This is a genomic window from Clostridium uliginosum (assembly GCF_900112485.1).
GTDB classification, from domain to species: domain Bacteria; phylum Bacillota; class Clostridia; order Clostridiales; family Clostridiaceae; genus Clostridium; species Clostridium uliginosum.
Genome location: NZ_FOMG01000004.1, coordinates 1 through 57,671 on the forward strand (window position 1 = coordinate 1; position 57,671 = coordinate 57,671).

Genomic DNA, 57,671 nt, shown 5'->3' on the forward strand with positions numbered 1-57,671 from the left:
TATACTTAATAAAACATCACAAGAAAAAGAACTTTAAATTAGGATATTCCTAAAATTAAAGTTCCTTAAAAGTTATTTTGCCTAGGTATATTATTACCACTAATTGGAGATAATATACGTAAAGGATAAATAATTCAATCACTATATATATACATTATTAGACAAAATTAAAGATTAGTTTAAATACTTAAGTTATACATTATTTCTAAGAAGAAAATCAGAATACACAAAAATATTTACACCCTCTCTTTAGCAAAAGTTCTTCTTCTAATTTATTATTATGTCTTTTTATATTATGATTATAATTACTAATCACTTTATATTAAAATATCAACATTGACTTAAAACATAACCATATATCTAAATAATTGTTAATATATTTTTTAATGAATATATATTTTAAATTTCAGGTTCAATTGATTTTTTAGGATATAATGTTGTACCCCATACTGAAAAAGTTCTCTCTTTTACTAGTGGTATATTTTTAGCATCTACAACAGTTCTCCACCATTCCCATGCAAGTCCTGTGCATTCTTTTATTTTCACACAAATATTTTTCGAATTTCCTTTTAAATATATCTCAGTATTAAAATGAGCCGTTCTATCACTATCGTTTCCTGACCAAGATTTATGTTCGACTATTTCATTTCCCTCTTTATCATAACTAACTTCATCCCATGTCACTTCAAATTGAGCAACATATGCTCCACTATGATCAAGTACTATTTTACCATTAGTATATTCTGTTGCAGTTGTTTCTATATATTCTGTTTTATTGTTTATACATGCTATACTATTATCTTTTAAAAATGTACTCGTATATGAAATGGGATATCCTGGATTTTGTGGACTATATACTGAATTATTTGTAATAACATTTCTTATTTGATCAAAATCTTTAGTAATTACTTTATTATGTTCTTGTGCTCCTCCGCCTAGAACAGTAGCGGTAAATGAACTTTGATCTAGTATATCTTGATATTCTGCATTACTACTTATGTCTTGGTTATCTATTAATGCCTTAAATGCTGCTTTAACATTTGCACTCTTAGAGTTTGTTTCAAGTTTCACATAAATTGTTCTACCATATGCAACATTAGAAACATACGCAGGAGGATTATCATTATTTACCCCTTTTAAAGCTAATTTATCAAAAGTTACGCTATCACCAAATAAATCTGATGGACGATCAGGTGCATCTACATTTACTGTATAAAAAATTTGTTTGTATGCAACAATCATAACCTTTTTTTCACCTTTAAATATAGAATCAAAATCTATATTTAATGACTTACTTAAAACTTTAAAATTGCATCCAAACATTGTAGATACTTGTGATTTACTATACACCATAGTGTCAGAATAATTCATTCTTGTAGGGATAGTATATCTAGATGAATATTTTGAATTCCATGTTTCCAGTAAAGAATTTATTGAAGAATTAACTGAAGAATATGTAGGTGAATTAACAACTTTTTTACCATCATCACTCATACCAGGTAAATCAACACTTATAGTAATTGGTTTTCTTTCGCATGCAATTATGTCAGGTTTATTTTCTATAAGATTTTTGTTTGCAAGTTGTACCGCACCAGGATAAGTTCTGTCATTTATTGAATCCATAATTGAAATATCTGCAGTCGAATCCGAAATTTTTTTCTTTTCTCGTTTTACTACAATATATTTATTGGGATTTTCAAAACCTTCAGCTGGTATAAAATTTTCAATTTCTTCTCCATTATATGATAATATTTTATTTGAATTATAAGATAGTCCATAAATATTTTCATCTATATCATCACTATTATTTTTAATTGGATTGCTTTTTATAAGTTCGTTATTATTTGTTGTTATTATTGAGTTATTATCTTTGCTTGTTACAATAGGTTGATTCTCTATACTTGGTTTTATAGATTGTCCACTATTGCTAGTTAATAAGTCTTCTTCTATATTATTGGCTTTTACTAATCCACTATCTTCTTTTTTAGATAAATCTTCTACTACACTTCCTTTAGTAGCTATACCTTCACTTGTGGATTCGTCTGTCAAGTTCTTATTTTCATTTTTTACACTTGCCAGCACAACTTTATTTTCAGAACTATTATTTTTTGCATTATAGTTATAATTGTATGTTAAACCATTTATAAGCATAACAGCTAATAATCCTCGTGCTAATGATATTAAAACCTTCTTAGTAGTTTTCATTTGTATTACCCCCCTTAAATTTTAAGACATTCAAGTAACTTTATTTTTACAAATCAAAAATTGTATATTTTAAAATAGGCTATATTTTAGTTAAATGTTGATATATCTTATGGACTGTAGAATGTGATTTAGAAACTTTAAAAATAAATCTTAATCCTTATTACAATATCAACATTATTTTAAAATATAGCCTTAAAACAATAAAATTCTTGAATAATCTACTAATTTAAGCAAATTATACACTATGAGATAACGATTTTCAATATTAAGCAATATTACAAGTAGAATAGACACATAGATAAATCAAAAAACAGTAGATAGTTTTGTGATTTACACAAAACTATCTACTGTCCTATATCTAAATCATTTAGATTCTTTAAAAACTTTTCTAATCTAATATTTTATTTTTTATGTACCTTATTATGTATCTTATATTAAGAATTTCAATAAGAATACTATTCCTACTATTACTGTAGGAATAGTAATATCTTTTGTTTTTCCTGAGAATAGCTTTAATATTATATATGAAATAACTCCAAATACAATACCATCTGATATACTATAAGCTAAAGGCATCATAATTATAGTTAAGAATGCTGGTATAGCCTCTGTAAAATCTGAAATATCTATTTCCTTTATTGGCTCAATCATAAACAGTCCAACTAATACTAGTGCTGAGCAAGTAACTGCTGGAGTAATTGATGCAAATATAGGTGCAAAGAATAATGATAATCCAAACATTATTGCAGTAAATACTGCTGTTAGCCCTGTTCTACCACCTTCTGCAACTCCTGATGCACTTTCAACAAATGTACTTACTGTACTAGTACCAACACATGCTCCAAATGTAGTTCCTATAGCATCTGCAAAAAGAGCTTTCTTTATGTTTGGAACCTTACCATCTTTATCTAACATTTTTGCCTTAGTAGTTACTCCAACTAAGGTTCCTATAGTATCAAACATGTCCATAAATAATAGTGTAAATAAAGCTACTGCCATGTCTACAGATAATATATTATGCCACTCAAATTTAAATAAAACTGAACTAATTGATGGCGGTGTACTCATAATACTAGTAGGCATTGGTGTGATTCCTAAAGGAATTCCTATTATAGCAGTAACAATCATCCCTAGAAATAATGCACCTTTAATGTTTTTAGCTAAAAGAATACCCGTGATAAAAATTCCAATTATTGCAAGTAGCGCTGTTCCATGTGTTATATTTCCAAGTGCAAGGATTGTTGAATTATCTTCAGGGTGAACTACAATACCAGCCCCTTCAAGTCCTATTAATGAAATAAGCAAACCAATACCTACTGAAATTGCTTTTTTAATATTTTTTGGTATTGAATCAACAATAGCTTCACGAACATCAAATAAAGTCAATAAAATAAATATAATACCTTCTAAAAATACTGCTGTTAAAGCAAATTGATATGAATATCCCATTCTAATAACTATTGTAAATGCAAAGAATGCATTTAATCCCATACCAGGTGCTTGAGCAAATGGCAATTTAGCATATAAACCCATAACTAAAGTTGCAACTAATGCTGATAAAGCTGTAGCTGTAAATACCGCTGCTGGATCCATACCTGCTGCTGCTAATATAGATGGATTTACTATTAATATGTACGCCATAGTCATAAACGTAGTAATCCCCGCAACACTTTCTGTTTTAATATTTGTGTTGTTTTTTGTAAGTCCGAAATAATTATCTAACTTTCCGTCCTTTTTAAATAAATTTTTCATTAAACCACTCTTTCGTAAATCGATTTTTCCACCTGAACTATAATACGGTATTTTCCGACATATTGCAATACTTTATGGATATTTTGGGCGTATATGGGCTTTATCTTTTAGTTTTTGTAGTATTAACACGAACTTTAATAAGATTTTTGTACAGTTAAAGTTCGTGCTAATTGTAACTAAATCTTAAACTTTTAAATTATTCAAATAAACAGAATTCTTGGTTTCAGATGGGGTTTTGACACACTACGAAGCTTAAAAATCTACCTATTTATCATATAATCTTATTAATTTTTTTATTATAGATTATTTTTTATAACACCTAGGTAATATTATTGATGAATTTTTCTTCCTTCCCATCTTTTAAACCATAGTACTCCAATAACAGATATTACTACAAAAGATATAAGTGCAATTGGCATTCCTTTATACATTTCTGTTATATATAAATTTTTTACAAAATTGTCATCCATGTTGTGAAACTTTGTAAATCCTGACAACATAGCAATTGGTAATGTTCCAAGCCTTCCTGACCAAGCCCAAGGTACAAACTGCCACATACGATCGCCCATACCTGTTTGAAATAATACTGCCCATAAAGTTCCCCCTGTTCCTATTACCATTGTTGGTCCTATTCCAAAATTTATACTTATAATTAAATATAAACCATATAAAAATAATGCTCCTATTGTTGTAAACAATGTTCCTTCTAAGAACATTCCATATTGAATATTTGCTCCGTGATAACTAAATTTCATACCTAATAACAATATTCCTATTGCTACAAACATATCAATTACAGTTATCAAAATTAACATAAGCAATTTACTTAAATATATAGTTGTTCTTGATATTGGACTAGTTCTTAATCCTCTAAATTCCCCTGCACTTTCTTCCCCCATAATATTAATTCCTGTTAAAATTGCTGCAATCATTGTTATTGCTATACCAACTGTCTCAAAATAAAGACTATATACTCTTATTTGAAATGTATAATCTAACTTATAATTTGATATATATGTTAGTACTAATAATGGAAATAATATTGGAACTAAGATTACTATATACCTAAATGCAGTTTTTTTAGTTTTTATCCAATCTGATCTCATAGCTCTTATTAAATACATACTCTAACTAGCCTCCCTTTTAGCAAACCATAAACTTGTTAATACTGATAGTATTATTAAGCCTACAATTGACACAATAATACCAATTGATATTACTGAAGAATCTAATAATGGATCTCCACTTTCCAATAACATTCCATTAGGATTTAAATTTAAAATAGGGCACATAAGTCTATTGCTAATATTCCATGGACATAAATACCATTTTTTCCCTGTTACAATAAATAATCCTACTACACTGCCTATACAATTTACTAATATTGCCAAAAAAGTTCCAAACTTTTCTGCTACAAATAAACATATTGGAATTAATATAAGTGTTGTAAGCCAAATAATAAAAACTGCAATAATAAGTTTGTTAATATAAATTGAATCAGTAACCTTATTATTAAAAATTAGTTTTACTATTAAAAAATTTATTAGAATCATTAACGATGCTATAAATGTATAATAGCCTATAACTATAATTTTACTAATCCACATTTTTTTCAAATTTACATCTTTAGATTTTAGAGTTCTATAGTTTCCCGATTTCTTTTCCCTAATTGCTGAAAGTGCACATATAAGACATATTATAAATGGCATAAATGATACTTCCCACCAATTAATTGTATTTGTGAAAAAATACACACTCATAAAAAGTGAACATACTAATACATACATTGGTGCAATGAAAGCAAGCATTTTAGCAAAAGTTCTTTTATACTTTAAATTTTCTGATCGCAACATATTAAGCATTGCAAATTTTCCCCCTCTTATTTAGATATAACTTCCATAAATAATTTTTCCAAGTCTTGATCTTTATTAATTTTATTTTGATACCTTAGCTGTCCCTTATATATAATTCCTATATCTTCAGCTATTTGCTCAACTTCATGTAAAATATGACTTGATAAAATAATTGTCATTCCTTGATTTTTCAATGATTTAATTAAATCTCTCAATTCCTGTATTCCAAGTGGATCAAGACCATTAGTTGGTTCATCTAATATAAGAAATTTAGGATTATTTAAAAGTGCTATTGCAATTCCAAGTCTTTGTTTCATTCCTAATGAAAACTCCGCTGATTTTTTCTTTCCTGTATCTTTCAAATCTACGACATTTAGAACTTCTTCTATTCTACTATCTGGTAAACTTAATAGTGATGTATGAACCTTTAAATTTTCTCTTGCTGCCAAGTTACCATAAAATGCTGGTGATTCTATAAGTACACCTATATCTTTAAGATCTCTTCTGCTCCACTTATGTCCATCAATAAGTATCTCTCCATCAGTTGGATATAAAAGTCCCGTAATCATCTTTAATGTAGTTGACTTACCGGCTCCATTGGGTCCTAAAAATCCATAAATACTTCCTCTTCTAACCCTTAAATTAATAGAATTTACTGCCACTTGTTTTCTAAATTTCTTTGTTAAATTTCTTGTTTCTAAAAAATATTCACTCATTATTTCTCTCCTCCATCTCTTTATGTAAACATAGTAACAAACCAATCTAATGTTTTTATAATTAAAAGAAAAATAATATATCGTTCAAAAAACATTGATAATATTGAATACAAATTCTTAATAAGCATCAAATAACCCCCATCTTTAAATAAAGGTGGGGGTTATTTGATGCTTACATAGTTTTTTGCGAAACACTACTAATTAGCGACTTATTATCAAACCGCAGAATAAAGGAGACCTAGAAAGCAATTCTAAGTCTTTAATACTTTTTATCTCCAAAAAAATTGCCAATTTCTATGTGCTTGTCTTTGTATTCTTTGAGCTTGTTCATAAAGTTTCTTATTATATTTGTCTAAATAACAGTCTGCATTATTAATATTATCAATTGGTACCATTACAGCTGCACTCGTAGTACTTGTAGGATTAATATTATCAATCGGAACCACTACCGCTGCACTTGTTGTACTTATAGTGTTTAAATCATTAATTGTCCACGTACCATCTGAACTTAGTTTATAACCATCAATGATTATATCATGTGCCATATCTCCGTTTTGATTTAAGAAATACCACTTGTCTCCATCTTTAATCCAACCAGTTTTCATGTATCCATCTTGATTTAAGAAATACCACTTGTCCCCATCTTTAACCCAACCAGTTTTCATATCTCCATCTTGATTTAGGAAATACCACTTGTCTCTATCTTTAATCCAACCAGTTTTCATATATCCATCTTGGTTAAAATAAAACCAATTATTTGCAATTCGTTCCCAACCAACTGAGTAACCATTTCCTTTTAAATTCCACCAACCATTATTATTTTGTCTCCAGTTTGCTGAAGCACCTATTGTTGGCATCCCTATAACCGTGATTGTTGTAATTGCTAAAGCCATTATTCTTTTGATTAATTTAGTTGTCATTTTTCCACGCTCCCATTATTATTATATTTTATTGTGTATTACATTTATCGTATGTTGTCGAAAAATCTTTAATTACAAACTATTTATTTAATCAAATTATAAAATAACCTATGTATTAAGGCATATTTAAAAAAATAAAGAGTCAGTATACTAGTATATTTAAGGCAAATTCAAAAAAATAACAAGTCAGCATTCAAGTATATTTCCATCAGACTTCGTCGGCATGTTCACCTCGTAGCCAACTATGAGTCAAACATACCTCCTTGTCTAACGAAAAACATACGTTACATCATTGACTTGTTATTTTCTTTCACGTGCCTAACTCGTTATTTTATTTCATATGCCTAAGATATAAAATATTCTTCTAACTCTTTTATATAAAATTCAATTGTAGCTCCACCAAATTGATTATCATATGCCTCTATTTTTCCATTATAATTATTAATAATTTTTTGTGATATATAAAGACCTAATCCAAAGTGATTTTTATAATCTTCATCTTGATAAAATGCTTTAAATAATTTAGATGTATCTTTTTGCTTAAATCCAGTTCCCGTATCACTGCATTTAAAATTGATTTTGTTCATGTCATAAACGTCATCATATGCTTCCAGAGTTATCTTTCCTTTTTGTGTGAATCTCAAACTATTATATAGTACATTATCTAATACTCTGAATAACATATTCTCATCCAAAACATATTTTTGTTTCTTTAAATTTATTTTAAATTCAATTTCTACATTCTTTTTTTCAGCCATGCTTCTTATTTCTATTTGTTTATCTTTAAGTAGCTTTTCTAAATCCACTTTTTCATTTTTCAATAAAAAATTTTCTCCCTCTACTTTATAAAATAAAGATAAATTATCAGTTAAAGTCGTCATTCTATCACAATTTTTATTTATTATCTTCATATTATCATCCATTTTATAATTAGGCTTATCTTTTAAATCATCTATTATCTCAATTTGTCCTTTAATAACTGTTATTGGAGTTCTTATATCATGTGCAATAGACGAAACCATCATTCTGCGTTCTTCATCCAATGTGGATAAATCTTCAATATTACCTCTAAGTACTTTTACCATAGTATTAAATGATTCTTGAATTTTATTAAACTCTCTTCCTTCAACCCCATCAATATAAAAATCATAATCTCCATCTGATATTTTTTGAACTCCACCTAATAATATATTTATATTTTTTGACATAGACTTATATAATTTAGAGGTAAATATAAATAAATATAATAGAAAATATATTATAGGTAAAATCATAAATAATATGTATATAAGTGTTGCTCCCATGTTTGTTTTATAATTATTAATTATATAGTCAAATGGGGCTTTGATTACATATATAGCTTTTATTGAATTATTTTGTGTTATCCCTATATATCTATAAATATAATTATTATCATATTTCTCTTGATTTATAGAAATTAATATATCAAACTTATCATTTTTTACTCCATTTTCACCATATAAATGATTTCCAGATAAATCTATAACTTCCCCCTGAAGCTCTTCATTATATTTTTTAATATTTATCAAATTCCCATTTAAAATACTATCTCCATTTTTTTTAACTTCTTCAGCTATTTGATTAATATATTTTACATAATAATCTGTTGGTTTACTATTCCTTAATGACATAGTCATTATTAAAATTCCATATGTGACTATAGTTGAAATAACTGTATATACAAATATTTTTATAACTAAATTATAAAAATCTCTTTTTATAGTTTTACTCTTCCTCATCTTTCACTTCCCACTTATATCCTAGTCCATAAACTGTACTTATATAAGATTTATATTTATCTATAGTTCTAATTTTTTTTCTAATATTTTTAATACTTTCTGTAACAGTTTCTAAATAACTCTCTGAATCTAGTCCCCATACACTATTAAGAATCTTTTCCTTTGAAAATACTATATTTTTATTAATCATTAAAAACTTTATAAGCTTGTACTCTTTTTTAGTTAATTTAAGTTTTTCTCCTTTACACAATACCTCATTTGCTAAAACATCAATTACTATATTTTCAGAACTTAATATATAAACTTTTTTGTTTTTTATCCTTTCTTCTCTTCTTAAATGAGATTCTATTCTTGCTTTTAATTCTTTTAAACTAAAAGGTTTAGTTATATAATCATCTCCGCCTACTGAAAGCGCTTCAACTTTATCTTCCTCTAAAGTTTTAGCACTAACAAAAATTATAGGACATGATATTTTATCTCTAATAATGCCACAAAATTTTATGCCGTCCATATCTGGCATCATTATATCTAATAAAATTAAATCAAATCCTTCATTTATAATATTTAATGCTTTTTGTTGATTTTCAGCTGTATCAACATCATAATTATAATTTTCCAAATAACTTTTGATTGTTATACAAATATCTTCATTATCGTCAATAATCAAAAGTCTCTTATTTTTTTGCACAATCATCGCCCCTATAAAATTTTTATATTTATTTTTATTATAATACAATTTACATATTATATATCTTTGCATTGCTTTTTCTGTTCACTAAGCACATGAAAAAATTTTATAAATAAAAAAAGTTGTCTTGATTATAATAACTATTAATCAATCTAAAACAACTCTTTTATTAATGTTACATTTATTATTTTACAAGTGAATTCTAATTTTTTTATAATGTTTTTATTATTTTTAGATTAAAGATTATCAACAATACTTATTTTATTATTATCTATATGTTCTATTAAATATACTACATATATTTCATTACCGTATTATAAATTAATTGTAGAATCTTAATTAGAACTTATATCAATAAAATCTTGTATATAATTATATCTTAATCTATATATTAAATTACACATAAAAAAAGATATATTATAACACTATAATATATCTTCTTAAGCTTAGTAGTGGAAGAAATAGTCTTCCACTATATATACTTTTATTCTTTGCGAAGCCACCCAGCTGGCTCTCTTTTTCCACCAATATAATATTTACCATTTTTACATTCTAAATCAAATATATCTCGTGATGATTCCCCCATATTTTGTTGAATTACTTCTATATAATTATCGCCTACTTCTGAAATTATCACTACATGTCCATATGTAGTATCTGTAAATACTAAAAGGTCATCTACTTTAGGCTTTTCATCTTCTCCATTTTTATATTGAACTAATCCTCTTTTTTCATTTAAATGACCATTCTCAATATCTTCATCAAAGAAATCTTTAGCATTACCGTAAACATTAGGCATTTTATGCCCCTTAACTTCATAATAAAATCTTTTTATATATTCAACGCACTGCCATTTATAACCATAATAATAACCATCTTTACTATAACTTTTTCCATGATTCTTACCATAGTTCTCACCATTATAATAAACATCTACACCTTTGTAACTATCTAGTACTTTACCTATACCATTTCTTTCATCAACAATTCTTTCATGGACATTGTATGAAACAAAAGCTACTCCAGCTATAAATAACATAATGATAAAAACACAAATTAATTTCTTATATAACTTTTTCAAATATTAGCACCTCAATATTTCAATATATAATCTTATTACCATAATAAGATTGACCATATATAATTATACAGTTTATTTTAAATATAACAATTCTTGTTTTAATTTTAATTTAGGCTGTGTTTTAAGTGAGTGCTGATATTGTAGTATAAAGCTCGTGGACAGGGATTTAAGTTAAGTGCCTATCTAGAAATTCAATTTGTGTGCTTCTAACATTTAATAACTTCTCTATTATCAAATTAAATAATATCATAGCTATGCTTGTTAATTTAAAGAAATTAATAAGCATATATAAACTTCCCATTTGTGTAAACAAGAGTACTATTCTGGATTTTGTTAATGAATACATAAATCTATTGATGATAGTATAACAATCTTGAATTACAAAGAATAACATTATATATTTTATTGAATTAAGTAGTATATCAATGTATAAATATGAAGTTAAAAAATCTTTCATTTCAATTATACTTATTATAATTATATAAGCTATTCCTATATTCATAGTTTTTTTAGAACAAGACATATATGCACCATAATTTTTAAATCTAGTTATAACAAGATATTTCTTCTTTGCTGAATCATTTAATAATTTAAATCTCTTTCCTAATAGTATACTAAGAAAATATGTTATAAACATTGTTCCAATAGGCAATGACCCAATTAGCAAATAATATAAACCTTGTTTTCCAGAGTCACTTAGAAATGAAACATATGATAAGTATCCTTGACACTCGCTAATAAAACTATATCCTATTAATGTTGAGAAATTTATATCTACAATAACCATTACAAAGCATGCAAAAATTGATCCGTAAAATAAATCATCGTAAATAGTTTGTTTTCTAGGAATAAGAATTCCACATGCAATACCTAATATCATACCTTGACTCATGCAAATGGCTGAAGCCATGTCTCCTACGGTAATAACTACTAATAAAAGAGATGTTAATCCCGAAAGAAGTGTATATTTAAATCCACATCTTAAGTATATCAATACAATAATTACAGGAACTCCAACATCTAAATATCCTGCATAGCCGAGTCCCGTCCCTATTGCAAGAATGCTTATTACCACAAAAGCGGCTGAAAGCATTGCTGCTTCTGTCATTTTCTTAATTTCCAAATATATCACCACATTCTTTCTTATCTTCTAAAAGAGTAATAGTGTCATTTTACCCTTAACCTATATTTAAATCAACTTTATATTATATCTTAAATAATATTATAATTAAAATAAACTCATAAATAAATATTCTACTTATACACCTTTATTATATAAAAAAGCCAATCAAGATATCCTCTAAATATCTTGATTGGCTTATTAACTTAACTTTCACATTCTATTTCTTATTACTTTTTCATTCTTATTTAGGCATCTTCAAATAAATAACTAGTCATTCTTCTTATCTTTTATTTATTACATTTTCTAATAAGATTAATATTTACTCTTTTAGGAGATTCTCCTGCATCTTTACCCCTCACTGTAACTTCTTCTATAGGAATATTCATCTCCCTTGATATTATCTCTTTTACTCTTGGTCTGCAGAAATTACCTTGGCAAAATCCCATACCTGCCCTTGTACGTCTTTTTATGGCATCTGTAGATTTTATAGGGATTCCCCTGTGCATTGCATCTATTATTTCTGATTCTGTTACACTTTCGCATCTACATATTATGTTTTTATTTGGATCTTCATCATCTATCTTTCCATTAAAAGACTTTTCCTTTTTAATAATTATAGGTTTTCTATAAGGATTAAATTTTTCATTTTTAATTAATTTTAATCCTACTTCTTTAATAATTTCAACTATTTTCTCTGCTATAGCTGGTGAAGATGTAACACCTGGTGAATCTATACCTGCTGCATTTATAAATCCCTTAACCTTACTTTCTTCTATTACAAAATCTCCTGTACTACTAACTGCTCTTATACCTGCAAAAGTAGTTAAAGCTTTTCTTACATCAAAATCTGGTATTGATTTTCTAGCTGTCTCTATTATATATTCAATACTTTCCTTATCTGTTCCTATATCTTCTTTATTATCTATCTCTTCAGCATCAGGTCCTATCATAAAATTTCCGTGATAAGTAGTAGTAACTAATATCCCCTTGCCTTTTTCTGTAGGAACTTGAAATATAACTCTATTTACAAGATAACCCTGATCTTTTGTAGATAGTACATATTGTCCTCTTTTGGGTAATATATTAAAATTATCTACTCCTACCATATTAGCTATTTTATCACTATATAGTCCAGCAGCATTTACAATATACTTGCTATCTATTTGTCCATTATTAGTATTTATTTTAAAAGTTTCATCTTTTTTCTCTATACCTAATACCTTTGTCTCTAATTTTAAATCTACTCCATTTTCTATTGCATTTTCAGTAAGTGCTATAGTCATCTCATAAGGAGAAACTACTCCAACACTTTTAGCATATAATGCAACTTTAACATCTTTATTTATATGAGGTTCTAATTCCTTTATTTTATCTCCATATATTATCTCTAAATCATTACACCCTACTTTAGAACCATTTTCATATAATCCTTTTATTCTTTTTTCATCTTCTTCATCAAACCCTATTACTAATGCACCTGGATTTCTATATCCAAAGTTAAGCTCTTTTTCAAGTTGACTGTACATGCTGTTTCCTTTTATACATAACTCGCCCTTTAAGCTTCCATATTTAGCTACATATCCACCATGAACAATACCACTATTTGCCTTTGAGGCTCCTGTTGCAACATCTTCCTCCTTTTCTATAAGACATATTTTCAAATTATATTTTGATAATTCTCTAGCAATGGCGGCTCCAACTACTCCAGCTCCTATAATACTAACATCATACATAATTTCACCCTCTTAATTTCAATATTTTAAATTTGGTTATGTTTTAAATTTAAACTAGATATAATTAATAATTAATATCTTTTAATATTATTTATTAGTTGTTTGATATCATTTTACAACTTTAAGCAAGAAAATAAAAGCATAATTTATAATATTTTGAAAATAAAAAAACTACCAATTATATAAATACATAACTAATAGGTTTCTTTCTTTTATGAAATGAAATTTTAAACTATGATTTCTAGAGTGTTAATTTCAAAATATATATATTTAGGCATATTCAAATAAATAGCAAGCCAGTATACTAGTCTATTTTGCGTCATACTGTGTCAGCAAAATAGACTAGCATATTTAACTTGCTATTTTCTTTAATATGCCTTATTAATTATTTTTCTTAGCTTTTAGAAAATATTTTGTATGAAGTAATTCATGAGCCTTATGGCTTAGTGGATGATCTAAATACTTTTCATAAATAGCAAGTACCTCTGGATTTTCATTTGATCTTCTAAGTACTTTAGATCTATCTATGTCATTTAAACCCTCGGCTCTTTTTTCTAGAACTTGTTGTTTATTTTTTCTTATTTTAGGTTGACCGCCACCGCCAACGCATCCACCTACACAAGCCATAATTTCAATTGCATGAAAGAATTCTTCACCTGACCTTATTTTATCTAACATCTTTGCAGCTTCTTTAAGACCATGTGCAACTCCTATTCTAAGCTTAACATCTCCAGCTTCAAGCTCACAAATCCTAAAGCCATCCCATCCTCTAAGCCCTTCAAATTCTATATTATCAATTCTCTTTCCAGTCATATTTTCAAGTGCTGTTCTTGTAGCAGCTTCTATAACTCCACCTGTTCTACCAAAAATAATTCCAGCACCAGTATATTCACCCATAACTGTATCTATTTCTTCATCTTCAATCTCTTTTAAATCTATTCCTGAATTTTCAAATATTTTTATAAGCTCTTTTGTTGTAATTACATAATCAACATCGTAGTTCATATCTACTGAAAATTCTACTCTTGATGCTTCATATATTTTAGCAACACATGGCATAATTGCAACTGAAGTCACTTCATCTCTTGAAAGACCTTTTTCCTTTGCCCATATTTCCTTTGCTACAGTGGCAAACATTTGCATTGGTGATTTTGCAGAAGAAGGAACATCTAACATGTCAGCATAATTTTGTTCTATAAACTTAATCCATGAGGGGCAACATGAAGTAAGAATTGGAAGCTTAACACTACTATCTCCATCTAAATATTTTTCAAGTCTTTCTTGAAGCTCTGCTGCTTCTTCCATTATAGTTAAATCAGCTCCCCAAGTAGTATCAAACACATAATCCACACCTAATTTTCTAAGACCAGCCGCTAGTTTCTTTTCTACATTTTCTCCTGGTTCAAATCCAAAAGCCTCACCTATTGCAACTCTTATAGCTGGTGCCATTTGAGTAATTACAACCTTATTAGGTGTAGCTAAATCTCTAAGAAATTTAATTGTATTATCTCCTGCTGTTATAGCATCAACCGGGCAAGCTGATATACATGCTCCACAATGAGTACATCTATTATAATCTATATTATGTTGTTTTTTTAATTCCCCATCTATGCAGTCTACAGGACATGCTCTTTTACAACTTCCACATCCAATACATTTTTTTGTAATTGTTAATTTTATAAGATGATTACATTGTGATGTGTAACATTTCTTTTCTTCTATATGTTCTTCTATTTCCTTATAAAATAGTCCAATTATTTCTTCCATTATATTATGCTTTTGATGCATTTTATCTTTTACAATCTCTGCAAGATTTCTCAAAAGATAAACATCACGCATATTAGATACACCTTTACTTATTGTATCTAAAACCTTAAGCATTTTAGTTATTTCATCTTTAACTATTTCATAATTTTTATAAGTACCATCTTTAATTTTTGCGAGTAAATACTCTATGTAAAACTTTCCATACTGAACTATGCAGTCTTCTTCTGATAAAATAATAATAGCTCTACTAATATTTTCATAAAATACTCCAAAATCTAATTCTTTATCTAAGCTATCTTCATTTAAAAAACCTCCAAAAGGAATTCCAATCTGAGCCGCCTTGAAATCACTCTTATTTATAAGTCCTCCACAAAGTCCTAATACATCTCTAAGTGTCGCACCTTCTGGGACATCTATTATTCCAGGATCATTAATTTTCCCACAAATGGCTATACTTCTTTTTTCGTTTCCTGTTATTTCTTTTAATTCTTCTTCACTAAAAGTTGAAAATACAGAACCTAATGAACTTTGTATAAACGTCGTCTTTTTATCTGGCATAATATCCACTCCTTAAATTGATAATCTTATGTAGTATCATTTAACATATTATCTTTAACTATGTATTATCAATAAAAATTATATCATAAAAATAATCAAGTTCAAATTTAACCTAATTATAGTTTGATTCAATTAAAAACTAGGAATATTATAGCTACTATTTAGGATGTTTTTGAAGTAGGTTGGTATATATGGTAATATTATTTTAGAGGTGATTATACATAAAAAGAATGGTAAAAGTTGTTGGTGCAGTAATATAAAATGAAAATAAAGAAATTTTATGTGCCTTACATTCAAAAGATATATCCCTAGCTAAGTTTTTGGAATTTACTTTTTCATTTTATATGTTGACCACAATTTGGGCAATATTTAAAGCTTTTATCTAAAGATAAACCACATGTAGGACATATATCTTTTGAAGAATAATCATCATTATAAAAATCATTCTCCATTTCTTGCAAATCCCAATATGTTATATTAACATCTTCTCCTTTTTCAATAGCTTTGCCTTTTTCCTTTGAAATATTATATAACATATTACAACTTTCACATGTTATGTAATATGTTTCATTCCATTTAAAAAGAGGTATAAAAAAGAAATGAAAAAAATCAAAATTCTTTATTAATTTTCCATCAATTGCTTTATTACACCTTTTACAACTTAAATTATTTAGAGTTACTATTTCTTCATTTTTATTCTCTATGCCAAATACTCCTATAAAAAACATACTCTCACCAACCTTATATTAATTTATTACTTTCTTCGCAATTGATTTAAACTATCATATACATTCAACTTGTTTGTATAAGTTTTTCTTGATAATATTTTAAAATGCATAACATAAATATAACATCATTTGTCATAGTACCTTCTACTATATCTTAATTATAAGGATATTCTTTAATTGAATGTTTATATTACAATATAAGGCATATTAAAGGAAATAACAAGTCAAAGATGCGACGTATATTTGGCGTCAGACAAGAAGATAAAATTAACGCATAGCAAGGCTATGGGTTGATTTTATCGACGCAGTATGACGCAAAATAGACTAACATACTGACTTGTTATTTATTTTAATATGCCTAAGCACTATTTCAAGACATAGCCAATTATAAAAATTATATCACAAAAATAACTAACATATATAAATTAAGCCTTAATAATACAGTTTAAAAAATCTATATTATTAAGGCTTAAAGATTTTTATAAGGCGAGTTAAAGTATTTTGCATTTCTTCTTTAAGGTTATATTCTCCATCATGCAAACACCAATCATATACAACTCCCCTCATTAATACAAAGATATATCTAGTAATATCTTGAGGACTCATTTCTTTTTTTATTTCATTTTTTTCTTGACCTTCATTTATTATTTCATCCAATATAGTTTGCATGTGTCTTCCTTCAGTAACAAACATTTTATTGTTTGAATTATATAATTGTTTCATCATATCAATGCCTGTTTTTTCATTATATTCTGCATAATGATCAAAATATTCTATAATCTTATCAATCGTATCTGTACTAGAAAGCTTACTTTTAACATTATCATAGAAAAAATCATCTGCCTTTTTATATAATTCTATTAAAATGTCATTTTTCGATTCAAAGTAATGATAAAAAGTGCCTACAGAAACTCCTGCTTTTTCACATATATTTTGTATAGTAATATTGTCGTACCCCTTTTTTTGCATAAGTTCTGTTGCTATATTATATATTTTACCTTTTGTGTTAATAGCTTGAATTTGCCTTTTTGTGAGTTGTGCCATTTTCATTCTCCTAGTTACAAATTTCCAAAAATTCTATCATAATATTAATTATACTTAACATTTATTCATTGTCAAATTTCACAAAATTTACTAATTTTATGTTGACGTTTTCATAACAATATATTATACTGAACGTGTTCGGTGAATTAGTTTTATGAATTGATTCATTGAACACATTCAGTATATATTTTAATAACAGGAGGTTTTTTTATGGAAACTAAATATTCAAATTTATTTGAACCAATAAAAATTGGTAATCTTGAAATTAAAAACAGATTTGTAATGGCTCCTATGGGCCCTGCTGGATTGTGCTCAGAAGATGGTAGTTTTAACGAACAAGGAATAGAATACTATGTTGAAAGAGCAAAAGGTGGTACTGGTTTAATAATCACTGGTGTTACTTATGTTGAAAATGAAATTGAAAAATGTACTATGCCTTCTATGCCTTGCCCAACTATTAATCCTGGAAACTTTATAAAAATGGCAAAAATACTTACAGAAAGAGTTCATGCATACAACTCAAAAATATTTTTACAATTAACTATGGGTTTTGGTCGTGTTAGCATTCCTAACATGGTTGGAGGTGTTCAACCAATAGCTCCATCTGCTATACCTCATAAGTGGGTACCTGAAATAAAATGTAGAGAGCTTACAATAAAAGAAATTGAAACTTATATAAAAAAATTTGGTGAATCAGCTGCTATAGCAAAAGAAGCTGGATTTGATGGAATAGAAGTACATGCCGTTCATGAAGGATATCTTCTTGACCAATTTACTATTGAATTATTTAATAAAAGAACAGATAAATATGGTGGTAGCTTACAAAACAGATTAAGATTACCTATAGAAATTCTTAAATCAATCAAAAGTACTTGTGGAGAAGATTTTCCAGTATCTCTTCGTTACAGTGTTAAAAGTTACGTAAAGGGACTAAATGATGGTGCTTTACCTGGAGAAGACTTTAAAGAAAAAGGTCGTGATCTTGAAGAAGGTCTTGAAGTTGCTAAAATATTAGAAGAAGCTGGCTATGATGCATTTAATTCTGATGCTGGTACTTATGATTCATGGTATTGGAACCACCCTCCTATGTATTTTAAAAAAGGAATGTATCTTTCATTAAACGAAAAGTTAAAACAAGTTCTTAAAGTTCCTGTAATTACTGCTGGAAGAATGGACAACCCTGATCTTGCAAGTGATGCTATCGCCACTGGCAAAACAGATATGGTCGCTTTAGGAAGACCACTTTTAGCAGATGCATATATTCCAAGAAAAATTAAAGAAGAAAAAATTAAAAATATTCGTCCATGCCTATCTTGTCATGATGGATGCATGGGAAGATTAGCTACTGGTGGTGGACTTTCTTGTGCTGTAAACCCATCTACAGGTAGAGAAAAAGACTTTGAATTAAAACCAGCTAAAGAAATTAAAAATGTAATGATTATAGGTGGCGGTGTTGCTGGATGTGAAGTTGGAAGAGTTTGTGCTGTCAGAGGTCATAAAGTTTCCTTATATGAAAAAACAGATAAATTAGGTGGAAATATTATACCTGGAGGAATTCCTGATTTTAAAGAAGATGATAGAGCTCTTGTGAAATGGTATGAAAATGAATTAAAAGAAAATAACATTGATGTTCATTTTAATACTGAAGTTACAAAAGATTTAGTTGATAAATTAAACCCTGATGTAATTATTGTAGCTACAGGTTCAACACCTAGAATATTAAACTTAGAAGGTAATATGAACAAAGTTTATACTGCTCAAGATGTACTTTTAGGGAATAAAAATTCAGGAGATTCAACAGTTATTGTTGGTGGTGGTTTAGTAGGCTGTGAAACAGCTCTTTGGCTTGTAAAACAAGGTAAGAAAGTTACTATTGTTGAAGCTCTTGATGATATATTAGCTTCTGGTCCTGCAATATGTCATGCAAATAGCCAAATGCTAAAAGATCTTCTAGCTTTTTATAAAGTTGATATTAAGACTAAATCCATAATCTCTAAAGTAACTGATGAAGGTGCTATAATAAAGGGAAATGGTAAAGAAACAACAATTCCTGCTGCTTCTGTAATTTTATCTGTTGGATATAATTCTGAAAAATCACTATATAATGAATTAAAATTTAATGATAAAGAATTGTACCTATTAGGAGACGCAAGAGAAGTTAGAAATATCATGACTGCTATTTGGGATGCTTTTGAAGTAGGTAGACATATATAAAATCTCCCACTTAAAATTCTAATAATACTTTAAATAATGGCTTTGTTTTAAAACCGTGTTGATATTAAAACAGAGCGTAAATAATAATTTATCTGTATCTACTTTCAGATAAAATACAATAAATAACTTATAAGGACAGTAACTGATTTTGTATAAAAACAAAATTATCTACTGTCCTTTCCACGTTTTCTAGAAAATTCATTTTTTGTGTTTATCATATTTACATGGCTCCATTAGTACTATTAGCTCATTTTTTTCACTTAAGCACATGAAAGAAAATAATAGACCAAAGATGCGTAGTATATTGGATAAGAAAGCATTGATAATCCTACCCATTTAGGATTTAAATATAGAAATAAAACCAAAGATAGCTACTAAACAAAAAAATGAATATATACAAAAGTGTACAAGAGTTTATATTCCATTCCGGTACTAATCTCCTCCTCCAACTCTTTCAAATAAGCCATATTTCTCATCTTCTAAAGATACATAACCTATAAAAAGAGTAGCTCCCTTATTTAATAAACAATTATTACCTATTATATTACCTTCATTAGATACAATAGATAAATCAGGTACTCTACCTTCACCCTTAAAAACTACTGCGTTATATCCCTTTTGCTCTGCATTAGCTGTATCATACACAAAAGTTTGTCCATCCTTTACATAAATAAATTTACCATTTTCAACATTTAAAGTATTATTAGGATTTTCTTTATCTGCCCATATTCCTGTTATACTAGCTGTCACATAACTATATCTAATAGGATTTTCAAAATTAAAAGTATATACATGCTGTTTAATATCTCCATCTTTATCACATAAATAATTAACTGTAGCTATATTGTCCTTAATCCAATTTACTTTATAAGTACCTGATGAAAAAGATCTATATAAATTTTCGGTAGGATATTCATCCATTTGCTTTCCAAATAAATAAAACTTTCTCTTAAGATCTAAAGCTTTAACTACATTATCTGCCCCGTCTTGCTTCTTAATAACTTCCTTTATTATTATTTCATTTTTTAAATTAGATGACTTGAAAATAAGTACCTTATCTTTACTAACATCTAATAAACCTTTAGTATTAAGTATAAAAATTATAAGTATAGCTGAATACACTGTCCACTTTAAATACTTATTTTTACTACATAGCAAAATAGATAAAAATAAAATCGCATAAATTATAATAAAATACATCCAATCATAAATTAAATAATATCCCTTTACCTTTACTAGTTCTATAGCTAATACCATTAGTATCAACATTATAAAAATAGTAATTACTAATGCCCTTATCTTCTTGTAATTCTTTAACATCTATCCCTCACCCTTTTGTATTATTCTTTTAACTCACCAAACACAATCATTTTGTTATTTATATTGTGTTTGCTAATCAATCCTTACCTACAGTACTAGTCATAGTTATTCTCCTATAACAACACCATCAAACTTCCATGTTAGTCCATAATCCTCTGTTATAAATTTTCCCATTTTTCCTTTTCCTAAGTCCCCATTTTTTCCTTGATCAACAAGTATTACACCATTTTTTCCTTCAAACTTTGGAAGTTGTGCTTCTGTAAATTTATCTTCATATTCAGTAGGTAATGGAAGTTTTAATTGAGTCCAATTATTTCCCTCATTAGTTGTATATTTTATATTAGGATATTCGTTATATGATCTATAGCATATGAATCCTATTTTATCTGTTGAAAAGGCTACTCCATTTACCAAGGTATGAGTTATTTCATTTGTATCCCCTATTTTATTCCACGTAGTATTACCATCATTTGTTTCATAAGCATAAGTCATTTCTGATGACATTGCTCTATCCCCTGTAGCAATAACATGTCCATTTTTATCTGATGTAAAATCTAAAAATAATTGTCTACTTCCCTGTGTTTCATTACTAACTACTGATTTACTCCAAGTTACTCCCTTATCCTTTGATACTAAAACACTAATTGGATACTTATTGGTTCCACCATATACAAAACTTATATTTTCAGGTGTAATAATAAAACTTCCGTTTTGAAGTTCATTAGTATTTGGTAATGGTTCTCCTCTATCAAAAAGTGCCTTTACATCAACAGGTACATTAATCCAACTATCGCCTCCATCATATGTTACTTTTATATTATGTCCATCTAAATAATAGTTCTTATTGCTTTTTCCAAAACTTCTTTCCCTTTTCTTAGCTTCTCTTACAATTTTAGATTTATCATTAGATCCTCTTGATTTTTCTTTATCTATCATTTTATAAATATAATCATCTGATATTTTTATTTTTAATATCCAACTTGCTTGAAGTTTTCCATCTTTAATTTCCCCCCAACTTTCATGGGTTTTATTATTTTGAGGAGTAAGATTAAAGTCTACCTTTACAACTAGTTCATCATTATTAAAATCCAGTATTTCTTCTTTTTGAACATTGAGATTTCTTATACTTTCTTTATCCTCATCTGACTTATTGAAAAACGGTTTCATATAAACCTCAATTAATTGTTCACCTATACTTAGCAAGTCTCCATTATTATTTATTGTTGAAATTACTTTTCCAGAATTCTCTTTATCATCAATGTTTTGCTCTCTAAAATATGAGAAAACTGTTACTGAAAGAATTAATATAATACATATACTTAATCCAATTGCCCATTTTTTCTTTTCCATAATTTATCATATTTTCCTTTTCACTTTTATTGTAATTGTATCATATAACATTAAATTAAATACTATATTATTTAGCTATATTTCTAACTTTTTGTATGAACATATAAAAGATTATCATTTTTACTTATGCTGTAGTCTTTTTACTATCAAAACTACTCTTAAGTTAGTAAAACAAAAAAACACGACATTTCTATCGTGGTTTTGATTTAGAAAAATATATTCCCTAATTTTTAAAACTTATATGACATACAGTAACTTTACAATATTATACTAAAATTTTATTTGAAATATTGTTCACCATATCCATAGTGTTCAACAACATAATCAATATCCTTATCACCACGTCCACTTAAGCATACCAAAATAGAACCTTTTTTCATCTCTTTAGCTTTCTTCATTGAATATGCAACAGCATGTGAACTTTCAATTGCTGGAATAATTCCTTCATATCTTGATAATTTAAAGAAAGCGTCCATAGCTTCTTCATCACTTATTCCTGTATACTTTACTCTTCCTAAATCTCTTAGAAAGGCATGTTCAGGACCAACTGATGGATAATCAAGACCACTAGCAATAGAATATACTGGTGCTGGCTGACCATTTTTACTTTTTAGCATTATACTTTCAAATCCATGCATGATACCCTTTTCCCCATATTTCATTGAAGCAGCATGATCTCCTAATTTTTCACCTCTACCTAAAGGTTCAACTCCAACTATGTCAACTGGTTCATCAAGGAATGGTATAAACATTCCAGCTGCATTACTTCCTCCACCTACACAAGCTGTAACTAAATCTGGTAAAAATCCTGTCATTTCCTTAAATTGATCTTTTGCTTCATATCCAACAACAGATTGAAAATCTCTTACCATAAGTGGAAATGGATGTGGTCCTAAAGCTGAACCTATACAATATATTGAATCTTTATAATTTTTAGCGTATGATTCAAAAGCTGAATCTACTGCTTCTTTTAAAGTCTTTAAACCATGAGATACTGGAACGACTTTAGCTCCTAATATTTTCATTCTAGTTACGTTAGGTGCTTGCTTTGCAATATCAACTTCTCCCATGTGAATTTCACATTCTAGCCCAAAGAATGCTGCTGCTGTGGCTAAAGCTACTCCATGTTGTCCAGCTCCTGTTTCTGCAATAAGACGCTTTTTACCCATGAATTTAGCAAGTAATCCCTCACCCATACAATGATTTAATTTATGTGCACCTGTATGATTTAAATCTTCTCTTTTTAAGTAAATTTGGCAGTTACCAAATTTTCTAGATAACCTTTCACAATGATAAACTGGAGTAGGTCTTCCTTGAAACTCTTTACGAATTCTTCTAAGTTCATTAATAAATTGTGAAGAATGACAAATTGTTTGATACGCATCTGCAATTTCTTCAAATGCTGGAATTAATTCCTCAGTTAAATATGCCCCACCATATTGACCAAAACGTCCGTCTTTATCTGGATAATTCTTTAAGTATGTTCGAAAATCCATTATAATCCCCCTTTTACGCTATGACTTATAACTTGCTTATACATAAACATTTACATAATAAAATTATACTATATAATTGGTTTATTTACAATTTTTATCAAATTTTATATTATTAGCTTTTAGAAAGTAGTTCAAATATTTTGCAAATTTAGTTTATCCTTGTAATATATTATTTTATATTGACTTATTTATAATTTTACTCCATAATTATGTATGAATTAACAAGTAGATAACTTAGATAGAGGTGCGAAATTTAATAGTAGTATTATGGAGGTAAGCTCAATGAAGTAATACGAAAGGAACTTTCGCCGAAGTAAATAGTTGATTGCTTTGATGCTATTTACTGGTCTTATGTAAAATATACATATGACTGTCACAAATTATTTTGTGGAGAGCTATTTTCAATGGAAATGTACGATATTTCTCATATTTATTTAAATATGCAGCTTTCGTATTTATGTCATGAGTATGCTCTCATGGCATTTTTTTTATTGTTTAAGGTACATTTTAAAAAATACTAAACCAGTATGCTTGTATATTAGGTCTATTATTTTCTTTCATGTACTTAAATCTTTATATTATCTTAGTTACTTACTTATGGAAATTTAAAACCATAAGGGGGATAAAAATAAAATGAGTGAAGAGAATAACGAATTAAAAAGAAGTTTAACAGCAAGACACTTAAACATGATAGCTATAGGAGGTTCTATTGGTACTGGTATATTCCTTGCAATGGGTGATACCTTACACGAGGCTGGACCTGGAGGTGCATTAGTAGCTTATGGATTAGTTGGAATTATGGTGTACTTTTTAATAACTAGCTTGGGAGAAATGGCAACTTATATGCCAATAGCTGGTTCTTTCAGTTCCTATGCTAATAAATTTATTGATCCAGCACTTGGATTTGCCCTAGGCTGGAATTATTGGTATAACTGGGCTATAACAATAGCAGCAGAAATGGTTGCCGGTTCTTTAATTATGAAGTATTGGTTTCCAAATGTAAATGCATTATTCTGGAGTATATTATTTTTAGCAATAATAGTAGGTTTAAACGTTTTATCATCAAAAGCATATGGTGAATCAGAATTCTGGTTTGCTGGAATTAAAGTAGTTACTGTTCTTATATTTTTAGTAATAGGTATTTTAATGATTTTAGGTATAATGGGTGGAAATAAAATTGGATTTCATAACTATGCCATAGCTGATGGACCATTTCATGGAGGTATTAAGTCTATATTTTCTATATTCTTAATTGCTGGCTTTTCTTTTCAAGGAACGGAGCTTATAGGAGTTGCTGCTGGCGAAAGTGAAAATCCTGAAAAAACTATACCAAAGGCTATACATTCAATCTTTTGGAGAATATTAATATTTTATTTAGGAACAATAATTGTCTTAGGTGCTATAATACCCTTTACTAGTGCAGGCCTTGAAAAAAGTCCATTTACAATGGTATTTGAAAGGGCTGGTATAGCAGGAGCTGCTTCCTTAATGAATGCAGTTATATTAACTTCTGTATTATCTGCTGGTAACTCCGGTATGTATGCATCAAGTAGAATGCTTTTTGCAATGGCTAAAGAAGGTATGGCTCCTAAGATCTTCTCTAAAACTAATAAAAGAGGAGTACCTATAAATGCTTTACTTTTAACTACATTAGTTGCTTCTGCTTGTTTTTTAACTGGTATATTTGCTGAAAGTACAGTTTATGTTTGGCTAGTTGCTGCATCTGGTCTTGCTGGATTTATAGCTTGGGTAGGTATAGCAATATGTCACTATAGATTTAGAAAAGCATTTATTCATCAAGGTAAAGATTTAAAAGATTTAAAATACAAAGCTATATTATATCCATTTGGACCTATACTAGCTTTAATAATGTGTGTAATTATAATGCTAGGACAAGGCTACTCATGTATAAAACCTGATGGAATTGATTGGCAAGGTTTAATTGCATCTTACATAGGAATTCCATTATTCTTTGGATTATATATATTTTATAAAATTAAACATAAAACTAAAGTTATTTCTTTAGATGATGTAGATTTAAGTTTCTCTGAAAACATTAATAATAATAATTTAGAGGAAGTTAAATTCGAAAAATTGGAATCAGCGGAATTGAATTAATAAAAAAGAGTAGAATTAATATTTTAGGCACATGAAAAAAATAATAGACAGAAATTCTAGTCTATTATTTTTTCATGTGCCTTAGTGTTGCATTAATTAAATGAAACGATATTGAGTTCTAAAACATAGCATAAAAATAATATCTCAGTAGCCAACACAACTGCCTAAAAATTAATTTTATTTCTTCTCATCCCTACATTTAAGACTAATCCTAAATAAATAAAATTAGTAATGATAGAGCTTCCTCCGTAGCTCATAAATGGTAATGTTATTCCTGCTATAGGCATAATTCCAATTGTCATGCCTATATTTTGTAAAATAGAGAATAAAAATGAAGCAACTGTACCTACACAAATTAAACGACCTGTAATACTTTCTGATGATTTAGCCAATTTAATTATTCTATATAAGAGTATCCCATATAATGCTAATAATGCTATAGCTCCAATGAATCCCCATTCTTCCGCAACCACAGAAAATATAAAGTCAGTATGAGCTTCAGGAACAAATCCACTTACTGATTGATTTCCATTAAGAAATCCAGTTCCAAATATACCACCAGAACCAATTCCAATTATAGACTGCGTCAACTGAAATCCAATATCCTGTTGATAAGTTCCAGGATCTAAGAAGGCGATAATTCTATTCTTTTGATAAACTTTTAGAAGCCCACTAAACCATATTAAAAGGCTAAAAGGAATCATGACAATTGCTCCTCCAAAGATAATCTTTAGATCTAAGCCTGATATATACAACATACCAAGAGCAATAAAAAAACATATTAATGCCATCCCTAAATTAGGTTGCTTTATAAGTAGAGCCATTGGAATTAAAGCATATAAACATAGAATAAAGAAATTCTTAGGATTATTCACATCTCCTTCCATATCATCTATTTTTTTTGCAAGAATAATAATTAATCCAATTTTTGCAAATTCGCCTGGTTGAAAACTGAAACCTCCAATCTTTATCCATGAATTAGCTCCTTTTACAGCTTTAGTTGCGAAATCAGTATATAATACCAATACAGCTCCAACCCAATAAATCAAATATGAATGATTCATGATTCTTTTATAGTCAATAAATATAATGATAAATACTAAAATCAACCCTATTAGTAGCCATATTATTTGTGACATACAATAATAAAATCCATAATTTGCATATGTAGCACTGTAAATATTAGCACTTCCAAAAAGGACAATAATGACTGCAGTGATAAGTGTTATATAGTCCAATTGTTTAAACAATTTTTTAGTTATTAAATTATTTATCATCTAATCCTCCTTAAAAAACATCATGCACAAATTATGCTACATTTTATTTAACAAATCAATTACTTTATAATTACTTTTATGTTATTAATAAATAAATTGGTAAATTAATATAATTTTATTAACAATTAAGCACATTAAAAAAATACAAAAAGTTACTACTCACTTTATACCTTTAAAATTCTTTCTTCACTGAATAAATCTCTTCAAACAAACTTATTGTACTTCCTATATTATCATCTATATAAAGTTTTACTGATTTTAATTTTAATTCAAATGAATTTTCTCTTTGTTTCCTTGGCATAAAAATCACCCCGTTAAGTAACTAATACTACAGCCTTTTTAACTGTGTCTACTTAACGGGGCTCACTTCACAATACAGAAATCATCTCTTATGTGCTTAACACTCTTTTTCAATTGTCCTTGACATAGGTATCAGATTAAAATGTTATCTATATTTCTTTTTGTTATAGCTTTACCTAATAATTATGATACATCTAGTTCTTTAATATTATAAGATTTTTTTAGCAAACTCCATATTATCAAGTTTATTTTTCTTTATGTAATACAAGACATCAACTAAATATGTTTTATGATGTTCTATAGTCTTAGAAAAAACTTGAATAAATCTAGCAATACTATCTGGAGAATAAGTATCCTTATTAAATAAAAATATACCTATTAAATAGAATCTAATGAATGAATATCTTGTTAAAAGCATAATATATCCGTCAAATACTGATTCTGTTTCTGAAAAAGGAAATAGATTTTTATACATAAAATTAACTAAGTAATTTTCAAAAATATAGCTATTATTATTTATAAACTTTTTAAAATAAAGATCAAATCCGTTTTTATAAACTTCTGAATACTTATTCATATCTTTTATTTCATTAAAATTAAATCCTGCGATAAGCTCTTTAGTATATTCTTGAAAAGAAATACTATCAACCTCTTTAAAGACATTTAAATCATCTATCATTTTCTTAAAAAAAGATACTTCAAAAGTGTAATTTAATTTATCTTTTTTATAAGAACTATTAATTGAATTGATTTTATATTCATTAATAAATTTACTTACTCCATTATAATTATAATCAAGTTCTCCTTCTAATTCCTTCAAAAAGTCACCTAATATAAAAATTCTTTCACTTAAATCAAATTTTCGATTTTTTATTATTTTAATGCTAAAATCTCTAATTTCTTTTAAATACTTTATAGGTGAATTCTTAAATTCTTTAGATTTAGTATCAAGATTACTTGATAGAATATGTTTACCTAAAGTTTCTTCACTTTCTTTGAATTCAATTCCATCTTTTTTTAATAGAAGAATTCTTGCAGCTTCTGGGCAAGCTACATCAAGTGACATTTCATAATATCCATCAATTTTATTAGTAATTCTAGGGAAAGATGTACAAACATTTGAAAGATATTCTTCTCCTACCTTAGAATAGATTATACAATAATTATTTTCATCTAAAAAAGGACATCTTTTCCCATTCTTTAACTTAACTTTCCCATAATCTACTTCATCACTATAATAGTTATTATTATTATGAACATTTTTTTGAAACATTTTCTTCATATCTTTGTCTTGAACTTTATAATACTGTTTGAATGTGCTTTTATCAATGTCTACATCCCAACCAACGCAACATGTATCTTCACATTCTCCCCCTATACACTTAAATTCTTTAAGATACAGTGGGTATCTCATTTTTATCTTTTTTGCCATTGTTTCATTCCTTATCTAATTTATTTTTTTGAATGTGCCTAAAATTGATTCTCTTTCAAGTTAATTTTAACATGACTTCTAGTTACTTTTAAGTAATCTATAAGCTTCTTTAACTCATAAAATATATATATACTAATAATTCCAACAATACAATAAATTTATAATTTTTTATATTTAGTTTTCCCAAATAAACTTTATAAACTATTAGTTAAACTCATTTTATTCTTGCAACTCAATTCTAATAAATATATCTTTATTATAACATATTTGGTAAATAACTCATCATTCAATTTTAAAAGAGTATTTTACTTCATTAAAATTTACAATATTGAGATTAAAATATATTTAATTACAAAAAAATAAGTACTAATTAAATGCTTATAAATCAAATAGATCATTTATATCTTTATGTCCCATTAATCACTCAACTATTTTTATTAAAAGCTGTTGTTTTGAATTTTCATTTTTGTACTAATTAGTATTATTTAAAATGATATGATATACTATATATAGGGATTTTTGTTTAATATTACTATATAAAAAAGGGGGTATTATTATGAATTCTTATCATTTTTTATTTGATTTAGCATTAATATTATTAACTACAAAAGTTTTAGGATTAGCAAACAAGCGTTTCCAGCTTCCACAAGTTGTTGGTGCTTTAATGGCCGGAGTATTATTTGGACCTACTGTTTTTAACCTTTTAAATGAAACAGAGTTTATAACTCAACTCTCTCAAATTGGAGTAATTGTTTTAATGTTTTGTGCTGGTCTTGAAACTAATGTAGATGAATTAAAGAAATCTAGCAAATCATCTTTTATCATTGCTTTAATAGGTGTTCTTTTACCTCTTATAGGTGGGTTTATAATATGCTGTTTCTTTAATAATGACCCTTCTATTTCAGATGCATCTGCAAGTGTAATTCTACAAAATATATTTATTGGAGTTATATTGACAGCTACTTCTGTTAGTATAACTGTTGAGAGTTTAAAAGAAATGGGCAAGCTTAATACAAATGTTGGAAGTGCAATTTTAGGTGCAGCAATTATAGATGATATCTTAGGTATAATTGCTCTTACTATAGTTACCAGTTTTGCTGATTCAAATATCAATATTTGGGTAGTATTATTTAAAATTTTTGCATTCTTTATTTTTGCAGCCATTTGTTGTGTCATATTTTACAAATTCTTTTCAAATGTTCAATTAAGACATGATAAGGGTATGCGTAGATTTGTAATACTTTCTTTTGTATATTGCTTAATACTTTCTTATTGTGCAGAAGTATTTTTTGGAGTAGCTGATATAACGGGTGCATTTATAGCTGGGCTTATAATTTCAAAAACTAAATATTCCAAATATATAGCATCACGTTTTGAAACACTTTCATATATGCTACTTTCTCCAGTTTTCTTTGCTAGTATCGGAATAAAATTTAAATTACCAGCAATGACTTTATCAATGGTTATATTTTCTATAGTACTTGTGCTAGTTGCTATCTTAACTAAAATTATAGGTTGTGGATTTGCTGCAAAATTATGTAAGTTCTCTTCTCTAGAATCTCTTCAAATAGGAACTGGAATGGTATCTAGAGGAGAAGTTGCTTTGATAGTTGCAAATAAAGGTGCAGCCTTAGGTCTTATGTCTTCTATATTTTTTGGCCCTGTTATAATTATGATAATCGCAACAACTGTGGTTACGCCACTACTATTAAAAATAGTATTTTCAGATCGTAATAATAAAAATATTAAACTCAGCACCTAAATTCAGGTGGAGTATAAGAACTCCACCTGAAAATTTTCACTTTATTAAAATTGGAGTTCCTACTACTATTTCATAAAATGTTGGAATTGCTCGTACATTTTCTACTTTTGTTTCTGATCAATTTTCTTCTATATAAATTTCATCTATTTAATAAGAATGTTTAATGAATTTATCCTGTTAAATCTTAAAAAATTTCACTGAATTAACCATATCATCTGTCATTTCTGATAAATTTTGTGAAGAACTTGAAAGTTCTTCTGTAGAAGCATTCATTTCTTCTACAGATGCCATAATCTCTTCTGCTGAAGCTGAAACTTCCTCCGATATTGCTGCAGCACCTTCTGTTTTTTCAAATATACTATCTTTCTTAGCCTCTATACTTTTTGCATACTCTGAAGTACTAGTTATTTTGGGATTCATTTTTTTTATATACTCAGATATTTCTTTAAAAGAATTTATTGCAACATCAATTTGTTTCTTTTGGTTTTCTATTTCAACTTTCATAAGGTCTGTAGTATTTACTACATTTTTAGTATCTTCAGTTACTCCACATATTATTTTTGCTATATTTTCTGCTGAATCTTTACTTTGTTCTGCTAGTTTTCTTATTTCATCTGCAACTACTGAAAATCCTTTTCCTGCTTCACCTGCTCTTGCAGCTTCTATCGCAGCATTTAATGCTAATAAATTTGTTTGTTGCGCTATATTATTTATCAATTCTGTTATTGCATTTACACTATTAATCTTGTTTTCTACATTGTTTATTTTATTTATCACATCATTAAAAGCGTTTGTAACATTTTTTACTGATATAACAACATTTTGCATATCTTTATTGCTACTTAATGCCATATCATCAATTTCATTGGACATTAAATCAATAGAAGATATATCTAATAATAAATTGTCAAGCTCAGCACTAAACTCGTTTAGCATTGTAACTATGTCATTTAGATTTTGTGACTGCTCTATAGTTCCAGAAGAGACACATTGTATAGATGATGAAATATTAGAAGAAGATGCTGTTAGTTCTTCTGACATAGCTGCTAAGTTACTTGATTGATTATTTATAATACTAGAGCCATTTTTTATTGAATTAATAATCTTACCAATATTTCCTTGTGTATTTTTTAACGCACGTGCCATATTCCCTATCTCATTTTTATAATTCATAAATTTATCATCTATATCTATATTCAAATCTCCATTTGAAATTAAATTAAGGTGGGCTTCCATGCTTTTTATTAACTTAGAAATTTTATCCGAAACCAAACAAATAATAAGGATTACAATTACTATTGATAAAATTGATATTCCAATTATAGTTTTATTTAATATTGGCATACTGCTCAAAACATCATCTTTATTAACATATACACCAATAGACCATCCATTTACATTTACAGGAGAATAAGTCATATATTTTCTAGTACCTTCATAAGTATATTCTCCTATACCATCTTCTCCATCGATCATTTTTTTTTCTATTTCTACAAGCTCTTTTAACTGTGGATTATTATTTAATTCCTTAATATTGTTTGATTTCTTATATACTAAGTTCATATCAGTATTGGCTATAACATCTGCATTACTATTAATCATGTATGCTTTTCCAGTTTTTAAAATTTGTATTTTATTTATATCATTAATTATTTCATCTGCATTTGAATACACAGTCATAACACCTATAATATCATTTTCATTTTTTATAGGTATAGAATACGCTATAACCATTGTTTTGTTATCTTTATTATTTAAAAAAGGGTCTGACACAACTATTTTCCCTTCTAAACTGTCTTTAAAATATTTTTCATTACCTATTTTAACTACTTTATTATCTAAAGTTATCATATCACCATTTTTATCTGAAATTCCAATATCTATAAGATTATATTTCTTTTTATAAACATTCATAATTTTTATCTTTTCATTTATATTCGTACTATCATCTTTAAATCTACTATCATCTGCAATTTCTTCAACTAAATTAACATTTCCTTTAATAATGTTCTGTACATTTTGAGCCGCAACACTGCTTGTACTGTTAAGTATATTTACAGACGTTTCTTCAATAAGTTTTTCAGATATTTTATAGGATGTAAAAGATACAGCTGACAAAGCTATTATTATTACTATCCCAAATTTAATTATAAGTTCAAATTTAATTTTTTTTAATTTCATTTATTTAACTCCTCGTCCTTTTTAATATTTATTTTTTTAAATTTAATTAATATAGATTATAAGTTCATTAAATTTTAATGTTGAGCCTTTATTTTATTTAATTAAAATGGAAAAAAATTATATATATTTTAACAAACTTTTTTCATTATATCACTTCAATACATATTTTTACTAAAATATTTAATATTTTGAATTTTTAAATATTTATACTTATATACTGCTTCCTCATTAATAACTGAAATGATCACATTGAAGATAGCTTCAATGCAGTCTTTATATACTATAATTTCATCTAAAAGTTTAGAATCTGCTCAAATAATACAATTATTTGTATTGCATTATGTAACTATATAAAGTTTTAGGTAGTTATAATTAATAGAGTTAGAAAAAGGCAGTAAATTTATTTTTAATAAATTTACTGCCTAGAAATTAATGAACTATTTTACTTAAATAAGTGCCTTTAATTTTTTTATTCTTTGTTCAAAATATTTTTAATATTTTACAATGCCTTATATCTTTTTAACAAATTCAGATTTTAAACTCATAGCTCCAAAACCATCAATTTTACAATCAATGTCATGATCTCCATCAACCAAACGTATGTTTTTTACTTTTGTACCTTTTTTTATAGATGATGAACTTCCCTTTACCTTAAGATCTTTGATTACTGTTACAGAATCACCATCACTTAATATATTTCCATTTGAATCTTTTACAACCTTTTCATCATCATTATTTTCATTTTCTGATTTTAGAGTCCACTCATGAGCACATTCTGGGCAAATAAAAAGACTTCCATCTTCGTAAGTATATTCTGAATTACATTTTGGGCAATTTGGTAAATTAACCATAAATTCATTTCCTCCATTCGTTAGTGTTAATTCTAATACATAAGTATTATTTTAAATTTCCTTTTTAAGATTCGTAAGAATAATAATTACTAACCTAAAATTCACAAAAAAATATATAAGGAGTTCCTTATAGGCTTATATAATATCATAGTCTTCTCATATTGACAAACCTTCCTCCATATACAAAACTTATATTTTCAGGTGTAATAATAAATCTTCCTTTAACCTAATTTGCTTTGTTATTCTTCTTTTAATTTGTTTTATAACCATATTATGCTAACATAAGTAATATAAGTATAATTTTAATACAAAGGGGTAAAGTAAAATGATAAAAAAATTAATAACTAGTTTACTTATTGCTGCAACTGTAATATCCATAAATCCAATATGTGCAAACGCAGCATGGAAAGAAGATAATAATGGATGGTGGTATTCAGAATCAAGTAGTTACTCTACTGGTTGGAAACAAATTGATGGTTATTGGTACTATTTTGATTCAAATGGATATATGAAAACAGGATGGCTACAAGATAATGGAAAATGGTATTATTTAATTCCAAGTGGAGTCATGAAAACTGGTTGGCTTAAAGATGGATTAACATGGTATTATCTATATGACAATGGAAGTATGGTTACTGGAAAGGTAACAGTAGAAGGAAAAACATATGAATTGGATAGCAAAGGGAAATTACTAGAAAATCCTCAGAATAAATCTGAAGAAAATATTGCTGTTAGTACAAAGCCTTCTGAAGAAAAATTAAAAGCTACTCCTAATTATAGCTGGTTTGAAGAAAATGGTAATAAATATTTTAAATTAAATGATGATTGTATTACAGGTGTATGGAATATAGACGGAGATACATATATATTTGATAATAATGATGCATTGCAAAAGGGAGAATATACTGCAGAAAATGGAGTAAAATATCTTTTTGATAATGATGGAAAGTATGTGAAATGTCTTAATAAAGATAATACTAGATTGTATACAGGTTTTGGAATAACTACTAAATCAAGTACAAATAATCCAAAGGTAAGATTAGATGATGACTATATGATGAATATATCTGATGTTTTTTCAAGTGATCCTGAAAAAAATGGAATAAAAATACAAGACAAAATAGGTAGTCATTTAGATGTAACACAACCTAAAGCAACAATTAAAGGTAAAACATTAAATTGTAGAACTAATCAAACAGTTAGTTTAAGTGTTGTTGAAGCCTGCAGTACAGATAGTAATCATTTATTATTGCCTAACTTATTAGTAACATCTAAATCAACAAACCAAGATGTAGCCTTTTTAGGAATTGATTTTAATTGGGCAGATGGTTATTTAAGCATGATATGTCCAAATGTTATTGCAAGAAAACCTGGAAAGACAACTATTACAATAAATGTTAATGGCTCTACTACTTCATTTGATGTAGTTGTAACTGAATAAAAATTGACCTAAAATATAATTTGCTCGCAAAGCATATATCAAAAATATTCTTCATAAAATACTTTCCTGATTAACAACTTTAATATATACAAAAGTTTACATCACTATATAATTATAATTTAACAAAATAGAAGGCTGGAAGCTAGATTTAATCTAGTTTTCAGCCTTTTAAAATTTCATCTCCTATCTAGCATTCGTAACACTTCTACTGCTGCAAGTTTGAGACTAGGTACTCCTTGAGTGTATAACGGATGCGCACTCCTGGATAACGATTTCTTAGTTTATAACTTGATCTATCAAATAAAAAGAAATTACAAGTTTTTTAAATTCACTTTATAAGTGTGTTTGTCTTTAAAATTCATTATATTATGCCTTCTATAGAGGTATCTTTAAGCAATTTTTTAATGATTGTTTCTGCTGGTAATGGTCGTCCACTATTTAATGCTTTTACTGCATTAGCTATAACTCTTATATCATATTGTGATGGATGAATTTCAGGTACTTTTTTATTAAGGTTAAGTACTTTATAGGTAGCCATAATTGCAGAACGTATAGAATATTCAACAGTAAAAACGCAGTCACCAGGAATTTCTGCAAACTGACCTAAAAATGCTAAGTTTTGTGATCCTTCCGGAACAACATCTGGACGATCGCCTTTGACTCTTGGCATAAATTGTGCAGTTATATATGGCATCATAGCAGAAATGACTTTATCTGTTTTCAAAATTTCAGGTATATCTTTTTCAAGTCCTAAATGATATAGAAGCTCTTTAAGAAGTTCTTCACTTGTACATTCTGTCATTTTCTTTTTAATATAGTTTCCTTCCTTATCTAAAAGTAAGCCATATGCCCATAGAACAATAACGTCATCTGGTTGATCTGGAAAGTGTGGTTGACGATTACCTGTAATACTTAACAACCAATTAGAGTCTGTAATGGTGATGACACCACCTGTAACAGTTTTTCCTGAGTGAGGCTCATTTCCACTTAATTCACGAATCTTATCTACAAGTTTAGAATCTTTACATGTTATTGTGAATGATTCCCACTTCGAACGTTCTACATCACCACAAAAAACTTCAGGTTTCCCGAATGCTGGATCTTTTTCTGATATATTTTTCCAAAGGTTCCAAACTCCACCCAAATCTTTTCTCAATTTAGGAACTGTTTTGTTATCAGCATACTCAGAGCATTCTGTCATAGATCCATTTGTGACCATAACAATATCTGTAGGCTCGACATTAATTATTTCTTTTTTATTATCATGTATAATATGGATACCTGTAACAGTTTTTTCTTTATCTTTAATATCAATATCTAAATCAACTACTTGTGTACCATAAGCAAATTGAACATTATTATCTTTTAAATATTTGCAAAGTGGTAAAATAAATGAATCATATTGATTGTATTTAGGGAAAATAAGTCCTTTCATTTTATTAAAACCTGGAAGTAAATGAATAAAACGATGCATATAACGTTTCATTTCTACAACACCATGCCAAGTCTCGAAAGCAAACATAGATCTCCAAAAAGACCAGAAATTTGTTTCAAAAAAACTTTGATCAAAAAATTGCTCTACAGTAGTATTTCCAAGTGCATCTTCTGTTGCAAGAAACAACTCTGTTATTCTTTTCACATTTGTTGGGCTAAGTTCCATAGAATCAGAATTCTTTTTTTCACCACAGTTGTGAATCAATCTACATTTTGATATATTTGGATCATTATCATTAAGTTCTTTAAATTCATCCAAAATTGAATAACCCGGATTTTCTAATGATGGAATGTCTGCGAACAGATCCCATGTACATTCATAATGTTCTTCCATTTCTCTACCACCACGAATGATGTAACCTGTTTCTGCATTTCCAGCACCATCCATTGCGCCACCTTCTATATTTAATTCCTCAAAAATCGTAATGTTTTTTCCATCCATATGCCCATCACGAAGTAAATAAAAAGCAGCTGACAATGAGGCAATTCCCCCTCCTACCAAATATGCTTTTCGCTCTTTGATATTTTTTTGAGGTATAGTATTATTTCTTTGATAATTTCCCATAATTCATCATCCTTTCTTCTGTCTTGCGACTTCTTATTTACATTATATGTGTGGAATGCTATTATTATAATATCCAAGAATTCCCTTTTGAGACATACTGTCTCACCTAATGTATTTTGTGTCTTATTAAGTGATTCTTAGGTTGTGGTGGAAGTTTGCTTATGATGAATATTCTTGTTCACCTGAGCCTTAGAAAAATTTATCCAGGAGCCTGCAACCGTTATCCCCAACTTGTAAAAATAGGAGTGTTACGGATGCTAGCTATCATATAAAATAAGAAGGGAGAAATTATGTCAAGTCCAGCAATTTCAAAAATGACCAAAGAACTTTTTGCAACGTCTCTAAAAAAATATATGAAAAGAAAGCCTCTTAATAAAATTACTATTCAAGAAATTGCACAAGATTGTGGACTTAATCGTCGTACTTTTTATAGGCACTTCAAAGATATTTATGATTTAGTAGAGTGGATTTATCAAACTGAAATTGAAAATCAAATTAGTCAATATATAGATTTTCCTCATTGGAGAGATGCTCTTTTGGATCTTTTCAATTATTTTCTTTCCAATAAAGAAATCAGTCATTTTATCGTTAAAGTTTCAGACCATAAATATCTTGAACAATTTCTTTATGGTGCCATGATTAAATTCATACAACCTGTTATTGAAAAAGAATCGTACACTTTAACATTATCCCAACATAAAAAGGATTTTTTATCTAATTTTTATGCACTTAGTTTTATCTCTATCCTCATCCAATGGATTGATCTAGGAATGGAAGATACTCCTGATGAAATCGTTAAGAATATTTCATTGATTTTAAAAGGTAGTATTAGTCGTATTTTAGAGCCTTATTAAAGCTTATAACATAGTTTTATTAGTCTTTCAAACTTTAAAAACTCTATAGTTTAATATGTAAAAAAATAGACTAGGAAGTCCTAGACTATTTAGTTATTTATATTCAATATTATTGTATTTAGTAATTTTTGTTTTCCTTAATATTCAACCACATTTTATTAATCTAGATTTATCCATATTATTTGTTATTTTCTCATCTTCATCATTTATGGCTTAATAGTTAGAGAAGTTTAAATAATCTTCAATTCCATAAGATAGTCCATTTTGTACGCTTACATATATTATTGCCTTTTCTATCGATTTTGTTTTCTATATAATATTATTAATTTTATATATGAGACTTGTTCGATTGTTAACTTGCATCTTTTTAAATATATTCTCCATATGTGTTTTTACAGTATGGCAACTTATAAATAACCTTTGTGAGATTTCTTTGTTGCTCAAACCTTTGAAAACAAGATTTATAACTTCCATTTCTCTATTAGTTAAATTATAATTAAAAACAATTCTATCAAAGGTTTTATCATCATTTGATACTTCTTTAGTTATATAAACATACATAAGTGATTCTAAGCCAGTAAAAGCATCTGACACTATGGATGAAACTATCTTAAAGCTGTAACTATTCATAGTAGTATATAGAAAAGATGAAGAATCCTCTTTTTTAAATTGACATTCCAAAAATACTTTATCTATTACATGTTGAATGGGGTTTAAACATGTTTTATCGCTTAGTATATCTAAACAAAAATCTGTAGCAATATTATTAGAATAAATTATAGAATAGCTATTATTTAAAACAGCTATTCCTATAGGAGCCTCTAATGTCATATCTTTTAAAAATTCTTGTTCATATGATACTTTATTTAGTTGAATATAATTATTAAAAGCATTAGAAATAAATCCACTAAGTTTTTCTAAAATCAAAATATCCTTTGATGTAAAATTTCCTAAATCCTTAGGATTAAAAACACCTATTCCTCCTAGCAAATCCTTTCCTCTCCTTAAAGGCATTGCAATTTCATAATACAAATTATCCAAACACAAAAAATCTCTATAATACTCAGTATTCTAAAATTGGTTGTATGGCATTATGTCTGTTATTGATATAACATTTTTTTGAAATATTAGGTTAGGTTCTTTTACTGGATGAAAAATATCTGTACTGTGGTAATAGTTTAGATAGTTTTTAGTTAAGGTAGGATTTATGTTAGTAGATACTGGATTTGTAAAACTTCCCTTTTCATCGGCTAAAAAGAATGTTAGATGATTATACCCAAAAAAATCAGAAAGATTCATAAGTATTGTACTTCTAAAATTAGTTCGTATGTTTTGAACTTGAGTTGCAAATTCAAATATTTTTTCATAGTCTTCTTTGTTAAGCTGCGACTTAATCATGAAACTATCATTCCCTTCATTTTGTTCTAATGCTATGTATATTTAAAAGTTACTTAAGTATATGAAATACACTAACAAGTCAGTATGACACAAAATAGACTAGCTGACTTACTTGTTATTTTTTTTGAATATCCCTTATTATTATATATCAAATTATATTTATACGATAGAAAATAGGTAAAAAGTATTAGATGTTTTAATAAACTTCACCCATTTTACCCATAGATATTAATTATAGAATTTGCAATAATTTAATTAGAGACTGAAGAAAGGATGTGCAATAATGTATAAAAATATGGAAGGTCAAATTGCAGTTATAACAGGCGGGGGTTCAGGTATAGGACGTGATATCTGTATAGAATTTGCTAAATGTGGTGTTAAAGTTATGGTTACTGGAAGAAGAGAATCTAACATCAACGAAACAAAAAAGTTAATTGAGGATTTAAATGGATATGCCGAAACCTATAAAATGGATGTTTCTAATAAAGAAAATGTAGAGAGTGTATTTGAAGAAATATATAATAAACATGGTAAAATTGATATTCTTATAAATAATGCAGGACTTTCAACACCTCCTACATTTTGCACTAACATGTCAGACAGTGATTGGGATGGGCTTATAAAGACTCATCTATATGGAGCTTTTTATTGTTCAAGAGCATGTTCTAAATTTATGAAAAATAATAACTATGGAAGAATTGTAAATATGTCATCCATTGCAGGTGTATTTGGTTTTGTAGGAAATATTAATTATTCTACTGCTAAAACAGCACTAGTTGGTTTTACTTATTCATTAGCTAAGGAGCTAGGACAATATGGAATAACAGTGAATGCAATCCAACCTGGAATTATAAGAACTTCTATGACTGAAAGAGCATTGGATGCTTTGGAAGTAAAATTTGCTAATGAAACACCTTTAAAAAGAATTGGCGAGCCAAAAGATATTGCTTCAGCAGCTTCATTCTTCTGTAGTCCTAATTCAGGATTTATTACAGGTGTGATAATGAGAGTTGATGGAGGATATATTCTAAATTCAGGAATGGATCTTCTTATGATGCAAACGTGCTCTGGTGAACAAGAATAAGACAAAGAGTCTCGTCATTTGACCTGATTCCAGTTTCTATTATTATTTTCCAGCCTACACAAAAGCACGACCAACAATAATATTGATTTGATATATCAAATCAACTCATAATAAAATAAGCTAGAGTGTCTAAAACTCTAGCTTATTTTATTTGTAATGGGACTAAAATTCGTATCCATATTCCTTAAGTTTATCCCTACATACATTCATATCTTCCTCAGTAAATAGTTCTTTATATTTATCATTTAGCACTAGTGCTTCTACTGACAAATCTAACCTATGACATTCCCATAACCTAACAAAACCATCTGTTCCTCCATTCTTACTTATAAGCTTCTTTGCAGTCTTTAATCCACCTTGATTAAGTAACATTTCTCTAAGTCTTGTTGGCTTATAATTACATTGAATCTCTGCTTCTTTATATATTCTAAGCATATCATTGTATAAATCTAATTCTAATTGACTCATAAATCCCCATCCCTTATAAACTTATTTATAACATCTCATGAACTATTGATATTATATGTGAACTATTATTTAAGTCTTATGCCTTTTTCCTTATTTATATATCTAATAGCTTTATATTAATAGCTTTATATTAATAGCATGAGAATATTCTTCTATTTTTAGTGGTTATTATATCAATTTTACCATATTATGTAATTATATGTAAAGTTTTAAACACTTATTGTTGAATACATAAAAAAATAGACTAAGAATTCTAACCTATTTAGTTATAGCTTCATCTAGCAGCATAAGAATTGTAATATTCGCCCATTATACTTACAGATTTAATTGCCATTCCATTATCTAAAACTAAAATAAATATTTCTTCAAATGATTCACACTCATTGTCCTTAAACTCATACGCCTTATATATATTAATCAATTTATTAATTCCTTGTTCTGTCTTACAAAACTCATCAAATTCACTGCTCTTTTCATATAAAGTTAATGCTGTCTGAATAATATTCATATATTTTTCTTCAATAAAAACTACTTTTTTTACATCTTTATTTTCCTCTTTAAATTTCTTCAGCCTCTCATCACTTATATTTTTTAACAATACTTTTTTGTTCTTTGTATGGCTCTCCTTTACTAGTTTAGGTCTCTCATGATACTTTTTGTACCACTCCTTTGAACTAACTATACCATTCTTATTGTATAAGTCTTTAAGTAATTCTAGTTCATTCTTATTTACCTCAATAAACCTATATCCTGGAACATTTATTCCAAACTCCTTTAAAATATGATACTTACCATCTATATACTTTGCTAATATCCAATTACTTTGTATTACTTCTTCTGTGTGAGCTAAAAGACAATGCTTACTTCCGTGAGTTACAAAATTCCAATGATCTGATATCCTTAAGCTTCCTTCTGGTTTATAGTCCCAAGTAATTCCAGGTACATTATAATAAGTTGAGCTATATGGGCTTTTATTAATATACCCAAACTTATTAATTTCCTCTAATACTTCCTTTGGTGTTATCTTCGCTCTTTGTGGTAATAATATTTTCTTCATAGCTATTCTCCTAACTACTTTAAGCATATTAAGACAAAATATACGTTGCATCTTTGACTTGTTATTTTCTTTAATATGCCTTATGTGAATAGTATGTGTATTTAAAACATAAAATTACTCTATTAAATTTTTTCTAGTTTTATATAATACAAAAGAGACTTGTGATATCAAGCCTCTTTAACTATTTTTTATATTTTTACTTTTTAATATTACCTTACTGTATATCTAATAACTTAATTGTATTCTTTCTTTAATCACTCTTATATCTGCTTTTTCTTCTTCACTTAAATTTGAAATAACTTTATTAAGTTGATTATGCCAGTCTTTTTCCTCTTCTTTTTCTAAACTTAAATCAGATAGATATTTTGATAAAAGAATAATCTCCATTTTGGATAAGTTTCTAAAGTACTTATTATATTCATCTTCAAATAAACATTCAGCATCTAACATATCCCTCAAATCTTCTAAACTATTAATATTATTTTGAATTAATATTATTTTCTCTTCAATTGTAGAACATTCTCTAATTTTCTCAGTTAATTTTCTAAATACAGAGTTACTTAATTTCTCTTTGTCTATATATTCAATTATTTCATTATTCTTATTCTCATTAAAAGATAAAAAGACAGTTTCTAATTTATTTAGTTTAATGCTTTCATATATTAAAGAAGTTATTTTCATTGTAGCCTTATTAATATAATCTACTAATGTTTTATTTTTAACCTCTAAAATTTCACAGCAGATTTTTGAATAGTTTAATAATTCTCCTTGTAATTCCTCTAACGATAATTTTCTAAGATTATTTTTTATCTGTTGTCTATCAATACTATTAATATTAAGATTTGTAGAAGATTTACCACAAATCATTGAACCTAATGAATTAATCAATACTAGCTCAAATATATTAATTAGTAATACTTCATTTTCCTTATCATAACCATTTAATAATTCCTTTATTTCAGTAGCATAGAAGTTCTGACAAAACTTATTTTCTATGGTCAATATCTCTAAGTAATTGTATATATACTCAACACCTGTATAGTTCATATTATCAATACAAAGTTGATAATCTATTGATCCTGGTGTTTCGTGAGCTGAAAAAAAATCATCATATTCCTTAAAGAATAATAAAATTCCATAATCTATAGTATCGTTGTATGAATAATTATTAACATTAAGCTTATTTTCTTGAATTCCTTCTAATAGTTTTTTACTATCTAATATTTTTTTCTTTATTAAATCATGACCATCTTTAAACATATCAAATAAACTTCTAGTTTTTAAACCTTCAATTATCATATCTATGTTTTCTAAAGATTTCAAATAAATTCCTATTGTATAATCAATACTTTGTAAAATGTTTTCAGCTAATTCTACCATAACTGAACTACTTTCATCTTTTGTATAATATTTCAATTGTGTCCTTAATACTTCCACTCTTTCATATGATAGTTTTTTTAAAAACTTATCATCTAAAAGTTTTTCTTCATAGGAATATTCCAAAATATCTTTTAAAAACCTATCCTCACTAAAGTTTACTTTTGAAATAGATTTATATTTTTCAATAGATTTATCATCACTCATATACTATCAATCCTTTTCATTATCAAGATTCATATAATCTTTAACGCCATTTCTTATATTATCAGCAATTTTATATAACACTTTTCCTTCTAGTAGCTCCAATGATCCCTGGCAATAGTTATCGAAGAACTCCTTCATTATTTCTATTAATTCATCATCACTTATATAGTCTAATGTCTCATTTTTATAATTATAAAAAATCTCTACAAGTTCGTTTACTGTATCACTGTAATTGTATTGTGATATAAATGGTGAATCACAAAAGCTCATTATAATTTTATTTATTATTTCACCATTAAACTCTATTCTTCCACTTTTGTTTAGTGCTACTTTTCTTGTATTGATAAGTTCTTTTATGTCTTCTTCACATAACTTTAATCCATATTCACTTGCATATTCATTACACTTTAATACATCATTAAATATTTGCTTTTCTGGTAGATTATCTTCAAATAACATTATAGAATTTTTCATTTTTAAACTTCCCTTCAAAAAAGTATTGACTTTTAGTTTTCAATGTGTTATACTTAAATTATACATGTTAATATAAGTATATTGTATCATTGGCAAGTACTATTGTCAATGTGTTTTACTTTTGGAAGTATCTTGTTTTTTGAAGATACTTTTTTATTTGGAAAATAAAAAATCCACAATTTAATGTGAATTTATTAATAGAGGCCAAGATTGACCTTTAAAATAGAAAAAGGAATACTTAAAGCTTTTATATTGCTTTAAATATTCCTTTTCTTTATTTCACAGGTTCTATCTTTATATTTTTGTTCCTTTTGTAATACCATATGAGATAAAGTAATATAAAAATCCTGTTCTTTTTTTGTTTTTTAATACTTTTTTAAATAACTTTTAAATCGTAATATGAGTATTTTAGAAATATTCTTCTTTTATTTTTATATCTGTAAATAATACTTTATAGCCGTTATTAATAGGACTACAACAATATATCCCACATTTAACCGTTTTTTCTTCATTATGAAGATGGCAAATTCTTAGCTGCCTCCATCCTCTATTTAAAACATTAACCTCTACTTTATAGTCTTTCCCTTCTCTACTAATTCTAAATTCAGCCTCATTTACTTGTGTATTTAATTCTTCAGTAGACCAGTCTGAATATCCTAAATTTGTCACAACAGCACCTAACTTTGGGGCATTACCTAATTCATATTCAATAGAAGTTTTTAGCCAATTATCCTCATCTATTCTTACTACTAATCCACATTGGTCAAATTGATGAACTGGATCAAACTTAATCTTTGTTGTCATTATAAAATCTTTTTCTGTTTCCATGTATAACATATGGGCATTATCATTTCTAAAACCATAATGAGTTCTTTGCCAAAAATCCGTTATTTTATCAGTTTCTACATAAACTCCATTTTTTCTAAGTTCCCATATTGATGGTTCATATAGCCATTTCATCTTTTTTACTGATGCAGTGTCATTTAATAAGTCAACAAAAACTTCTGGCTGATTTTCTAATACTTTATCATTTTTGATTATCATATCTGCCTTACTTTTGGGATTATCTATTGAAAAATGTTGTCTTTGAAGCCACATAAAATAATCTTCATATAATTCCTTTTTGTCTTCACTACTTCTTTGTATTGATGATGTAAAAGTACAATCTAACCATATCTTTATATCAAAATTAATTTTTACAGTATTCTTAAATATTAATAACCCTTCAACTATAATTATATCATTGCATTTACAAGCTTCTTCAATTTCACTTTTTACATTACAAAAATCATAGGCATTTTCATAATAAAACTTAGATGGATTCTTATCCTTAAAAGACTCTTTAAATACATCTTTATTTTCATCTAACGATATTAAATAAACATTATAACTAGATTCATAGAATTCCTTTAGCCTATTAGCAAAAGTAGTTTTACCACTTAAACTTATTCCACTTATTCCAATTATTACTTTACCATTTTCTTTTATATTCTTATTTATCAAAGAATATAAATCTTCGTTTAAGATCTTCTCTTTTTCATTAATCATAATATCTCCTCAATTTTGTACTTTTATTTATATAAAAATTTCTATTTATATTATATTTAATAAACTATATATAAACTTACACTAATTTGATAATAAATAACACAAAATTGACTTTACTCTATAACTAATATAACAGTTTTTGTTTATATAATATAGAGTAAATCATCTTAGTTAATATTTCTAAGTATTTTTTTGAAATTATCTTTACCTATTTTTTCTATGCTTCTTCCTTCATCTCTAAATTGTCTGTTTAAACAACAAGATGATAGCTTAATTATAGATGTGCATATTGGAGTATTTATATCTAACATTTCTCCTAATGATTCCATTAAAACTAATCCTTCAGGAACATCTTCTGTTATATATCTTGAATCTGATTTTTCTGGTCCTGAAGCAGAATGATTATTAGCATAATCAAAAAATACTTCTTCTGCACCTCTATCATCATTTGAATTTCTATATTTGCAAGCTTCTGGATAAGAAACTGGGTCACAACCTAATGCTTTCATTATTTTGATTTTTTCTTTATCTAAGCCGTTAACTAAATTCCATACAGATGGAGTAAACACCTCTTTATACATCCAGTAATTTTTTCCATGAGTATACTCAATTCTCGGTATACTCATAAATGCACCTATAGTATGCACTATTAAATTTGGATTGTGTAAAGCTGCTTCAACTATGTTCTTATTCTTTACAAAATTATATCCTAATAAGCCTAAAACTTTAAATGCTCTATCTTCTCTTTCTTTTGGGTATATACCTATTGGATTTCTTACATTTTCAAATAATACTTTTACTTTTCCAGGTTCAATAATACGACAATCAAGTGGTGAACTCTGAGCTTCTGCAAACGTTAACTTTTGGCAATTGCAATATTTTAGAAAATATAACGTTGCCAAATATCCTGGCTCTATAAGTATTATCTGATTACTTAAATATGGAGCCATTTTTTTAATTACTTCTTCTTGAAAATTAGTCTGCACATATAAAATTATTAGTTCTGCATCTTGTAATGCAGCCTTAAAATCTGTTGTAACCAGTGATAGCTTAGCCTTCTGGACATTATTATTTCTATCAATAGCTACCTCATAATTATTTTTTATAATAAAATCATAATTTTTGTTATGAATTTTATTTGATGTTTTTAGCAGTGTAACTTCATGTCCTTTCAATGCTAAATCCGCTCCTACAGTAGTTCCTCCATTACCAGCTCCTACTATGGAAATTCTCATATTTACTCCCCCTTGTATTAGGTAATTATAAAAGATTATTACATAATCTTTCACTTTAAACCTTTACTTTTTATATAAAAACTCATTTCTTTCAAAATGTTGTGAATTTAAAGTTACAAACCCAAACTATAAACCAAACATCTAAGAAAAGAATGAATACTTACCATGATTAATTTTAAACTGTAACATTTAAGTAATTTTTCTACTGAAATATTATCTTCTTTTTTAGTGACTTTAATTATGACGCCTTAAATATATAATATATAATACCGTTTTATATATATATATATTATACCATATAATATATATTTTTGACCTAAATATACATATAATTCCAATAAATTTAGAAATAACCTTAACTTTATAATAAAAAATCAAAGCATCAGTTACCAAAATAGTATTTAATGCTTTGATTTTAATTTTTAATTTTTAATTATTTATATCGTTAATATGAAATATTGATTATTTAAAGAATAAAAGATGTTTAATGGGACAGTAGATAGTTTTATATAAACAAACTATCTACTGTCCCACTTATTATTATTATATAACTTTTTTATTGGACAATTTTTACTACTCAGTATATATAAATATAGCTTCAATATCTGCAGTTATTTTATTTTCTCCAGCTTCAATAGGTGTAGATTCACTTACTGATTTAAGAGTCATTACCGTTAATGGAGTTATGGTACCCTTATCCATCTCATGTATTTGTATTGGTATAATATTTAATTTCACTTTAAGTTTATTAGCTATAATACTAGCCTTATCTTGAGCATCTTCAACAGCCAACCTTAATGCTTCGTAATAATACTTTGTTTGATCTGAAACAATAAAACTAATACCACTTACAGTATTAGCACCATTTTTTACTGCAATGTCAATTATTTCATCTGCAGAATTAATATTTTTAATAAGAACTTTTAAATAATTACTTACTTCATAATCTCTAAAAACTTGTTTTCCATCAATATAATCATAATTAGGTCTAATATTATAATTTTGAGTTTGTATATATTTAGGCAATACTCCCATTCCCATTATACTATTTATAACTTGCTGAGTTACCTTAGCATTTTCTTCTTGTGCTACTTTTAATTGTGTATTTTCTGTTATAACACCAATTACCACCTCTGCTGCATCTGGTGTTACACTTACTGTACCTTTTCCAAAAACTTTAAGTCTATTACCACATTTAGTGCTGGCATAATCATCTAAGCTATAATTATTACTATCTACTAATCGATACATGATTTTCATCCTTTCAAAATAATTAGGCATATGAAAGAAAATATGCCTCACTACTCCATAATATGATTACTTTTGCTAAATGTCTCCAAGTTATAATATAATCTATCCATCCCTATTTAATCTTGAGTAACTTTATAAAATTTGAGTTAAGTAAAAATATCACGCCAGTTATATTAGATCTTGGAGGTAAAAGTCCTTGCATTATTGATAAAAATATTAATTTAGCCTCAAACATAACATTTCCTTATCAACCCTATAAAGAAAAAAATTAAGATTTTTAAAGAAATTTATGAAATAGATTATACAAATAAGAAGAACTTCCTCTATTATTTAGATACATTATTATTCACTTATAAAATAAAATTTCTTGAATAATTCTATAATTTCAACTCAAACTAATCTATATAAGTTAGGCACATTCAAAAAAATGATAGACTAGTATGCGTATCTATTTTGTGTCATACTACGTATCTTTTGTATATTATTTTCTTTCATGTGCCTTAAGGGAGAGTAGATAATATGTTTATAGATAGAGAAGATGCAGGAGAAAAGCTTTCTATAGAACTTGAGAAATTTAAAGATGAAAATCCTATTGTTCTTGCTATCCCTAGAGGTGGAATAGTAACAGCTTATGAAACTATTAAAAAATTTAGATTCGAGTGGGATTTAATTATTCCAAGAAAAATTGGTTCACCTCATAATAAAGAAATTGCCATTGGTGCAGTATCTTTAGATGGAACATATCTTTTAAATGAAGAATTTATAGATATGCTAAATATATCGGAGGAATATATAAAAAAAGAAGTATTTGAACAAACAGAGGAAATTAAAAGAAGATTAAATAAATATAAAGGAAATGAAAATTTTCCACATGTAAAGAATAAAACAGTAATAATTATTGATGATGGAATTGCAACTGGTTTTACGATACAAGCTGCTATAAAGTCAATTAAAAAACATGATGCAAAAAAAATCATCTTAGCCGTACCAGTAGCACCACAGGATACAATTTCTCTATTAGAAAAAATTGTAGATGAAGTTATATGTCTATTTATACCTAATGAATTTTATGCTGTTGGTTCATATTACAAAAGTTTTGAACAAACTACTGATGAGGAAGTCTTTAATATAGTACGTGAATTAAAGAAGACATAGGCTTATCTATCGTATCTATATAAATTAATAAATCTAAATTTCCAAAAAGAAATGTATGCTAAAAACTAAGCATACATTTCTTTTATTTATTACATATTAACTTTTTATATTCTTATTGTGTTGAAGCTGCATATGGAATATAGTCTTCATTTTCAATGTTACTTGGCTCTACCCCTAAAACATTTCTTATATTATAATCATTTAATTCATACATTTCTGTATAAGTTAAGTTATTATTAACGCTACTTATGTAATCATTATATTTTTCTTTTGATACAGATTTATCATTTATAAGATACTGTACTTGTGATAAATCTTCCTCTGCATGTCTTCCTAAATCATCATCTGAATTAAATGATTTTACATATTCATCACCTTGAATCTTCCAGCCAATAAGCATTGAATGTCCCATGTGAGAAAAGCTTGTTACAATGGTATTATCACTATCAAGATAACCTCTATATCCTCCATGACTTGTATTTATATCTCTTTTTCTTATTTTATTACTGTCTGAATCATAAGAAATTACTGATAATGTTATACCTGCTAATCCAGCATTTCCTTCATGATATAACAACATTTCAGAAATACCATCCTTATTTACATCTAAAATTAAAAATCTAATGTAATCTGGTGATTTATCATACTCTGCATTTTTAATAAGCCAATTTCTATTCTTAAGTAACTTTGCATATACTTCTTTTTCACCATGATATACGGGTGTTTTTTTAGACTCTGTGCTTTTAGATGTTATCTCTTCACTAGTATTATCTTGTAATGTTTCATTTTTATTATTTTCTACAACATTAGTTGAAGTTACGATTTTAGAATGTTTTACATATGCAAAACCACCTCCGCCTAATGCAATGATCAATACAGCAACTATTACAATAGCTAGTACATTTTTATTCTTTTTAGATTTGTATACTTCTATATTTTTATCCTGATTAATTGAACTATTAGCATCGTTATTATCTATTTTTATTCCACAATTTTCACAATAAGATACCCCTTCTTTAATTTCTTTACCACACTGTGTACAATACATTATTATTCCTCCTAATAAACTATAATCATATTTTACATAATTATTGTTTATATGGCAACAATTGTGTTAATGTAATACTAAATAGACTTAAACTGATTTGATTTACAACCTCTTATTGCATTTAACACTGCTAGTCTATAACTATTATTTTATCTAAATATTCTCCATAGCCTTCCTCTTCCATTTTATCCTTTGGAATAAACCTTAACGAAGCAGAATTTATACAATATCTAAGACCACCAAGCTCTTTGGGTCCATCATTAAATACATGACCAAGATGTGAATTACTATTTTTACTTCTTACCTCTGTTCTTATCATGCCATGACTGTAATCTTGAATTTCTTTTACATAACCATTATTTATTGGTTTTGAAAAAGCTGGCCATCCACATCCTGAGTTAAATTTATCCTTAGAAGAAAAAATAGGCTTCCCACTTACAATATCTACATATATTCCATCTTCATAATTATCATTATACTCATTTCTAAAAGGCGATTCTGTGGCATTTTCTTGAGTAACAGCATACTGAATATCAGTTAACCTCTCTTTTAATTTTCTTTTTTCATCTTCACTTTTCCTTAAATTATTTTCAACATAAGTTTCTCTCCCTGAACCTCTATAATAAAGCTTATATCTTAAAGGTTTTTTCTTATAATAGTCTTGATGATACTCCTCTGCTGGATAAAAAATTTCAGCTTTTATTACCTTAGTAGCAATAGCTTTATCATAAACACCACTATCTTCTAATGTTTTTATATATTCTTCAGCAATTTTTTTCTGCTCATCATCATGATAAAATACTGCTGTCTTGTAGCTATGTCCTCTATCATTAAACTGACCACCTTCATCAGTAGGATCAATGCTCATGAAGAAAGCTTCCACAAGTTCTATATAATTTATTATATCTTCATCATAAGTTATTTCTACCGACTCATAATGGCCTGTATCCATGCTACATACTTGTTCATATGTTGGATTTATTATATTTCCACCAGTATATCCTACAACTACTTTTAATACACCAGCATATTTATTAAAAGGTTTAACCATACACCAAAAGCATCCACCTGCAAATGTTGCTACTTTAATTGAACTCATTTTATTGCCTCCTCTTGCTATAATGATAATATCTATTATTTTCTTTCATGTGTCTTAGTTATAATAACTTATTATACACAATTCTCTATTATAATAACCTCATATCTGTTATATCAATTAAACTTTAAAATCTCTATCATCCACTATTTTACTTCTTAATCTTTTACCTCTATATTGCCTAAAATCTAAATGTTTCATGTATTAATAGACCTGTTTTTTTCATGAATATTAGAAATTTCATCCTATAAATTTAATGTTAGCTATAAAGAAATTAATAATCCTAAAATAACTTCTATAGACTAAGTAAGTTCTTCCCTATTATCTATTTTTAAATAATGTTTTTAATTAACTGTATTAACAATTCATATAAATTAATATTTTTACTATGTATACCTAAAAAGATCGACTCACAAATTTTGTTCATGAGTCGATCTCAAATTTATTTCTTTCTAAAATTACTTCATTGATTCGATAATGCTGTTAGTAAGATCATCCATTGAATTCGCCTCATCTTCTTTCATGACTGAGTTCAATGATATCTCATTATCTAAAATAGTCATTTCTTTCATCTCATCCAAAAGTTTATGCATCAATTTGCCAGATTGAGGAGCCCATGATCCATTTTCTATGAGAGCAAAAGTACGTTTTTGAAGATTTAATGCCTTCATATCCATTATATAACTCAACATTGGAGGATAAATATTTAAATTGTATGTTACACAAGCAAGAACTACATGACTATATTTGAATGTCTCAGAAATCAAATGTGAAACATGAGTTTTTGAAACGTCATACATGACTACATTTGTCATTCCCTTTTCCACTAGTCTTGTTGCTAAATCATTAGCAGCAGCCTCCGTATTACCATACATTGTTCCATAAACAATCATTACCCCTTTTTCTTCTGGCTCATAACGACTCCACTTATCATACTTGTCTAGTAAGTACGCTAAATCATTACGCCATACTGGACCATGCAACGGACAAATAAGCTTTATATCCAAACCGCCAGCTTTTTTCAATAGTGACTGAACATGAGTACCATACTTTCCTACAATGTTTGTATAGTATCTTCTAGCTTCATCAATCCAATCTCGTTCAAAGTTAACCTCGTCATTAAACAGCTTACCATCCAAAGCGCCAAAAGTTCCAAAAGCGTCAGCAGAAAATAGTGCCCCATTAGTAGCATCATATGTTACCATAGCTTCTGGCCAATGTACCATTGGAGCAGCCACAAACATGACATTATGTTTTCCAAATGACATTTTATTTCCTTCTTTGACTTCTATTACTTTACCATCAATATTAAAACCAAACTGACGCATAAACATAGATGCTTTTTCTGTACATACAATCTTTACCTTTGGATAACGAAGAATAATTTCTTCAATGCACGCTGCATGATCTGGCTCCACATGATTGATCACCATATAATCTAAAGATTTCTCGCCCAAAACCGCTTTAATATTCTCGAGGAACTGACGACAAATTGACCAATCCACAGTATCAAAGAGTACAGTTTTCTCATCTAAAAGTAGATAAGAATTATAGGAAACGCCTCGTGAAATGGGATGAATATTTTCAAAAAGAGCAAGGCGACGATCATTTCCACCAACCCAATAAAGATCTTCTGTTATTTTTCTAACACAATACATTAATTTAATTCTCCTTTACACTAAATACATTTTATACTATTTACTTAATTGTATATATTATACTTCTATAAACATATTTTTTTCTTCACCACAAGCAGGGCAAGTCCACTCTTCTGGTACATTTTCAAAAAGTGTTCCTGGAAGTACTTCGCCTTCAGGGTCACCAATGCTAGGATTATAATCGTACCCACATCCGTTACAGACATAATGTTTCCAAGTTGGAACAGACTTCTTTGGAATTGATCTCTTCATCTTTTTCATTGGAGGCGCCTCCTTCTTAGGTTCTCCATTATCTAAAGCTGCAGTAAGTAATGGCAAGATTTCCTTTAAATCTCCAACAATCCCGTAATCTGCATTCTTGAAAATTTTTGCATTAGGATTAATATTTATAGCAACAATTGTAGCAGCATCTTTTATGCCTTTTAAATGTTGACCGGCACCTGAAATACCACAAGCAATATACAGATTTCCCTTGAATTTTTGACCAGACATACCAACATAACGATTTAGTGGTAAATACTTAAGTGTTTCAGCTACTGGACGTGAAGAACCTATAGCTGCACCTACTTGTGCTGACAGATCTTCTATAAGTTTCATATTTTCTTTTTCCCCTATGCCTAAGCCTACGCTGACTACTCTTTCAGCCTTACTGATAGAAGTATCTATAGGGATTCCAACTGTAAAATCATAACCTTCTGCTTTAAGAGCTTCCACAAGATCATTAACTCTCTCTTTTGGAGTTCCTTTCTTGAAAATCATTTTTTTACGATAACCTGTCTCAGGTTCATGTTGATAAACTTTACCTGGACGTTCTGCCTTTGGCATTTTACCTATTATTTGAGAAGAAATAACAAGACGCTGAATCTCATTTGTTCCTTCATATATTGTACAAATCTTAGCATCTCTGTAAGCACGCTCAACTTCCATACCTTTAAGATAGCCGCTTCCTCCAAATATTTGAAGTGCATCATTTACAATTTCAAGGCAAACGTCAGAAGCGTATTGTTTTGCCATTGCTGCTTCCATGATGTATCTCTCATGATTTCCTTTCAATTCTGCTGCACTGTAAACAAGTAATCTGGCTGCCCTAAGCTTTGTGGCCATATCAGCCAATTTAAAAGCAATAATCTGTTGCTGACAGATAGGTTTGCCAAATTGTACTCTTTCTTTTGAATACTCCAGCGCATGCTCATAAGCTCCTTGTGCAATACCAAGTGCCTGAGCTGCAATACCAATACGTCCACCATCCAATGTAGACATAGCAATCTTAAAACCTTCACCATCTTTACCAAGCAAATTTTCTTTAGGAACTTTTACATCGTTGAAAATCAGCTCTGCAGTAGCAGAAGAGCGAATACCCATCTTGTCGTAATGTTTGCCAAAGCTAAAGCCTTCCCAACCCTTCTCTACAATAAATGCACTTATACCGCGAATGCCTATATTAGGTGTAGTAACTGCAAAAACCACATAAATATCAGCCTTGCCTGCATTAGTTATGAATATCTTTTCTCCATTTAAAATATAATAATCGCCTTCTAAGACAGCAGTAGTTTCTGTACCTCCCGCATCACTACCAGCGTTTTCCTCTGTAAGACCGAAAGCACCAATTTTTTCTCCTTTAGCTAAAGGAATTAAATATTTCTTTTTTTGTTCTTCTGTACCATAGGCAGCAATTGGATATGAACCCAAAGATGTATGAGCGGAAAGAATTACGCCTGTACCACCATCCACTCTTGATAATTCCTCAACGGCAATTGCATAACTGATTATATCTAGACCTGCTCCTCCATACTTTTTCGAATATGGGATCCCCATCATTCCCATATCAGCTAATTTATGAATTGCTTCTGATGGGAATTTATTTTCCTGATCTAGCATAAATGCAATAGGTTTAACTTCTTCTTCAGCAAATTCTCTGATTTTCATCCTCAAATTTTCATGTTGTACCATAGTCTTAAAAAACATATATTTCCCTCCTTTTAATTAATACATTATAATAAATCCGCTTCCGTAAAATCTGTAAAACCACAACCTGAACTGTTCTAAGCAAAATTTCTTAAACTCAGATGATTCATTTGCTTGCCTTTTTTACCTTTGGAAGCCATGTAATAAATATATACTTATATATATTTACATATATTAAAATTTATTTATTAAATGTATATATTAACCTTATGAATATATTATATTACTTAAAAGTTTTTATTACAACCTCATTCTTTATTTAATAATAATTATTATTAAATATTTTTTTATTCTCTTTAATTTTTTACCTAATCGTATTTAATATATTTTAAATATATTAATTAGAATTTCACATAAAAAATGGGCTGTCTCAGAATTATCAAGTGAAGTAATAACAAAGAAATACATCATATCATTAAATCATTTGTATTATGAGACAACCCTTCATGGTGGTGGCGAAGCATGACCTTTAAAATCCAACAGTTTTTAATTCTCCACCTATTCCACTACCCAAGCTTTAGTTTCTATTAGTATATATGTACCTTTAACTTTAGGATATCTTATTTTTTACAAGTTCCTTTAATTCATCTCTACTAACTATCATTAATTTTTCTAAGGCACAGACCCCTTTGTGAGTCTTACGAACTTCCTAATTATGATATATGCTTTATAAATTAGTTTTTGATTAAAATTTATAATTTTTTTAAAGCAAAAAGCACTTACCTAAATAAGTGCTCCCATATTATCATATTTACTATATATTTCTATTCCATATTTATCTATTTGTTTTTTTATCTCTAAATTCAGAGAATCCATAAATAAAATATCTGAAGAGTATATTCCAATAATTTCATTTATATGATCCACTATTTTACTTCTTGATCTTTTAGTACAATCTATACATAAAGCAATATCTGAATTTATTTTAGCATTACCTTTAGCTCTTGATCCAAATAAAATAATTCTGTTTATATCTTTATTTTCATTAAAATACTTCAAAAGATTCTCGTATACTTTTTCATTTATTCCATACATATTTATCACATCACTTCTTTGGATATATTTAACAATAGCTTTTCTATAGCATCAATGTACTCTTTAATAATTTTATTTTTGATTTCTTCATATTCTTCCTCATTATATATGTGAGTTGTAGTATTTCTTGATAATAAAATATCATTCCAAGTATCAATATTATCTATCCATCCCTCTTTAAATGCTTGTTTATAACACCCTTTTGGATTATTTATTTCAAGACCCGAATCCTTAAATATTTTAGATAATAATTTCCAAGTTAAATCTTCTAAAGTTTCATACTTTTTTATTATTGAATCTCTGTATACTTCCTTTGTAATATCATCTGGATTTTCAATTGTATTAAAATTATCTCTAATATTCTTTAAATGCATTAACATTCTATAAACATAATTATATGTTAAGTTAATTGACTCTCCATACTTGTTTAATATTCCACTCATACTACCTCTCCTTGTCCTAATTGTTTATTCTTATATTAATTGTACCTATTATTTGATATTAATTCAATCTTTAACCTTATTTAATGATTCTATTATACTGTTACATTGATTATTTAATATATAAGTTAATTTACCATATAACAAATCTTCATTTACAGATATTAATTTAATTTTTTCTAAAACTGATTTTATAAAGCTTATCATCCATTTTGATTTTTTTCCATTCATAATCTAATCTTAAACATTTATACAAGTTATTATGAATTTTAGGTCTAAATTACCACTGATATATCCCTTGCATCGAAAATTTAAATATGTTATTATAATCTCACAACAAAGAACAACTGTTTTACAAATAGTTTTCTTTATACTTTCTGGAATATTCGCTGGCTCTTATTTTGAACCTACATTTAAATTTTGGGAGTTCAATATTTAGATAAGGAAATGTACTTTCAAGTGAGTCCTTTTACGGCATTGAAGGCGATTGAAATATCTGTGAGAGCACCCACCTATCGAGGGATAGGTGTCAAAATCAGAGTATCGGTATTTTGGATATCATAATTAGAAATTTCAAGCCAATGCTTAGTAT

The 57,671-nt window shown here is 27.7% G+C and carries 46 protein-coding genes, 1 other RNA gene and 1 riboswitch; of the genes, 8 read left to right on the plus strand and 39 right to left on the minus strand.

Annotated features, from left to right (window positions below):
* Positions 1 to 399 precede the first annotated feature (399 nt).
* From BM027_RS03925 to BM027_RS03990, 14 genes are all read right to left on the minus strand, one after another.
* Positions 400 to 2,205 (minus strand): thiol-activated cytolysin family protein, encoded by a 1,806-nt coding sequence (locus tag BM027_RS03925; protein ID WP_090088949.1) that lies wholly within the window; start codon positions 2,203 to 2,205, stop codon positions 400 to 402.
* A gap of 429 nt (positions 2,206 to 2,634) precedes the next feature.
* The gene (locus tag BM027_RS03930; RefSeq protein WP_090088951.1) at positions 2,635 to 3,957 is read right to left on the minus strand and encodes an NCS2 family permease; all 1,323 of its coding nucleotides are present in this window, start codon (positions 3,955 to 3,957) and stop codon (positions 2,635 to 2,637) included.
* Positions 3,958 to 4,286: 329 nt separating this feature from the next.
* Positions 4,287 to 5,081, minus strand: coding sequence for a lantibiotic immunity ABC transporter MutG family permease subunit (locus BM027_RS03935; RefSeq protein WP_090088953.1), 795 nt, complete (start codon positions 5,079 to 5,081; stop codon positions 4,287 to 4,289).
* 3 nt (positions 5,082 to 5,084) lie between these two features.
* A complete protein-coding gene (locus BM027_RS03940) occupies positions 5,085 to 5,819 on the minus strand; it encodes a lantibiotic immunity ABC transporter MutE/EpiE family permease subunit (RefSeq protein WP_090088955.1) in 735 nt (244 codons plus the stop codon).
* Positions 5,820 to 5,836: 17 nt separating this feature from the next.
* A complete protein-coding gene (locus tag BM027_RS03945) occupies positions 5,837 to 6,526 on the minus strand; it encodes a lantibiotic protection ABC transporter ATP-binding protein (RefSeq protein ID WP_090088957.1) in 690 nt (229 codons plus the stop codon).
* Between the two features lie 269 nt (positions 6,527 to 6,795).
* The gene (locus tag BM027_RS03950) at positions 6,796 to 7,446 is read right to left on the minus strand and encodes an N-acetylmuramoyl-L-alanine amidase family protein (RefSeq protein WP_090088959.1); all 651 of its coding nucleotides are present in this window, start codon (positions 7,444 to 7,446) and stop codon (positions 6,796 to 6,798) included.
* A gap of 344 nt (positions 7,447 to 7,790) precedes the next feature.
* Positions 7,791 to 9,206 carry a HAMP domain-containing sensor histidine kinase gene (locus BM027_RS03955; RefSeq protein ID WP_090088961.1) on the minus strand — a complete coding sequence of 472 codons (1,416 nt, stop codon included), beginning with the start codon at positions 9,204 to 9,206 and terminating at the stop codon, positions 7,791 to 7,793.
* Positions 9,193 to 9,894 (minus strand): response regulator transcription factor, encoded by a 702-nt coding sequence (locus tag BM027_RS03960; protein WP_242943277.1) that lies wholly within the window; start codon positions 9,892 to 9,894, stop codon positions 9,193 to 9,195. Before BM027_RS03960 ends, BM027_RS03955 begins: the two co-directional genes overlap by 14 nt.
* 484 nt (positions 9,895 to 10,378) lie before the next feature.
* Positions 10,379 to 10,975: a CHAP domain-containing protein gene (locus BM027_RS03965; RefSeq protein WP_175559934.1), complete on the minus strand. Its 597-nt coding sequence runs from the start codon at positions 10,973 to 10,975 to the stop codon at positions 10,379 to 10,381.
* Between the two features lie 166 nt (positions 10,976 to 11,141).
* Positions 11,142 to 12,098, minus strand: a complete 957-nt coding sequence (locus BM027_RS03970; protein WP_090088965.1) for a DUF2232 domain-containing protein — start codon at positions 12,096 to 12,098, stop codon at positions 11,142 to 11,144.
* Between the two features lie 287 nt (positions 12,099 to 12,385).
* Positions 12,386 to 13,831, minus strand: a complete 1,446-nt coding sequence (locus BM027_RS03975; protein ID WP_090088967.1) for an NAD(P)/FAD-dependent oxidoreductase — start codon at positions 13,829 to 13,831, stop codon at positions 12,386 to 12,388.
* A gap of 381 nt (positions 13,832 to 14,212) precedes the next feature.
* Positions 14,213 to 16,156 (minus strand): [FeFe] hydrogenase, group A, encoded by a 1,944-nt coding sequence (locus tag BM027_RS03980; RefSeq protein WP_090088969.1) that lies wholly within the window; start codon positions 16,154 to 16,156, stop codon positions 14,213 to 14,215.
* A 335-nt stretch (positions 16,157 to 16,491) separates the two neighbouring features.
* On the minus strand, positions 16,492 to 16,884 hold the full coding sequence (locus BM027_RS03985; protein WP_090088971.1) for a zinc ribbon domain-containing protein: 393 nt from the start codon (positions 16,882 to 16,884) through the stop codon (positions 16,492 to 16,494).
* A 462-nt stretch (positions 16,885 to 17,346) separates the two neighbouring features.
* On the minus strand, positions 17,347 to 17,928 hold the full coding sequence (locus BM027_RS03990; protein ID WP_090088973.1) for a TetR/AcrR family transcriptional regulator: 582 nt from the start codon (positions 17,926 to 17,928) through the stop codon (positions 17,347 to 17,349).
* A 210-nt stretch (positions 17,929 to 18,138) separates the two neighbouring features.
* On the opposite strand from BM027_RS03990, the gene BM027_RS03995 reads away from it, so the two are divergent.
* Positions 18,139 to 20,142 (plus strand): oxidoreductase, encoded by a 2,004-nt coding sequence (locus tag BM027_RS03995; protein ID WP_090088975.1) that lies wholly within the window; start codon positions 18,139 to 18,141, stop codon positions 20,140 to 20,142.
* Positions 20,143 to 20,574: 432 nt separating this feature from the next.
* Here BM027_RS03995 and BM027_RS04000 read toward each other — a convergent pair whose 3' ends face one another.
* The 3 genes from BM027_RS04000 to trpB all read right to left on the minus strand — a co-directional run bounded on the left by BM027_RS04000 (position 20,575) and on the right by trpB (position 24,308).
* Positions 20,575 to 21,462 (minus strand): hypothetical protein, encoded by an 888-nt coding sequence (locus BM027_RS04000; RefSeq protein WP_090088977.1) that lies wholly within the window; start codon positions 21,460 to 21,462, stop codon positions 20,575 to 20,577.
* Positions 21,463 to 21,567: 105 nt separating this feature from the next.
* Entirely contained in the window at positions 21,568 to 22,812 is a 1,245-nt protein-coding gene (locus BM027_RS04005) for a WD40/YVTN/BNR-like repeat-containing protein (RefSeq protein WP_090088979.1), read from the minus strand.
* Positions 22,813 to 23,090: 278 nt separating this feature from the next.
* Complete coding sequence (gene trpB / locus BM027_RS04010) at positions 23,091 to 24,308, minus strand: tryptophan synthase subunit beta (protein ID WP_090088981.1); 1,218 nt, start codon at positions 24,306 to 24,308, stop codon at positions 23,091 to 23,093.
* A gap of 231 nt (positions 24,309 to 24,539) precedes the next feature.
* Positions 24,540 to 24,714, plus strand: a riboswitch (Lysine riboswitch).
* A 227-nt stretch (positions 24,715 to 24,941) separates the two neighbouring features.
* On the opposite strand from trpB, the gene BM027_RS04015 reads away from it, so the two are divergent.
* Positions 24,942 to 26,426: an amino acid permease gene (locus tag BM027_RS04015; RefSeq protein WP_090088982.1), complete on the plus strand. Its 1,485-nt coding sequence runs from the start codon at positions 24,942 to 24,944 to the stop codon at positions 26,424 to 26,426.
* 164 nt (positions 26,427 to 26,590) lie between these two features.
* On the opposite strand, the gene rodA is transcribed toward BM027_RS04015, so the two are convergent.
* The 3 genes from rodA to fliB form a co-directional block, all read right to left on the minus strand.
* Positions 26,591 to 27,703, minus strand: coding sequence for a rod shape-determining protein RodA (gene rodA / locus BM027_RS04020; RefSeq protein ID WP_090088984.1), 1,113 nt, complete (start codon positions 27,701 to 27,703; stop codon positions 26,591 to 26,593).
* 172 nt (positions 27,704 to 27,875) lie between these two features.
* Positions 27,876 to 28,004, minus strand: coding sequence for a hypothetical protein (locus tag BM027_RS18670; RefSeq protein WP_278320193.1), 129 nt, complete (start codon positions 28,002 to 28,004; stop codon positions 27,876 to 27,878).
* A 207-nt stretch (positions 28,005 to 28,211) separates the two neighbouring features.
* Positions 28,212 to 29,435 (minus strand): flagellin lysine-N-methylase, encoded by a 1,224-nt coding sequence (gene fliB / locus BM027_RS04025; RefSeq protein ID WP_090088987.1) that lies wholly within the window; start codon positions 29,433 to 29,435, stop codon positions 28,212 to 28,214.
* A 556-nt stretch (positions 29,436 to 29,991) separates the two neighbouring features.
* Between fliB and BM027_RS04030 the strand changes: the two genes are divergently transcribed.
* A complete protein-coding gene (locus BM027_RS04030) occupies positions 29,992 to 31,197 on the plus strand; it encodes a cation:proton antiporter (RefSeq protein ID WP_090088989.1) in 1,206 nt (401 codons plus the stop codon).
* 177 nt (positions 31,198 to 31,374) lie between these two features.
* Here BM027_RS04030 and BM027_RS04035 read toward each other — a convergent pair whose 3' ends face one another.
* Both BM027_RS04035 and BM027_RS04040 read right to left on the minus strand, forming a co-directional pair.
* Positions 31,375 to 33,378 (minus strand): methyl-accepting chemotaxis protein, encoded by a 2,004-nt coding sequence (locus BM027_RS04035; protein WP_090088991.1) that lies wholly within the window; start codon positions 33,376 to 33,378, stop codon positions 31,375 to 31,377.
* 509 nt (positions 33,379 to 33,887) lie between these two features.
* Entirely contained in the window at positions 33,888 to 34,229 is a 342-nt protein-coding gene (locus BM027_RS04040) for a zinc ribbon domain-containing protein YjdM (RefSeq protein ID WP_090088992.1), read from the minus strand.
* Between the two features lie 325 nt (positions 34,230 to 34,554).
* Here BM027_RS04040 and BM027_RS04045 point away from each other — a divergent pair, with 325 nt between their 5' ends.
* Positions 34,555 to 35,670 (plus strand): N-acetylmuramoyl-L-alanine amidase family protein, encoded by a 1,116-nt coding sequence (locus tag BM027_RS04045; RefSeq protein ID WP_090088994.1) that lies wholly within the window; start codon positions 34,555 to 34,557, stop codon positions 35,668 to 35,670.
* A gap of 361 nt (positions 35,671 to 36,031) precedes the next feature.
* Here the strand turns inward: BM027_RS04045 and BM027_RS04050 are convergent, their stop codons facing one another.
* Complete coding sequence (locus tag BM027_RS04050; protein WP_090088995.1) at positions 36,032 to 37,729, minus strand: oleate hydratase; 1,698 nt, start codon at positions 37,727 to 37,729, stop codon at positions 36,032 to 36,034.
* Positions 37,730 to 38,019: 290 nt separating this feature from the next.
* Here BM027_RS04050 and BM027_RS04055 point away from each other — a divergent pair, with 290 nt between their 5' ends.
* Positions 38,020 to 38,583, plus strand: coding sequence for a TetR/AcrR family transcriptional regulator C-terminal domain-containing protein (locus BM027_RS04055; protein WP_090088997.1), 564 nt, complete (start codon positions 38,020 to 38,022; stop codon positions 38,581 to 38,583).
* Positions 38,584 to 38,892: 309 nt separating this feature from the next.
* Here the strand turns inward: BM027_RS04055 and BM027_RS04060 are convergent, their stop codons facing one another.
* Together BM027_RS04060 and BM027_RS04065 are read right to left on the minus strand one after the other, a co-directional pair.
* On the minus strand, positions 38,893 to 39,624 hold the full coding sequence (locus tag BM027_RS04060) for a response regulator transcription factor (protein ID WP_090088998.1): 732 nt from the start codon (positions 39,622 to 39,624) through the stop codon (positions 38,893 to 38,895).
* A 30-nt stretch (positions 39,625 to 39,654) separates the two neighbouring features.
* On the minus strand, positions 39,655 to 39,981 hold the full coding sequence (locus BM027_RS04065) for a hypothetical protein (protein WP_090089000.1): 327 nt from the start codon (positions 39,979 to 39,981) through the stop codon (positions 39,655 to 39,657).
* A gap of 283 nt (positions 39,982 to 40,264) precedes the next feature.
* Between BM027_RS04065 and BM027_RS04070 the strand changes: the two genes are divergently transcribed.
* Entirely contained in the window at positions 40,265 to 41,065 is an 801-nt protein-coding gene (locus BM027_RS04070; protein WP_090089002.1) for an SDR family NAD(P)-dependent oxidoreductase, read from the plus strand.
* A gap of 162 nt (positions 41,066 to 41,227) precedes the next feature.
* On the opposite strand, the gene BM027_RS04075 is transcribed toward BM027_RS04070, so the two are convergent.
* The 7 genes from BM027_RS04075 to BM027_RS04105 all read right to left on the minus strand — a co-directional run bounded on the left by BM027_RS04075 (position 41,228) and on the right by BM027_RS04105 (position 48,682).
* A complete protein-coding gene (locus tag BM027_RS04075) occupies positions 41,228 to 41,533 on the minus strand; it encodes a hypothetical protein (RefSeq protein WP_090089004.1) in 306 nt (101 codons plus the stop codon).
* Positions 41,534 to 41,807: 274 nt separating this feature from the next.
* Positions 41,808 to 42,590 (minus strand): hypothetical protein, encoded by a 783-nt coding sequence (locus BM027_RS04080; protein WP_090089006.1) that lies wholly within the window; start codon positions 42,588 to 42,590, stop codon positions 41,808 to 41,810.
* 225 nt (positions 42,591 to 42,815) lie between these two features.
* Positions 42,816 to 44,174, minus strand: coding sequence for a DUF6179 domain-containing protein (locus BM027_RS04085; RefSeq protein WP_090089009.1), 1,359 nt, complete (start codon positions 44,172 to 44,174; stop codon positions 42,816 to 42,818).
* A gap of 6 nt (positions 44,175 to 44,180) precedes the next feature.
* A complete protein-coding gene (locus tag BM027_RS04090) occupies positions 44,181 to 44,648 on the minus strand; it encodes a DUF6323 family protein (RefSeq protein ID WP_090089011.1) in 468 nt (155 codons plus the stop codon).
* A gap of 408 nt (positions 44,649 to 45,056) precedes the next feature.
* Positions 45,057 to 46,196: a DUF1349 domain-containing protein gene (locus BM027_RS04095; RefSeq protein WP_090089013.1), complete on the minus strand. Its 1,140-nt coding sequence runs from the start codon at positions 46,194 to 46,196 to the stop codon at positions 45,057 to 45,059.
* A 167-nt stretch (positions 46,197 to 46,363) separates the two neighbouring features.
* Positions 46,364 to 47,431, minus strand: a complete 1,068-nt coding sequence (locus BM027_RS04100) for an NAD/NADP octopine/nopaline dehydrogenase family protein (RefSeq protein WP_090089015.1) — start codon at positions 47,429 to 47,431, stop codon at positions 46,364 to 46,366.
* Positions 47,432 to 48,004: 573 nt separating this feature from the next.
* Positions 48,005 to 48,682, minus strand: coding sequence for an SIMPL domain-containing protein (locus tag BM027_RS04105; protein WP_090089024.1), 678 nt, complete (start codon positions 48,680 to 48,682; stop codon positions 48,005 to 48,007).
* A gap of 519 nt (positions 48,683 to 49,201) precedes the next feature.
* Here BM027_RS04105 and BM027_RS04110 point away from each other — a divergent pair.
* Positions 49,202 to 49,837 (plus strand): phosphoribosyltransferase, encoded by a 636-nt coding sequence (locus tag BM027_RS04110; RefSeq protein ID WP_090089026.1) that lies wholly within the window; start codon positions 49,202 to 49,204, stop codon positions 49,835 to 49,837.
* Positions 49,838 to 49,949: 112 nt separating this feature from the next.
* On the opposite strand, the gene BM027_RS04115 is transcribed toward BM027_RS04110, so the two are convergent.
* The 7 genes from BM027_RS04115 to BM027_RS18165 all read right to left on the minus strand — a co-directional run bounded on the left by BM027_RS04115 (position 49,950) and on the right by BM027_RS18165 (position 57,310).
* Positions 49,950 to 50,885 (minus strand): zinc-ribbon domain-containing protein, encoded by a 936-nt coding sequence (locus tag BM027_RS04115; protein WP_090089028.1) that lies wholly within the window; start codon positions 50,883 to 50,885, stop codon positions 49,950 to 49,952.
* Between the two features lie 130 nt (positions 50,886 to 51,015).
* Positions 51,016 to 51,984, minus strand: a complete 969-nt coding sequence (msrB, locus tag BM027_RS04120; protein WP_090089030.1) for a peptide-methionine (R)-S-oxide reductase MsrB — start codon at positions 51,982 to 51,984, stop codon at positions 51,016 to 51,018.
* Positions 51,985 to 52,439: 455 nt separating this feature from the next.
* Positions 52,440 to 53,639, minus strand: coding sequence for an FprA family A-type flavoprotein (locus BM027_RS04125; RefSeq protein ID WP_090089032.1), 1,200 nt, complete (start codon positions 53,637 to 53,639; stop codon positions 52,440 to 52,442).
* 57 nt (positions 53,640 to 53,696) lie between these two features.
* Positions 53,697 to 55,604 (minus strand): acyl-CoA dehydrogenase family protein, encoded by a 1,908-nt coding sequence (locus BM027_RS04130; RefSeq protein ID WP_090089034.1) that lies wholly within the window; start codon positions 55,602 to 55,604, stop codon positions 53,697 to 53,699.
* Between the two features lie 723 nt (positions 55,605 to 56,327).
* Positions 56,328 to 56,639 (minus strand): nucleotidyltransferase domain-containing protein, encoded by a 312-nt coding sequence (locus BM027_RS04135; RefSeq protein WP_090089036.1) that lies wholly within the window; start codon positions 56,637 to 56,639, stop codon positions 56,328 to 56,330.
* 5 nt (positions 56,640 to 56,644) lie between these two features.
* Complete coding sequence (locus BM027_RS04140) at positions 56,645 to 57,082, minus strand: HI0074 family nucleotidyltransferase substrate-binding subunit (RefSeq protein ID WP_090089038.1); 438 nt, start codon at positions 57,080 to 57,082, stop codon at positions 56,645 to 56,647.
* A 63-nt stretch (positions 57,083 to 57,145) separates the two neighbouring features.
* Positions 57,146 to 57,310 carry a hypothetical protein gene (locus BM027_RS18165; RefSeq protein ID WP_175559935.1) on the minus strand — a complete coding sequence of 55 codons (165 nt, stop codon included), beginning with the start codon at positions 57,308 to 57,310 and terminating at the stop codon, positions 57,146 to 57,148.
* Between the two features lie 140 nt (positions 57,311 to 57,450).
* Between BM027_RS18165 and ssrS the strand changes: the two genes are divergently transcribed.
* Positions 57,451 to 57,641: non-coding RNA, 6S RNA (gene ssrS / locus BM027_RS04145), on the plus strand.
* Positions 57,642 to 57,671: the final 30 nt, after the last annotated feature.

Coding starts and splice junctions, on each gene's coding strand:
- BM027_RS03925 (WP_090088949.1), bottom strand. CDS start 2,205: ATGAAAACTACTAAGAAGGTTTTAATATCATTAGCACGAGGATTATTA.
- BM027_RS03930 (WP_090088951.1), bottom strand. CDS start 3,957: ATGAAAAATTTATTTAAAAAGGACGGAAAGTTAGATAATTATTTCGGA.
- BM027_RS03935 (WP_090088953.1), bottom strand. CDS start 5,081: ATGTATTTAATAAGAGCTATGAGATCAGATTGGATAAAAACTAAAAAA.
- BM027_RS03940 (WP_090088955.1), bottom strand. CDS start 5,819: ATGCTTAATATGTTGCGATCAGAAAATTTAAAGTATAAAAGAACTTTT.
- BM027_RS03945 (WP_090088957.1), bottom strand. CDS start 6,526: ATGAGTGAATATTTTTTAGAAACAAGAAATTTAACAAAGAAATTTAGA.
- BM027_RS03950 (WP_090088959.1), bottom strand. CDS start 7,446: ATGACAACTAAATTAATCAAAAGAATAATGGCTTTAGCAATTACAACA.
- BM027_RS03955 (WP_090088961.1), bottom strand. CDS start 9,206: ATGAGGAAGAGTAAAACTATAAAAAGAGATTTTTATAATTTAGTTATA.
- BM027_RS03975 (WP_090088967.1), bottom strand. CDS start 13,831: ATGTATGATGTTAGTATTATAGGAGCTGGAGTAGTTGGAGCCGCCATT.
- BM027_RS03980 (WP_090088969.1), bottom strand. CDS start 16,156: ATGCCAGATAAAAAGACGACGTTTATACAAAGTTCATTAGGTTCTGTA.
- BM027_RS03985 (WP_090088971.1), bottom strand. CDS start 16,884: ATGTTTTTTATAGGAGTATTTGGCATAGAGAATAAAAATGAAGAAATA.
- BM027_RS03990 (WP_090088973.1), bottom strand. CDS start 17,928: ATGGCACAACTCACAAAAAGGCAAATTCAAGCTATTAACACAAAAGGT.
- BM027_RS03995 (WP_090088975.1), top strand. CDS start 18,139: ATGGAAACTAAATATTCAAATTTATTTGAACCAATAAAAATTGGTAAT.
- BM027_RS04000 (WP_090088977.1), bottom strand. CDS start 21,462: ATGTTAAAGAATTACAAGAAGATAAGGGCATTAGTAATTACTATTTTT.
- BM027_RS04005 (WP_090088979.1), bottom strand. CDS start 22,812: ATGGAAAAGAAAAAATGGGCAATTGGATTAAGTATATGTATTATATTA.
- trpB (WP_090088981.1), bottom strand. CDS start 24,308: ATGGATTTTCGAACATACTTAAAGAATTATCCAGATAAAGACGGACGT.
- BM027_RS04015 (WP_090088982.1), top strand. CDS start 24,942: ATGAGTGAAGAGAATAACGAATTAAAAAGAAGTTTAACAGCAAGACAC.
- rodA (WP_090088984.1), bottom strand. CDS start 27,703: ATGATAAATAATTTAATAACTAAAAAATTGTTTAAACAATTGGACTAT.
- BM027_RS18670 (WP_278320193.1), bottom strand. CDS start 28,004: ATGCCAAGGAAACAAAGAGAAAATTCATTTGAATTAAAATTAAAATCA.
- fliB (WP_090088987.1), bottom strand. CDS start 29,435: ATGGCAAAAAAGATAAAAATGAGATACCCACTGTATCTTAAAGAATTT.
- BM027_RS04030 (WP_090088989.1), top strand. CDS start 29,992: ATGAATTCTTATCATTTTTTATTTGATTTAGCATTAATATTATTAACT.
- BM027_RS04035 (WP_090088991.1), bottom strand. CDS start 33,378: ATGAAATTAAAAAAAATTAAATTTGAACTTATAATTAAATTTGGGATA.
- BM027_RS04040 (WP_090088992.1), bottom strand. CDS start 34,229: ATGGTTAATTTACCAAATTGCCCAAAATGTAATTCAGAATATACTTAC.
- BM027_RS04045 (WP_090088994.1), top strand. CDS start 34,555: ATGATAAAAAAATTAATAACTAGTTTACTTATTGCTGCAACTGTAATA.
- BM027_RS04050 (WP_090088995.1), bottom strand. CDS start 37,729: ATGGGAAATTATCAAAGAAATAATACTATACCTCAAAAAAATATCAAA.
- BM027_RS04055 (WP_090088997.1), top strand. CDS start 38,020: ATGTCAAGTCCAGCAATTTCAAAAATGACCAAAGAACTTTTTGCAACG.
- BM027_RS04065 (WP_090089000.1), bottom strand. CDS start 39,981: ATGATTAAGTCGCAGCTTAACAAAGAAGACTATGAAAAAATATTTGAA.
- BM027_RS04070 (WP_090089002.1), top strand. CDS start 40,265: ATGTATAAAAATATGGAAGGTCAAATTGCAGTTATAACAGGCGGGGGT.
- BM027_RS04075 (WP_090089004.1), bottom strand. CDS start 41,533: ATGAGTCAATTAGAATTAGATTTATACAATGATATGCTTAGAATATAT.
- BM027_RS04080 (WP_090089006.1), bottom strand. CDS start 42,590: ATGAAGAAAATATTATTACCACAAAGAGCGAAGATAACACCAAAGGAA.
- BM027_RS04085 (WP_090089009.1), bottom strand. CDS start 44,174: ATGAGTGATGATAAATCTATTGAAAAATATAAATCTATTTCAAAAGTA.
- BM027_RS04090 (WP_090089011.1), bottom strand. CDS start 44,648: ATGAAAAATTCTATAATGTTATTTGAAGATAATCTACCAGAAAAGCAA.
- BM027_RS04095 (WP_090089013.1), bottom strand. CDS start 46,196: ATGATTAATGAAAAAGAGAAGATCTTAAACGAAGATTTATATTCTTTG.
- BM027_RS04100 (WP_090089015.1), bottom strand. CDS start 47,431: ATGAGAATTTCCATAGTAGGAGCTGGTAATGGAGGAACTACTGTAGGA.
- BM027_RS04105 (WP_090089024.1), bottom strand. CDS start 48,682: ATGTATCGATTAGTAGATAGTAATAATTATAGCTTAGATGATTATGCC.
- BM027_RS04110 (WP_090089026.1), top strand. CDS start 49,202: ATGTTTATAGATAGAGAAGATGCAGGAGAAAAGCTTTCTATAGAACTT.
- BM027_RS04115 (WP_090089028.1), bottom strand. CDS start 50,885: ATGTATTGTACACAGTGTGGTAAAGAAATTAAAGAAGGGGTATCTTAT.
- msrB (WP_090089030.1), bottom strand. CDS start 51,984: ATGAGTTCAATTAAAGTAGCAACATTTGCAGGTGGATGCTTTTGGTGT.
- BM027_RS04125 (WP_090089032.1), bottom strand. CDS start 53,639: ATGTATTGTGTTAGAAAAATAACAGAAGATCTTTATTGGGTTGGTGGA.
- BM027_RS04130 (WP_090089034.1), bottom strand. CDS start 55,604: ATGTTTTTTAAGACTATGGTACAACATGAAAATTTGAGGATGAAAATC.
- BM027_RS04135 (WP_090089036.1), bottom strand. CDS start 56,639: ATGTATGGAATAAATGAAAAAGTATACGAGAATCTTTTGAAGTATTTT.
- BM027_RS04140 (WP_090089038.1), bottom strand. CDS start 57,082: ATGAGTGGAATATTAAACAAGTATGGAGAGTCAATTAACTTAACATAT.
- BM027_RS18165 (WP_175559935.1), bottom strand. CDS start 57,310: ATGAATGGAAAAAAATCAAAATGGATGATAAGCTTTATAAAATCAGTT.